The organism is Georgenia satyanarayanai, assembly GCF_023715365.1.
Lineage (GTDB): Bacteria > Actinomycetota > Actinomycetes > Actinomycetales > Actinomycetaceae > Oceanitalea > Oceanitalea satyanarayanai_B.
The window spans coordinates 55,691-111,079 of record NZ_JAMBNZ010000005.1; the positions used below are offsets into that span (position 1 = coordinate 55,691).

A 55,389-nucleotide genomic window follows, 5' to 3' on the forward strand; every position below is an offset into this window, starting at 1 on the left:
GGCCGTGACTCGCGTCCACGACGTGCACAGGTGCAGGAGTCGGGTCCCCGTGGTAGGCGCTCAGCTGTTACCGCCCAGCATGCGACGGAGCTCCACCTCCCCGGCCGCGGTCAGCCCCGAGCGTCGTCCTCGACCCGGCCCGCCCGCCGACTCGCCCTGAGTGCCCGGCGTGGTCGTCGGGCAGCCGGGGCGGCAGCGAGCGCGGGCCGGCCCAGTACCGCACGTCGTGGCAGAGCACGAGGACGCGACCACCCCACAGGAGGCGGGCCGGCCAGTACCCGAAGCGGTCGCTCGGGTCACCGGCCCTGGCCACCTCGCGGCCCGAGCCAAGCCGTGCCGCCGAGGACAAGGACGCGCCCGCCGCCGCTCGCCGACCTCCCCGCTTGTCCTCCCACCTCCCACCTCCGCCCGGCCCTCGATGAGGAGAACGGGGGAGCTCAGCAACGGAGCACCGGCGGGGCGTGACGACACGTCAGCCGTGGACAGGCAGTCGGGAGGGGTGGGGCTACAGGGTCCAGACCGCGCCGGGGGCAGCGAGCTCGATGGGGCCGCCGTAGGTCTCGGCGGCCTCGGCGCGGACGACCTCGGCGTCGGTCCACGGCGGCAGGTGGGTGAGGACGAGCTGCCGGGCGTCGGCCAGCGTCGCCGCCTCACCGGCCCGCCGGCCGGTGAGGTGGATGCCACGCACGGAGTCCCGGCCCTCCTGGAAGGCCGCCTCGCAGAGGAAGAGGTCGACGTCCCGGGCGACCTCGACGAGCCCGTCGCAGGTGTCGGTGTCCCCTGAGTAGGCGAGCGCGACCTCCCTGCTCCCGTCTTCGGACGGGCCGGTCACCCGCACGCCGAACGCCGGCACGGGGTGGTCGACGGGGACGGACTCGATCCGCAGCGGCCCCACGCTCACCGCCTGGCCGGGGGTGTGCGCGCCGAAGGTGAAGGAGGCGTCCAGGGCGCTGAGGTCGTCCTCCATCGTCAGCGCGCCGATCCGCTGAGGCGTGTCGGCCGGGCCGAGCACCCGCACCGGCCCGAGGGCGCCTGCCGGGTGGTAGCGGCGGTAGACCTCCAGGCCGGTCATGTCGACGACGTGGTCCGCGTGGAGGTGGCTGAGGACGACGGCGTCCAGCCGGGCCGGGTCCAGGTGACGCAGCAGTGCCCCGAAGGCGCCGGAGCCGAGGTCGAGCAGGATGCTCCACGTGCGGGTCGTGCCGCCCTCGTCCGGCCCGTCGGCCTGGACGAGGTAGCAGGAGGAGGCGGAGTCGGGGCCGGACATCGACCCGGAGCAGCCCACGACCGTCAGCCTCATGCGGTGACCTCCAGCTCGGCGTCGCTGTCGACGCGGTCGACCTCGGGCCCGAGGAACCGGCGGGCCAGTCTGGAGAAGCTCGCGCCCTCGCCCGTCGCGAGGAAGCGGTGCTCCGGCGGTGGGGCGGCAGGGTCCCGCTCGAGGTCGTGCGCGACGAGGGTCCGGTAGGTGTCCTTGGCCGTCTCCTCGGCGCTCGAGACGAGCGTGACCTCCTCGCCCATGACGTAGGAGATGACACCCGTGAGGAGCGGGTAGTGCGTGCAGCCGAGGACCAGGGTGTCCACCCCTGCCTCCCGCACCGGCTCGAGGTACTCGCGGGCCGCCTCGAGGACCTCCGGTCCGGAGGTGATGCCCCTCTCGACGAGCTCCACGAAGCGCGGGGCGGCGTTCATCGTGAGCTCCAGGTGCGGTGCGGCGGCGAAGGCGTCCCGGTAGGCCCCGGACTCGATGGTCGCGCGGGTCCCGATGACGCCGACCTTCCCGCTGCGGGTGGCGGCGACGGCGCGGCGCACGGCCGGCTGGATGACCTCGACGACGGGCACGCCACCGCCCACCGTGTAGCGCTCGCGCGCGTCACGCAGGACGGCGGAGGAGGCGGAGTTGCAGGCGATGACGAGAGCCTTGACCCCGGAGGCGACAAGCCGGTCCATGACGTCAAGGGCGAGGGCGCGGACGTCGGCGATGGGCTTGGGGCCGTAGGGCGTGTGCGCAGTGTCCCCGATGTAGAGCATCGACTCGTGGGGCAGCTGGTCGAGGATCGCACGCGCGACCGTGAGGCCTCCGACACCTGAGTCGAAGACACCGATCGGTGCGTCGTTCACGCTGCCCGAGCGTAGTGTCACGACGGCCCGCCCGACATGGCCTCCAGGAGTGACTCCTGCCACCACGTGAGCGCGGCGTAGAGGCTGGTGAGCGCGGCGTCGAGCTCGTCGGCGGGCGTCTGCGGCTCCCCGCCGCCCGCGCGCTCGTAGACCCGCTCGGCGTCCTCGTCGGTCTCGATGCCCAGCCGGGACGCGAGGACGAGACGCAGGTCGGTGAGCGCCGAGAGCCACGCCCGCTCCTGCCCCGCCCGCACGACGACCAGGCCGGTGCTCGCCACGAGGGCGTCGTGCACCACCCGCAGCTGCTCGGTCTTGGTCGCGCGCAGCGAGCCCTCGGTGAGGCGGCGCATCTCGGCGGCGAGCTCGTCGTCGTCCGTGCTCGCCGGGGGCAGCAGGCGGGCCAGGGCCGGGTCGCGCGGCGTCTGTCCCGCGGCCGGGTCCCAGTCGAGGGAGGCGAGGATCTCCTCCTCCGCCGACGGCGCGGGTGAGCCGTGGTCGTCGGGAGCGTCGTCGTCGGCATCGAGGGGCAGCCCGAGGAGCTCACAGGTGTCGGCGGTGACGCGCGCGATGATCCGCAGCTCGGCGTGCTCGAGCTCGCAGGCGTAGCCGCCGGGGACGGCGGTGAAGGCGCGCACCTCAGCCCTCTCCCTCGGGGGCGAGGGTGGCCCACAGGCCGTAGGAGTGCATCGCCGTCACGTGGACCTCCATCGTCTCGCGGGCGCCCTCGGCTACGACGGCGTGGCCGTCGTGGTGGACCTGGAGCATGAGCTCGTGGGCACGCTCCTGGGAGTAGCCGAAGTACGTGCGGAACACGTAGGTCACGTAGCTCATGAGGTTGACCGGGTCGTTCCACACGATGGTGCGCCAGGGGCGCGCGGGGCGGCGCTCCTCCTGCTGCGTCTCCACCGGCACGGTGGCCGGGTGTGGTGTCGTGACCGTCATGCACCCAGCCTAGGCACGAGCGGGGACTGTCGCGGCCATGACCTCGGACACGGCAAGGCCCGGCAGGAACGTGCCTGCCGGGCCTCGGTACACGTGTGACGAGCGGTTGGAGGACCGCTGGCCGGGCGCTACACCCTGTTCTTGCCGCGTCCCACCAGCGAGAGGATCAGCGAGATCACGAGGATGGCGACACCGATCCAGATGAGGATCTGTGCAGCCTCGACGGCCACGCCGATGATGAGCATGATCACGCCCACAATGATGAGGATCAGCCACAAGGACATACGAGCTCCCTTCGTTCCGGTACCTGTCCGGCACCGCAGTGGCCATAATCGTTGCGGACATTGTTCAGGTCGGCATCTTGAACGAGAAAGTCACCCTCAGCCGAGGACGTGGCGGGTGGGGATCGCCGGCTCCCCCTCGCTCAGCCGCCAGCCCTCGTAGGGCAGCGCGGCACGCGAGGCGACGTGGCGCTCCGCCGCTGCGCGCACGGCGTCGGGGCCGCGGTGCTCGTCGGCGACGACGCCCCGGGTGACGAGGGGCAGCTGAAGGGGCCGGGCGCCGTGCTCGGCCAGCACGCGCGCGCCGGAGGCCTCGTCGTCGCAGCCCACGACGAGCTCCTCCTGGGCCACCCCGTTCTCGAAGACGCGCCCGGCGACCTTGAAGCCGCCGACGGTCACCTTGGCCGCGGAGGCCTTGGCGACGTCGACCATCTGCCCGTCCGCGCCCTCCCGCTCGACAAGCTTGTAGACGAGCTCCGCCGTCGGGAGCCCGGAGCCGGTGACGAGCCTCGTGCCCACGCCGTAGGAGTCGACGGGGGCGGCACCGAGGGCCGCGATGGCGTACTCGTCGAGGTCGGAGGTGACGGTGATCCTCGTCGTCGTCGCGCCGAGCGCGTCGAGCTGGCGGCGCACCGTGAAGGCCTGGGCCACGAGGTCGCCGGAGTCCAGACGCACCGCGCCGAGCTCCCCGCCGTGACGGCGGGCGGCCGCGACGGCGAGCTCGACCCCGCGCTCGACGTCGTAGGTGTCGACGAGGAGCGTGGTGCCCGGCCCCATCGCCCGCACCTGGGCGTCGAAGGCCGCCTCCTCGTCGTCGTGCACGAGGGTGAAGGAGTGGGCGGCGGTCCCCATCGTCGGGATCCCGTAGGAGCGTCCGGCCTCGAGGACGCTCGTCGCGACGAAACCGCCGACGACGGCGGCTCGTGCGGCGGCGACGGCGGCCTCCTCGTGGGTGCGCCGCGCCCCCATCTCCAGGCACGGGCGCCCGTGGGCGGCGGTCGTCATGCGGGAGGCGGCCGCGGCGACGGCGGAGTCGTGGTTGAGGACGGAGAGCACCACCGTCTCGAGGAGGAGGGCCTCGGCGAAGGTGCCGCGGATGGTGAGGATCGGTGAGCCGGGGAAGAAGCACTCCCCCTCGCCGTAGCCGAGGACGTCCCCGCCGAAGCGGTAGCCGGCGAGGTAGTCGAGGGTCTGCCCGCTCACCACACCGTGCTCGCGCAGCCAGTCGATCTCGGCGCCGGAGAAGGTGAAGTCGGCGATGGCGTCCAGCACCCGGCCGGTGCCGGCGACGACGCCGTAGCGCCGCCCGCCGGACAGCCGCCGCGAGAAGACCTCGAAGACGCTGCGCCGGTGCGCGGCACCGGACTGGAGGGAGGCCTCGAGCATCGTCAGCTCGTAGCGGTCGGTGAGGAAGGCGGTCGTCGCACGGGGCATGGCGTCCAACCTAGCGACGACGCCGGCCCCGTGCAGGGACGCCCGCGCCGCGCGGGCGACGCGGGGCTACGTGCGGCCGACGAACCAGTTGCGCAGCAGGGCGATCCTCGCCTCGAGCTCCTCGGTGCTCGCGAGGGGCACCTCGGGGCCGCCGCAGGCCTTGCGCAGCTCGCTGTGGACGATGGCATGGGCCATGGTGCTGCGCCGCGACCACGCGGCCACGAGGCTGGAGAGCTCCTTGCGCAGCGCGGCCCGCCGCTTGTGGTCCGAGACCCCGGCGTTCTCCTCCCGCTGGGCGCGGGCCGCGGTCTGCCGCTTCTGGGACTTGACCTGGTCGGCCTGGCGCGCCTTGAGGAGGGAGCGGACCTGGTCCGGCTCGAGGAGCCCGGGCAGCCCGAGGTACTCCTCCTCCTCGATGGAGCCGACCTCCGCCCCCGTACCGAACTCACCGCCGTCGAAGAGCACCCGGTCGAAGGAGGCCTGGGCGTCCAGCGCCTCGAAGCCGGGCAGCATGAGGTCGTCGCTGGCCTTCTCCTCGCGGTTGGCGGCCGCGACGAGGGCGTCCTCCGGGGTGAAGAAGTCGCCCTTCTCCTCGGAGGTGAGGACCCGGTCCAGGGCGTGGTCCCGCTCGACCTCCAGCTGGGCGGCGAGCTCGAGCAGCACCGGCACGCTGGGGAGGAACACCGAGGCGGTCTCCCCGCGTCGGCGGGCACGTACGAAGCGGCCGATCGCCTGGGCGAAGAAGAGCGGGGTGGCCGCGGACGTCGCGTAGACGCCGACGGCGAGGCGGGGCACGTCCACCCCCTCGGACACCATCCGCACGGCGATCATCCACCGCTGCTCACCGGCCGCGAACTCGTCGATGCGGGCGGAGGCGCCGTCGTCGTCGGACAGGACGACCGTCGGCTTCTCACCGGTGATCTCGGTGAGGACGCGCGCGTAGGCGCGGGCCTTGGTCTGGTCGGTGGCGATGACGAGGCCGCCGGCGTCGGGGACGCCGCGGCGCACCTCGGTGAGGCGGCGGTCGGCAGCCGCGAGGACGGCGGGGACCCAGTCACCCTTGGGGTCCAGCGCGGTGCGCCAGGCCTGGGCGACGAGGTCCTTGGTCAGCGGCTCGCCGAGGGCGGCGCTGACCTCGTCACCGGCGCGGGTGCGCCAGCGCATCTGCCCGGAGTAGGACAGGAAGATGACCGGCCGCACGACGCCGTCGCGCAGCGCGTCGGCGTAGCCGTAGGAGTAGTCCGCCCGGGAGCGGCGCACGCCGTCGGCGTCCCGCTCGTAGGTGACGAAGGGGATCGCCGCGGTGTCGGAGCGGAACGGGGTCCCGGTGAGGGCCAGGCGCCGGCGGGCGGGCTCGAAGGCGAGCCGGATGCCGTCGCCCCAGCTCAGCGCGTCCCCGCCGTGGTGCACCTCGTCCAGGATGACGAGGGTGCGCTCGTTCGTCGTGCGCCGGCGGTGCAGGTCGGGGTTCGCCGCGACCTGCGCGTAGGTGAGCGCGACGCCGTCGAAGCTCGCGCCGTGACGCTCCTGGGCGTTGCGGAAGGCCGGGTCGATCTGGATGCCCACGCGCGCGGCTGCTTCGGCCCACTGGCCCTTGAGGTGCTCGGTGGGGGCGACGACCGTGATCGCTGTGACCTCCCCGCGCGAGAGCAGCTCGGTGGCCACCCGGAGGGCGAAGGTCGTCTTGCCGGCGCCGGGGGTGGCGACGGCGAGGAAGTCACGCGGGTCGTCGGCGAGGTACCGCTCCAGCGCCTCGGCCTGCCACGCGCGCAGACGCGACGCCGTCCCCCAGGCCGCCCGCGCCGGGTAGGCGGGGGGCAGGTGCTCGGCGGCAGCGGTCGAGACGGCCGCAGGGGTGCCCTGCGTCGTCGTGACCGGCCTGCGCGAGGGTGCGGCGCTCACTCTCCGCTTCCGCCGCGGCCGCCACGGCCGAAGCCGCTGAAGCGTCCGCCACCGGAGCCGGACCCGCCACCCTGGATGCCCTCGTAGATCTCCTTGCACGTGGGGCACACCGGGTACTTCTTGGGGTCGCGCCCCGGGGTCCACACCTTGCCGCACAACGCCACGACCGGCTGGCCCGACAGCGCGGAGGACATGATCTTGTCCTTCTTCACGTAGTGGGCGTAGCGGTCGTTGTCACCGGCCTCGTGCTCGCGGAGCTCCTCGCGCTCGAGGACGCTCGTTCCCGACGACGTCGACGGCTCGCTCGGGCTGCTGGGGGGCTCGGTGGAACTCATGCCGACCAGTCTAGGTCGTCCTCCGGCCGGGGTCCCGGTGGCCGGCTGTGCCGTGGCGGTCACACCTGGGTCGCTCAGATCCCCTGCCACTGCCGCTTGGCGGCGTAGGCCTCGCGGTAGTCGTCCGCGCGCTCGAGCAGGCCGGCGGCGGGCTCGTCGAGCAGGACGGTGGCGTGGGGGTGGTGCTGCATGATCGTCGCCGGCCACGACGCGCTGACGGCACCCTCGACGAGCTGCTGGACGGCCGGAGCCTTGCCCTCCCCCGTGGCGATGAGCACGAGGTGGCGGGCCCCCATGATCGTGCCCAGGCCCTGGGTGAAGCACAGGCGGGGCACGGCCTCGACGTCGCCGTCGAAGAAGCGCGCGTTGTCGCTGCGGGTCTGCCGGGCGAGCGGCTGCACCCGGGTGCGGGAGGCCAGCGAGGAGCCGGGCTCGTTGAAGGCGATGTGCCCGTTGGTGCCGATCCCGAGGATCTGCAGGTCCACGCCGCCGGCCTCGGCGATCGTCCGCTCGTAGGCCTCGGCCGCCGCCTGGAGGTCCTCGGCCAGGCCGTCGGGGCCCGTGACGGCGTCGGGGGCGAAGTCGACCCGGCCGACGAGCTCGCGCTCGATGACGTTGCGGTAGCGCTGCGGGTGGTCGGCGGGCAGGCCGATGTACTCGTCGAGGGTGAAGCCGCGGGCCCGGGCGAAGCTGATCTGCCCGGCCTCCTGCCGGCGGACGAGCTCGTCGTACGTGGGCAGCGGGGTGGAACCCGTGGCCAGGCCGAGGACGGCGTCGGGCTTGCGGCTGAGCAGCTGCTCGATGGCGTCCGCGGCGAGCCGAGCGCTCTCCTCCGCACCGGACGTGATGACGACCTCCACCGGACACCTCTTCCTCTGCGAGCGACGTGGTGCGGGCGCACCGCGTTCCACCCTATGTGACCCCACTGCTCACGGCAGGAACTCCCGGCCCGTGGACGGGAGCGCAGGTGCTCGCTCGCGGGGCGGGCTCCCCGGTTCTCCTCGTCGAGGGCGGCGCGGAGGTGGGAGGTCGAAGGACAAGCGGGGAGGTCGGCGCGCCTGGGCCGTCCGGACACAGCAAGGCGGGCAGGACGATGACTCGTCCTGCCCGCCTTGCGGTGATGCCGCTAGGACGTCACTTGTTGGAGACGGCCTTCTTGAGGGCGCTCCCGGCGGAGATCTTGACGCCGTAGCCGGCGGGGATCTGGATCTCGGCGCCGGTCTGGGGGTTGCGGCCGGTGCGCGCGGCGCGCTCGACACGCTCGACGGCGAGGAGGCCGGTGATCTTGACGGCCTCGCCCTTGCTGACGGACTCGACGAGCACGTCCTGCAGCGCCGACAGAGCGGCGTCGGCCTGGGACTTGGTGAGCGAGGAGCGCTCGGCCACGGCGGCGACGAGCTCGGTGCGGTTGACGGACATGAAATCCCTCTCTCAGTCGGCGTGCACACCCTGATGGGTGCGACGGGGCAGACATTACGGCGTCAGAGCGCCCGTTGTCGCCCTCACGCGCCGAGATTTCGGCGTGTCTCTGCGGATCTGTCCGCTTCGTGGGGCGCGTGGGGAGGATGTGACCCGCGCGCGGGTCCCTCAGACGAAGCCCGGGGGACGCTCCAGCGCGCTCGTCGCGCTCCACCCGGCGTCCGTCCCGGAATCTCGCGGCTGCCAGCGCGTCTGGCCGCCGTCGCGGTCCGTCTGCTCACCCTGCTGGTCCCCGAGCTCCTCGTCGGGCGCCCGGAGCAGGTGCATCGCGGCGTCCATCCGCACGAGGGCGTCCATCATGAGCTCCATCCCCTCGACCATCCCGGCGGAGGCCTCCAGCGTGCCCTCGCGGACGGCGGCCTCGGTGACGAAGGGCACGACGACCATCTCGCGCACCGGGTACATCTGCAGGGCGCCGAGCACCGTGCGCAGCGCCTCCGCCCCGCGCAGCCCGCCGGACATCCCCGAGCCGTAGCTGACGATCCCGACCGGCTTGAAGGCCCACTCCTGGACGAGGTAGTCCAGGGCGTTCTTGAGCAGCGCGGAGTAGCCGCGGTTGTACTCGGGGCTGACGACGACGAAGGCGTCGGCGGCGTCGATGCGCCGGGCCCACTGCCGCGTGTGCTCGTGGCGGTGGCAGCCGTAGCGGGGCAGGTCCGGCTCGTCGAAGAGCGGCAGGCCGACGTCGCGCAGATCGATGCGGTCGATGACGAAGGCGCGGTTGGTACCGAGCCGGTCGAGGACCCAGTCGGTGATGTGGTTGCCGAGCCGGTTCGGGCTCGTCGCGGCGTTGAGGACAGCGAGGCGGATCATCGGTGCTCCTGGTCCGGGGACAGCGGCCACGGTATCCGCTCCGCGGGGCGGGTGGCCGGGACCTCCGGCACTGGACCAGTGTCACGCCGCCCGTCCCGCTCCTGCAGGGTGAGGGCCATGAACACCGTGCGCGGCACCGCGGCAGAGCTCGACGACCACCCCGTGCACACCACCGGGGCCCGGCTCGGCGACGCGGCCTGCACTCCTTCGGTCGCGCGAGGTACGCGCGGGTGACCTATGCCGGCGGTGCGACGAGCGCGCTCGGTACGATGTCGACGGCGAAGGGCCTCCGGAGGTGGGCCGTGCCCGTACCGGCCACCTCGGCGGCCGTGACGTACTTGCCGTCCACGAGGTCGAGCGCGAGGACGGCCGGCTCCCGCGGGTCGACGAGCCAGTACGACTCGACGCCGGCCTCCTCGTACTTCGAGCGCTTGAGGATGTGGTCCTTGCGTCGGGTGGACGGCGAGAGCACCTCGACGGCGAGCGCGAGCGGCTTCGTGACGTTCTTCGTACCGGGATCGTCGCGGACGACGAGCAGGTCGGGCTGCAGGGAGGTGCGGCGGTCCGGGCGCCAGTCGAAGGGCGCGAGCAGCACCTCGAAGACGGGCCGGCAGGCGGCCCGCAGCAGGAGGTGCAGGTTGCCGACGGCGCGCTGGTGCGCCCGCACCGGGGCCGGGGTCACGAGGAGGAGCCCGTCGAGCAGCTCGTACTGCAGGCCGTCCTCGGGGATCCGGTCGAGGTCATCGACCGTCCACTCCTCGCCCGTGCGCGGCATGACCGTCATGGCGCCCATGGTCCTCCCTCACCGCCGCACTGTCAGCACCTGCCATCACCCGATCGTGGCAGGAGTGGCCGCGGCGCGAGCGGGCGATCCACAGGGGGCAGCGCTAGCCGCCCGTCACAGCCTCGTGGAACCAGCTGGTGATGGTCGTCGGGTGGGTGATCGCCGTGCCGACCACGACGGCGAAGGCCCCCCGGTCGATGGCGTCCCTCGCCTGGGCCGGGGTGTGGACGCGCCCCTCGACGACGACCGGTCGCCGGCAGCGGGAGACCATCTGGTCGATGAGCTCGACGTCGGGCCCAGGGGTCTTCTCCCGCTCGCCCGAGTAGCCGGCCAGCGTGGTCCCGACGACGTCGGCGCCGGCGTCCTCCGCGGCGAGGGCGTCGTCGAGGCTGCCGCAGTCGGCCATGACGAGGACGCCGGGGTGCTGCTCGCGCAGACCGGCGATCGTCTCGGCGAGGCTGCGCCCGTCCGGGCGCGGGCGGCGGGTGCCGTCGAGCGCGACGATGTCCGCCCCGGCCTCGGCCACCGCGAGCGCGTGCTCGAGGGTGGGGGTGATGAAGACGTCGTCCTCCCCGTCCTTCCACAGGCCGGTGAGGGGGACGTCGGTGGACCCGGCGATGAGCCGGATGTCCTCCAGCCCCTGGGCCCGCAGCCCGGCCGCTCCCCCGGCCACGACGGCCTGGGCCATGCGCTGCATGATCTGCGGCTCGCGCAGCGGCTCGCCGGGGTAGGCCTGGCAGGAGACGATGAGGCGCCCGCGCAGGCGCTCGAGGACCGGTGACATACGGGTTCCTTCGGGGTTCAGTCGCGCGCGTCGAGGGCGGTGCGGGCAGCACCGAGGACGGCGGCCACCGGGCCGAGCGCGGAGGGACGGACGGGGATGTCGGCGAGCGGCTCGATGAGCTCCGCGCGCAGGGCGGCGTCCATGGGCCCCCACCACAGCGGCCCGGCCTGGCTCATGCCGCCACCGACGACGACGACGGCCGGATCGAGCACGGTGACGGCGCCGGCCACGGAGCGGCCCACGGCGACGGCGGACTCCCGCACGGCGCGCTCGGCGACCTCGTCCCCGGCGGCGGCGCGGGCGCACACCTCACGGGTGTCGGCGACGGCCGCGTCACCGCCCAGGCGCAGGTAGTGGCGGTGGAGGGCCGGGCCGGAGCCGAGGGCCTCGAGGTGGCCGGGGCGTCCGCACCCGCAGCGCAGCCCAGTGGCGTCGGGGCTGGGCTGGTGGCCCAGCTCACCCGCCACGTGGTGCGCACCGCGCAGCGGACGGCCACCGAGGACGACGCTCGCGCCCACCCCGGTGCCGACGGCGACCATGAGGACGCTGTCCGCGCCGGCCGCGGCGCCGAGCCAGACCTCGCCGCCGGCGTGCGCGTCGACGTCGTTCTCGACCGTGACGGTGCCCTCGCCGACGACGTCACCCAGGCGGGCACGCAGCCCGCCACGCACGTCGGTCCCGGTCCACCCGCGGATGGCGTCGGTGGCCGAGAGGATCGTGCCGGTCGTCGTGTCGACGACGCCGGCGGTGCCGACCCCGAGCCCGCTCACGGCGACGGGCCCGGAGAGCTCCGTCGTCGTGCCGTCGGGCGCGGTGAGGGTGCCGCCGTGGGCGACGACGTCACGCACGAGGCCGGCAACGGCGTCGAGCACCGCCTCCGGCCCGGCGGTGGCGGGGGTCGGGACGGAGCGGACCGGGCCGACTGCCCCGTCCGCGCGCACCAGGGCGGCCGCGGTCTTCGTTCCTCCGAGGTCGACCCCGACGACGACGTCGCTCACGTGTGGTCCTCTCTGGATGGCGCCGAGGAGTCCGGCTGTCGGCGCCACGGGTGGTGCTGGCGCGGAGCTGCCCTGCCGACGGCCGGGTCTCTCCGGCCGTCGGCAGGAAGGGTAGACGTCAGACGCGGGCCGCCATGGTCGCGTCCACGATCGCCGCGATTCGGGCAACCGTCGCCTCGTCGAGCGGCTCGACCGGGAAGGCCATCGTCGCGCTGGGGATGAGGCCCAGGTGGTGCATGGCCGTCTTGAAGGCGCCGACGCCGGACGCGTCGCCCGAGCGGCCCTGCGCCTGGAACACGATCTCGAAGAGGGCGGCGAGGCGGTCCTGCTCCTCGCGGGCACGGGTCCAGTCGCCGGCCTGCGCGGCCTGCCACAGGCGGGCGTATCCGCCCGGGTCGACGTTGCCGAGGCCGGGGACCACGCCGTCGGCGCCGAGCAGGAGCATCCCGTCGACGACGACCTCGTGGCCGGTGAGCACCGCGAGCGGGCTGCCCGCGGCGGCGTTGGCGGCCACGAGACGGCGGAAGCCGACGTCGTCGCCCGAGGAGTCCTTGACGCCGGCGAGGACGCCGTCGCTGCCGAGGCGCATGAGGAGATCCGTGGGCAGCTTGGTGCGCACGCGCACCGGGATGTCGTAGGCGAACAGCGGCAGCCCGGTGGCCGCGGCGACGGCCCGGAAGTGGCGCTCGATCTCCGCCACGTCGTTCATCGCGTAGAGCGGGGCGGTGGCGACGACCGCGTCGGCGCCGGCCTCGGCGGCCCGGCGGGCGGCCTGGGCGACGCGCCCGCTCGTCGTGTCGATGGCGCCGACGAGCACGGGCACCCGGCCGGCGACGGCGGCGACGACCGTGCGGACGACGACGTCGCGCTGCGTGTCGTCGAGGTAGGCGACCTCACCGGTCGAGCCGAGGGCGAAGACACCGTGGACGCCCCCGGTGACGAGGTGCTCGACGACCGCGGTGAGCGTCGTCGTGTCCACCTCGCCCTCGGTGGTGAAGGGCGTGATGACGGGCGGGATGATGCCGTGGAAGGGGGTGGTGGTCACGAAGAAGCTCCATTCGGGGGCGGCACGGGCCGCGGGTGGTTCGGTGCTGAGGTCGGGCGGGGCAGAGAGGCGCTGCTCACCCCGCTAGGAGGGACGGCGCGGCGCCGAGCAGCGTCCGCGTGTACGCGTCCTGCGGGCTGGCGAAGACCTCCTCGGCGGGGCCGAGCTCGACGAGCCGGCCGCGGTTCATCACGGCGATCTCGTCCGAGACGTAGCGCACCGTCTGGATGTCGTGGGAGATGAAGACCATCGCCAGCCCGAGCTCGGACTTGATGTCGGCGAGCAGGTTGAGGATCTGGGCGCGCACGGAGACGTCGAGGGCCGAGGTCGGCTCGTCGGCGACGATGACGTCGGGGTCCAGGACGAGGGCGCGGGCGATCGCCACGCGCTGGCGCTGCCCGCCGGACAGCTGGGTGGGCAGCATGCCCAGGGCGGAGGTCGGCAGGCCGACGAGCTGGATGAGCTCGCGGACCTTCGCCGCGCGCTCCTTGCCGCTGCCGATGCCGTGGACGTCGAGCGGGTCGCGCAGCGCGTCGCGGATGACCATGCGCGGGTTGAGCGCCGTCGCGGGGTCCTGGAACACCGCCGACACGACCCGGCCGATCTCCTTGCGCTGGCGGGCGTTGCGCTTGCCCGTCAGCCGGCCCTTGAACCACACCTCACCGGAGGTGGGCTGCTCGAGACCGAGGAGGATGCGCGCCGTCGTCGTCTTGCCGCTGCCCGACTCCCCCACGATGCCGAGGGTGCGGCCGGGCATGACGCTCAGGCTCACGCCGTCGACGGCGTTGACCTTGACCGGCGTGAACAGCGTGCCGCTCCGGGAGGCGTACACGACGCGGACGTCGCGCAGCTCGATGACCGGCGTCGTGGTCTGGCTCATCGCAGGGCTCCCGTCGCGAGGACCGGCGCGTCGTCGACGTGCGCGGCGTAGTAGTGCTCGGTGCCCTCGATTTTGCGGAGCACGGGCCTGGTGTCCAGGCCGACGTCGGGCCGTGAGGAGCGCGGGGCGAACCGGTCGCCGGCGGGGAAGTCCCGCGGGGAGGGCACTGTTCCGGGCACCTGGTGGAGTCGGTCGGCACCGGACTCGATGGACAGCACCGCGCCGAGGAGACCGCGGGTGTACTCGTGGACGGGCTGGGTGAGGAGGTCCCGGGTGGGGGCCTGCTCGACGACCTGGCCGGCGTACATGACGGTGATGCGGTGGGCGAGCTCGGCGACGAGCGCGAGGTCGTGGCTGATGAAGACCATCGCGAAGCCGAGCTTCTCGCGCAGCTCGTTGAGCAGGTCGATGACCTGCGCCTGCACCGTGACGTCCAGGGCCGTCGTGGGCTCGTCCGCGATGATGAGGCTGGGGTCGCGGGTGAGCGCCATGGCGATGAGCACTCGCTGGCGCTGGCCGCCGGAGAGCTCGTGCGGGTAGCTGCCCAGGGTGCGCTCGGGCTCCAGGCCGACGAGCTCGAGGAGCTCCTCCGCCGTGCGGGTGCCGCCGCGCTTGGTCAGCTGCCGCATCTGGGTGCGGATGAGCATCGAGGGGTTGAGCGAGCTCAGCGCGTCCTGGTAGACCATCGCGATGTGGTGGCCGCGCAGCGCGCCCCGCTCCTTGGCCGGCATCGTGAGCAGGTCCTTGCCCTTGTAGAGGATCTCGCCGCTCACCTCGGCGCCGCGGTCGATGAGGCCCATGATCGTCAGGCCGGTGATCGACTTGCCGCAGCCGGACTCACCGACCAGGGCCATCGTCTCCCCGGGGCGGACCATAAAGGAGACGTTGTCGACGATGTTGACCTCGCCGTGGCGCTCCGGGAAGCGGATGCACAGGTTGCGGACCTCGAGGAGCGGCGGCTCGTCGCGGTCGTAGACGAGGCGGTCGTCGCGGGTGAGCTCGACCTCGCGGAGCTGGGCGAGCTGCTCCTCCAGGGAGGTGCCGGGCGCCGGGGCGTGGATCGCGGCGGCGGCGCGGGCCGGGGCGGCGACCTCGTCCCGCGTGGTGAGGCCCTTGCCGGTGGGCTTGGGTGCGACCATCGCGTCGGTGAGGCCCTCGGAGAAGATGTTGAGGCACAGGACGGTGAGCATGATCGCCAGGCCCGGGAAGAAGGTCGCCCACCAGTAGCCGCTCATGACGAGGTCACGGCCGGCGGCGATGATGTTGCCCCACGAGGGGTCGGGGTCGGGCACGCCGGCCTGGATGAAGGACAGCGAGGCCTCGAAGATGATCGCGTCGGCGACGAGGACGGTGGCGAAGACCATGACCGGCGCGATGGTGTTCCGGGCGACGTGCTTGGCGACGATCCACGGCGTCGAGGCGCCCATGACCTTCGTCGCGGCGACGTAGTCCTCCCCGTAGGCGGCCAGCACGTTGGCGCGGACCACGCGGGTGAGCTGGGGGGTGTAGAGAAAGGCGATCGTCAGGACGAGCACCGGCAGCGAGCGGCCGAGGACGCTGACGAAGACGGCGGCGAGGGCGATGCCGGGGAAGGACATGATGATGTCCATGACCCGCATGACGATCTCGGAGACCTTCCTGCCCGCCGTCGCCGCGACGGAGCCGAGGATCGCCGCGGCCGTGAGGGCCACGAGGGTGGCGCCGAGGCCGATGACGAGGGAGTAGCGGGCGCCGTAGACGACGCGGGAGAAGATGTCGCGGCCCTGGCGGTCGGTGCCGAACCAGTTCTCACCGCTGGGCGGCTGCACCGGCGAGCCGCTGGCGAGCGGGCCGTGGGTGGTCACGAGCGGTGCGAACACTGCCATGAGCGCGACGAGCAGGACGACGCCGAGGGAGATCTTGGCGCCCAGGGGCAGGGAGCCGAGCCGCAGGCCGGGCGTGGAGAGGCGTTCGGTGAGCTTGCGTCGCACGGTCACACCGTCCTGATCCGCGGGTTGACGAGCACGTAGAGCATGTCGACCACGATGTTGATGATGACGAAGGCGAGGGCCACGGTGAGGGTCACGCCCTGGACGAGGTTGGGCTCGTTGTTCGTGACGCCGTTGAGGATGAGCGTGCCCATGCCGGGCAGCGCGAAGATCACCTCGATGACGACGGCGCCTCCGATGAGGTAGCCGATGCGCAGACCGAGCACGGTGATCGGCGTGATGAGCGCGTTGCGCAGGACGTTGCGTCCGACGACCTCGTAGCGCGGGACCCCGCCGCCGATGGCGGTACGCACGTAGTCCCGGTCGAGCTCCTCGACGACGGCGGTCCGCACGACGCGGATGAGCGAGCCGGCCACGGGCACACCGAGCGCAAAGGCCGGCAGCGCCATCCGCGCGAAGAAGCCACCGGGGTCCTCACTGAGGGCGGGCATGGGCCCGGAGGCTGGCAACCACCCCAGACCGAGCGTGACTCCCTGGATGAGGAGGACCGCGAGCCAGAAGGAGGGGGTCGCCAGGCAGGCGACGGAGAGCAGCCGGATGGCCTGGTCGGGCCAGCGGTCGCGGTACAGCGCTGCGACGACCCCGAAGACGAAGGCCGCGACGACGGCGATGACGAGTCCGAGGAAGGTGAGCTGGAGGGTCAGCGGGAAGGCGCGGGTCACCTCGTCGACGACCGGTATCTGTCGGGCGCTGTACGTGCCGAGGTCCCCCTGGAAGAGGCCGAGAAGAAAGGCCCAGTACCGCACGAGCAGGGGGTCGTTGAGCCCGTGGGACTCGCGGTAGGCGGCACGTGCCTCCAGCGAGGCGCCCTCGCCCAGCGCGTTGATCGCAGGATCGACCGGTGAGAAGGACATCACCAGGAAGACGAGGAGGGTGATGCCCAGAATCATCACAGGCAGCTGGAGAAGACGCCGCCCCGTCAGACGCAGCAGTGCGGTCACACTCGGGACTCCTTACCGGGAGTGGGTGGTGGGGGTGTGGCGGCCCGGTGGGTGCCGGGCCGCCACACCCGGGATGTCACTGTGCAGCGACGCCGACGTCGAGGAACGACAGTCCGGTGAGGGGCACCGGGGCGAAGCCGACGAGCTCGTCGCTGGACCACGCGGTGGGCAGCTGACGGTGGAACAGCGGGTACAGCGGGACCTGCTCCGACATGAGGTCGATGGCCTGGTTCCACAGCTCCTGCTGCTCCTCGCCGCCCGTCCGGACGGCAGCGTCCATCAGCTCGGTGAGCTGGGCGTACTCCTCGGTGTCGGCCCACGCGGTGCGCGTCTGGGTCCACACGTTGTCCCCGTACCACCAGCGCATGAGGATGTCGGGGTCGTTGCCGAAGACGGAGGGGTCACCGGGGGCGACCATGACCTCGTAGTCGCCGCTGTCGACCTTCGTGTACTGGCCACCGGACTGACCGATGTCGAGCGTGGTGCTGATCCCGACGGCGTCGAGGTCCTCCTTGATGAGCGGCGCGACGTCGGCGACCCAACCCGTGTCGGTGGTGAGGAGGGTGATGTCGAGGGAGTCCACGCCGGCCTCGGCGAGCAGCTCCTTGGCGAGGTCCGGGTCGTAGTCGTAGACGGACGCGGCCTCGTTGTAGTTCGGGTGGGTCTCCGGCAGGAAGCTCGTGGCCGCTGAGGCGTTGCCGAGCAGGCCCGTCTCGATGATCGACTCCGTGTCGATGGCGTAGTGGAACGCCTGACGTACGCGCGGGTCGTCGAAGGGCTCCGCGTCGGTGTTGAACATGAGGAAGAGCAGACCGAAGGACTGCACCGACTCGAGCTCGACACCGGGCGTGTTCTGCAGTGTGGGGACGTCGATGTAGGGCACGTCCTCGATGGCGTGGACGGTCCCCGAGCTCATCGCGGTGACGCGCGCGGCAGAGTCGGACAGCAGCTGCCAGTTCATGCCCGCGGCCTGCGCGGGCCGCGGCCCGGTGTAGTCGTCGAAGCGCTCGAACACGATCGCGTCGTCAGGGGTCGCCGAGACGAGGCGGTAGGGGCCGGTGCCGACGGGCAGGGAGTTGAAGGACTCGTAGTCGGACTCGACCAGCGCCTCGGGCACGACCTTGACGACCGAGAGCCGCTCCGGGACGAGGGAGAACTCATAGCCCAGGTTGAACTGGACGGTGGTCTCGTCGACGGCCTCGACGGACTCGATGAAGTCGATGAAGTCGCGGTAGAAGGAGTTGTTCTCCGGGTCCATCACGCGCTCGAAGCTGTAGACGACGTCGTCTGCCGTCACGGGGGTGCCGTCGTGGAAGACGGCACCGTCACGGAGCGTCACCTGCCACGTCGTCGCGTCCACCTGCGTGGGAAGGTCTGCGCCGAGGGCGGCATAGACCTCGCGGGTGGCGGGGTCGAGCTCGGTGACCCCCTCGAGGGTGTGCCAGTTGGCCGCGACGGTGACGGCTCCAGACGTCGTCATCGGGTCGAACCCCCCGCTGAGGGAGTAGGAGATCCCGGCCTCGATGATCGCGTCGGGGTCGACCTCGCCGGACGCGGCGGGCGTACCGTCCGCATCGGCCGAGGGGTCCTCGCCCTCCGCGTCCCCACCACCGCACGCGGTGAGGGCGAGCGCGCCGGCGAGGACGGCAGCGGCAACGCCGGTGGTCCTGCGCTGCGGGCGGGTGAAGGATGATGTCCGCATGTGTGCTCTCTCCTATGAGACAGATGACGTCTGATGTCCGACGTAGTACCGTGACCCTAGACGGACTCCTGGCGAAAGGTCAACCAATGGCGATCCCCTCCCGGGCACAGGCGGCCGGGACCGGCCGACGACGGCCGTCCACGGCCGACAAGATCAAGGACTACATCCTCATGAACGGGCTTCAGCCCGGCGACAGCCTTCCCACGGAGGCCGAGCTGTGCGAGCTGCTCGAGGTGTCCCGGTCCAACCTCCGGGAGGCGGTCCGCACCCTGACGACGCTCAACATCGTCTCCGTGCGCCACGGCCACGGGACCTTCGTGGGCGACATGAGCCTTGACGCCCTCGTCGAGTCGCTCGTCTTTCGCGGTGTCCTCATCCCCGGCGACGACCTCCAGGCCCTGCGGGACATCGTCGAGGTGCGCCAGGCGCTGGACACCGCGATGGCGCACAAGGTCGCCGCCACGCTCCGGGGCACGCACAACCCCGATCTCCACGACCTCGTCGAGCAGATGGTCGAGATCGCCTCCCGCGGCGAGGTCTTCCCCGCGCAGGACCGCGCCTTCCACACCTCGCTGCTCGCACGCATCGACAACACCCTCGTCGGCCAGCTCGTCGGGGCCTTCTGGGACGTCCACACCGCGGTCATGCCACGCCTGGGCATCAGCCTGCCTGCGGACCTCGTCCAGACGGCCAGAGCCCACGGCGAGATGCTCGAGGCCGCGGAGGACGGGGACGCCGACGCCCTCATCGCCTCGGTCGGCAGTCACTACGAGCCGATCATGCGCGCCCTCGACGGCGCCCGGCGCGATCCCGACGTGGAATCCGTCGCCCCCGCAGCGGGGATGCGCCGGTGACGCCGCTCGGGGTCACCGTCGTCGGGACGGGGGCCTTCGCCCGCGAGCACCTCCTCGCGCTGCAGCGGGTGCCGCGGCTGCGTGTCGCGTGGGTCGCCGGTACGGACCTCGACCGCGCCGAGGAGCTCGCCCGCATCGTCGGAGCACGAGCCACGACCGACATCCACGCCGCTGTCACGGATGCCGCCGTCCACGCCGTCGACGTCGTCAACGCGACGCCCGGTCACGCCGCGTGGACGATCGCCGCCGGCCACGCGGGCAAGCACGTGCACGTCGACAAGCCGGCGGCGCTGTCCCTCGGCCAGCTCGACGCGATGGTCGCTGCAACCGCCGGGACGAGCCTCATGGTCGGGCAGACGGTGCGCTTCCAACCAGCAGTGCGGCGCCTCGCCCAGGCCGTCCAGGAGGGACGCGTCGGGGACCCTCGACTGCTCCACATCACCTGGTACACGGGCCACGCATGGCCCGGCGGCTGGCGCAGCTGGCAGCTGGACCCGGCCCTGTCCGGCGGCCACCCGGTGCACAACGGCACGCACATCCTCGACGCCGCCACCTGGCTCCTGGGCTCCGCCCCCACGGAGGTCTTCGCCCGCGGGATGCGGACCTTCTCCCCCGACATGGAGTCCCCCGACTCCTTCCAGGTGCAGCTCCGCACGGCCGACGGCGGGCTCGCGACCCTCGAGCTCTGCTACGCCCTGCGCCAGCGCGGTGACATGCTGCGCCGCGTCGTCCTCGTCGGCACCGGCGGCACCCTGAGCCACACGACGGAGAACGAGCCCGGCCTCACGTCCGACGCCGCCCGCCCGGCCCCCCTCTCGCTCGACGGCGCCCTGCGCGACCAGCTCGAGCACTGGGCCGACGTCGTCACCGGAGCGGCCGAGCCCCTCGTGCGCACTGAGGAGGTGCGGGCCGCGCTGGCCGCTGCGCTCGCCGCCCAGCGCTCGCTCGTCACCGGCCGGCGGGTCCACGTCACCGAGATCGAGGGCGACCCGGACGTCGGGGCCCACGCCAGTGTCGAGGAGGTCCTGTGATGGTGCTGCGGATCGGTGTCCTCTCCGCGGTGCGGCACGCCGCGGACTACTTGCGCATCCTCGGCCAGGACGAGCGGGTCGAGCTCGTCGCCGTGGCCGAGGAGCCCTCGGCGCCCGACTGGGTGCGCGGCGACTCCCGCGCCGCGGCCGAGCGCGCCGGCGTCCGATACACCGAGGACGTCGAGGAGGTCCTCGACCCCGAGCGGGTCGACCTCGTCCTCGTGTGCGGCGCGCCCACCCGCCACGCCCGCCTCGCGCTCGCGGCGCTGCTCGCCGGCGTCGACGTCCTCGTCGACAAGCCCGTGGCCACCACCCTCGACGACGCGGACGCCCTCGTCGCCGCGGCCGAGCGCACCGGACGCGTGTGCGCCGTCGTCAACCGGACCCACGCCCCCGCCCTGCGCCGCACGCGTGCCTGGGTGGACGCCGGGCACATCGGCCTGCCGCGGCACGTCGACATGGAGTTCTTCGCCTCGGGCGACCACTTCGCCACCTCGGTGGAGCGTCCCGAGCTCGTCGTGGACCCTGCCCTGTCCGGCGGCGGGGAGGTGCTCAACTTCCTCGGCTACTGCGTCGATGCCATCGGGTACCTCACGGGCCTGCCGGTCCTGGAGGTGCATGCCTTCACCGGCACCCTGTTCTCCGAGCTCCACGCCGCCCACGACGTCGAGGACAGTGCCGTCGTGAGCCTGCTGCTCGAGCGCGGGGTCACCGCCACGGTGACGCTCGGGCGCGTCCCCTTCGCCCCCGGAACCACCCCGACGACGAGCTCGCTACGACTGCTCGGCTCCCACGGCCACGCGGTCGCCGACGACGACAAGCCCGCCATCGGCGTGTTCGGGCCCGACGGCGCGGACGCGCTCGTCGCCGACGCCGGGCAGGTGGCCCTCGAGCGCTACCTGCGCCACGTCGTCGACTCGTTGCTGGCCGGCACGGCGCCGGACTACACCGTGCTCGAGGCCCGTGACGCCGTCGCCATCATCGACGCCGCCTACCGCTCGGCCCGGACCGGGGACGTCGTCGCCCTCACGCGGACCCCGCTGCCGGCGCCCTCAGGCCTGGCGTGACTCCCGCCGGGAGCCGCCGTACCGCTTGTGGACGGCCTGCTTGGAGACCCCGAGCAGGACGGCGATCTCGGCCCAGGTCAGTCCTCGGGCACGGGCGCGCCTGACGAGCAGGGCCTCTCGGCGGTCGGTCTGCCTGCGTAACTCGCAGAGCGCGTGAAGGGCGGCGACGACGTCACCGTCGTCGTCGACGGACTGGGCGAGCGCACTCATCGGGACCTCCTCGGTGCCGGCCATGGCGTCAACCTACGTTGACGTCTGCGGCTCTGTCAACCGTAGTTGACGGAGCGTCGGCCGCTTGACAGCGGATATCAGTCGTATAACGTCTGACGTCTGGTGTCTACCCGCACCTTGGTACTGGTCATGGCGCCCCGGTGAGTCCAACCCGCACGACCCACCGGGCGCCCTCTCGGGCGAAGTCGCCCGGAAAGGTTCACATGTCACTGATGACGAGACGACGCGTGGCGGCCGGCCTGGCCGCCGTGCTCACGACCGGCCTGCTGGGCGTGACTCCGGTCCACGCCGCCGAGAACGCCCGCGACTACGACGCCGCCTGGGGAGGGGAGCCCTTCTACGAGGAGCAGCAGCTGGCGACAAACGGCGAGGGCTTCGCCAACTACCGCATCGCCGCGCTCGCCGTGGCGAACAACGGGGACGTCCTCGCGTCCTACGACGGGCGACCGACGGCCGCGGACTCCCCCGGCCCCAACTCCATCCTCCAGCGGCGCAGCACCGACGACGGCGAGACCTGGGGGGAGCAGACCGTCATCGCCCAGGGCAAGGAGGAGGCACCGATCCACGGCTACTCCGACCCCAGCTACGTCGTGGACCGGGAGACCGGCTCGATCTTCAACTTCCACGTGTACTCGCTGGACCGCGGCTTCGGCAACAGCCAGCCCGGGACGGACCCGGAGGACCGCAACGTCATCCACGCCAACGTCGCCCGCTCCGACGACAACGGCGAGACGTGGACGCACCGGACGATCACCGCTGACATCACCACGGACGTGGAGACCTGGCGCAGCCGCTTCGCGGCGTCCGGTCAGGGCATCCAGCTGAAGTACGGTCCCCACGCGGGCCGCCTCATCCAGCAGTACACGATCGTCAACACCGCGCTGAACACCTACCAGGCGGTGAGCGTGTACTCCGACGACCACGGCGAGACCTGGCAGGCGGGTGAGCCGGTCGGCACCGGGATGGACGAGAACAAGACCGTCGAGCTGTCCGACGGCCGGGTCATGCTCAACTCCCGTGACTCCCAGCGCTCCGGGTTCCGCAAGGTCGCGATCTCCGAGGACGGCGGACACTCCTACGGCGAGGTCACCCTCGACCGGGAGCTTCCCGACCCGGCCAACAACGCCTCGATCGTCCGGGCCTTCCCGAACGCCGAGCAGGGCTCGGCCGAGGCCAAGGTTCTCCTCTTCTCCAACGCCGCCAGCTCCAGCACGCGGAGCAACGGCACCATCCGGATGTCGTGCGACGACGGCCGCACCTGGCCCGTCGCGCGCACCTTCCAGCCCGGCGGCATGGCGTACTCGACGCTCGTCACCCAGCCGGACGGCAGCATCGGCCTCCTCTACGAGCCCGACGCCGGCTACGGCGGCATCCGCTACGCGAAGCTCAACCTCGCCTGGCTCGGCGGAGTCTGCGCCGCCGTCGCGGCCGACGACGTCGCGACCGGCCCCGGCACGACGGCGGACGTTCCCGTGACGGTGACCAACCAGACGTCCGAGGACCTCACCGGTGCGGCGCTGTCCCTCGACCTGCCCGAGGGCTGGGACGAGGCCGGTGCCGAGGTGCCGACCGTGGCCGCCGGCGCCTCCGCCACGGTGACCGTCCGGGTCACGGTGCCCGACGACGCCTTCGCGGGCCAGTACCCCGTCGACATCACGCTGACGACGGACCAGGGCACGTCCTCCGGGTCCCTCACCGTCACGGTCGACGCCGCTGAGGGCGAGGTCCTCACCGTCGTGCCGAGCGTGACCGACGCGAGCGCGAGCGGGGAGTACCTGCCCGGGGAGCGGCTGTCCTTCGCCTACCGGGTCACCAACATCTCCGACGAGATCGTGTCGGTCGTCCCGCAGTCGGCGAACCTGGAGGGCTTCAACCCTCCCGGGGCGCCGAACTGCCGCTTCCAGAACCTCGCGCCGGGCACGAGCTACACCTGCACCACCGGGTACCGCACCCTGACCCAGGACGACCTCGACGCCGGCTCCTTCACGCCGCAGACCTCGTGGACCGCCCTGCGGGGCAGCTACTCCGGCCCGGAGATCGCCACGCTCGAGCGCAACGCCCCCACCGTCCCGGTGAGCGCGCCGGAGAACCTCCTCCCGCAGGACCAGCTGACGGTCGCCGACGTCTCCAGCGAGGAGACGACGCAGGCACAGACCCCGGCGACGAACGCGATCGACGGTGACCCGGGGACGATCTGGCACACCGAGTGGGACGACGCCATGGGTCCCCACCACATCACCCTCGACCTCGGCGGTGACTACACGGTCCAGACCCTGCGCTACCTCGCCCGACAGACCGGCGGCACCAACGGGATGCTGCGGGACTACGCCGTGCGCGTCTCCGCCGATGGGCAGAGTTGGGGCGAGCCGGTTGCCGAGGGCATGCTCGCGCAGTCCACCGCGCCGCAGACCATCGAGCTCGAGCCGGCCGAGGGCCGCTACGTGCGCCTGGACTTCCTCACGTCCTACAGCGACTGGAGCAACCACTTCGCCTCGGCGGCCGAGCTCAACGTCCAGGCAGCGCCCGTGGAGGAGCCGGAGGAGCCGGTCGTAACGCAGCGGTACGGGTTCTTCCTCAACGACGGCTGGGACGGTAAGCCCGAGCACGTGTTCCAGTACGGCCGGTACACCGATGAGGTGCTCATCGGTGACTGGGACGGTGATGGCCGGGACACGATCACCGTGCGCCGGGGGAACCGCTTCTTCGTCAGCAACGCCCCGCGGGGCGGGGTGGCGGACAGCGTGTTCAGCTACGGGCGTGCGGGTGACGTCGTCCTGGTCGGTGACTGGAACGGGGACGGCACCGACACCCTGGCGGTGCGTCGCGGGGCCCAGTACCACGTGAAGAACTCCCTGGCGGGTGGGAAGGCGGACCACGTCATCACCTACGGCCGCGCCGGTGACGTGGTCATGGTCGGTGACTGGGACGGCAACGGGAGCGACACCTTCGCGGTGCGGCGCGGGGCGACCTACTACGTGAAGAACTCCATGCGTGGTGGGCCCGCGGACCGGACGTTCACCTACGGCCGGGCGACGGACGTGACGCTGGCCGGTGACTGGGACGGCAACGGCACCGACACCTTCGCGGTCCGGCGTGGGAATGAGTACTTCGTGAAGAACTCCCTCGCCGGTGGTCCCGCGGACTTCTCCGTGGCGTTCGGCCGCGCCGGTGACGAGGTGCTCGTGGGTGACTGGAACGGCGACGGCCGCGACACCCTCGGCGTGCGCCGCACCCCGTAGGCGACGCAGCCCTCGCAGACGCGCAGGACCCCGGCGACCGCCGGGGTCCTGCGTGCGTCTCAGACGGTCGCCAGGGCCGCCGGGATCCAGCCGAGCGCCGGCGCCACCTCCCGCGCGAGGAGCTCCACCGAGCGGAGCACCTCCCGGTGGGGCGGGTCGACGGAGTGGACCTGGAAGGACAGGTGGGTCGCCCGCGCGACGGCTGGGTCGGCGAGCAGCCCCGCCGTGACGGTGGCGGGCGTCCCGACGTGCGAGTCGGTCGCCGCGACGAGCTCGGCGGTGGACAGGCCCACGGCCGGCCGGCCCGTCATCCGCTCGACGAGGGGCGCGACCCTCCGCAGGCCGGTCTCGGCGAGCTCGGCGGCCCGCCGCTCGTCATTGGTGACGACGACGGTGCGGGCCACGCTGATGCGGGGCTCGACCCCGGCCGGGAGGTGCTCGAGGTAGGCGTCGACGAGCCGGTCCTGGAGGGAGCCCAGCGCCAGGCCTGGCTCCTCCGCCGGACGCGGCTGGGTGCGCGAGAGCATGAGCCCGTGGCCGCGCCGCCCCGCCTCCACCGCCCACGGCTCGGAGAAGGTCCCGATCCACACGCGCTCGGCGAGCGTTCCCGCCGGCGGGTACAGCGCCCGCCCCTCCGCGACCGGCTCCCCTCGCAGGGCGGCCTCGAGCCGGTCGAGCTTGGCCGCGAACACCGCGTGCCGGTCGGCGACGTCCAGGCCGAGAGCCGCGAAGGCGCCCGGTGAGCCGCCGGAGGCGAGGCCCAGCTCCACCCGTCCCCTGCTCAGGTGGTCGAGGACGGCGGCGTCCTCCGCCACGCGCACCGGGTCCTCGAGGGCGAGGGTGACGACACCGGTGGTGAGCCGCACCCGGGAGGTGAGCGCGGCCGCGTGGGCGAGGAGGACGAGGGGCGAGGGCAGCCCGCCCTCGCGGCCGTCCAGGTGGTGCTGCGCGACGGCGACGGCGTCGAAGCCGGCGGCCTCGGCCGCGCGGACCTGCTCCAGCGCCAGCCGGTAGCGCTCGGCCGGCGGGGCGTCGTCGAGCACCCGGGTGAAGAAGCCGAGCTGCGGGCGGCTCATGACCGGCTCCGGGTGGGGACCTCAGGCTCCCCGAGGGAGAGCATGAGCCGGTTCGCCCAGCCGAAGAAGGCGGCGCCGCCGATGACGTCGAGGATCTCGTCGTCGCCCAGACCCGCGGCGCGCAGCCGCTCGACGTGCGCGGGGCCGAAGCGGACCGGCGTCGCCGTCAGTGCCTCGGCGGCGGCGACGATCGCCTCCCACCGCTCCCCGAGCTCGGCGCTCGTCCCCTCGTCGAGCAGCCGGTCGACGTCCTCGGGCCGTCCGGAGAGCCGAGCCGCGGCGCGGGCGTGGACGGAGGCGCAGAACACGCAACCGTTGACGCGGGACGCCGCCGCCGCCGCGAGCTCACGCTCGGCCCGCGGCAGGCCGCCGTCCTCGGTGTAGAAGATGTCGTTGTCCAGCCGCGTGCGTGCGCCCAGGAGCTCGGGGTCCCGGGCGAGGAGCCGGAAGTAGGCGAAGTCCGCCCGCGCCGGCTCGATGAGCCCCGCGTAGTGACGCTCGGCGAGCTCCTCCTTGGCGAGCGGCTCGAGCCACGGCACCCAGCCCAGGGGCTCGCGCGTAAAGGCCTCAGGACGGTGGAGCTCGGGGTGGTCGTGGATCATCGCGAGGCTCCCGGGGTGGCGTGGAGGACGGACAGGCCGGCGGTTGCGCGCAGCTGGTAGGTGAGGAACGCGACGAGCTGGGACAGGGTGACGGTCCCGCTCGCGGTCCAGCCGGCGGCGGCGAGGCGCTCGAGCGCGGCCGGGCGGGCGTCACGCGGGTGCAGGACGAGCAGCCGGGCGTGCTCGACGGCGGCCGACAACGGCTCGCCCAGCACCTCGCGCGCGACAACGCGGTAGCCGGGCACGGGGACGGACTCCACGGCCAGCCCGGGCTCCCGGTACGTCCCGGCCGGGCCGGTGACGGCGGCCGTCCCGGCCTCGGCCACGAGCGTGGCCGCGAGCGCGTCCGACCCTCCGGCGCCCAGCAGCGCCCGGCGGTAGTGGGACACCGCCCGCTCGTCGCGGTGCAGGCCCGCCACGAAGAGGGCGACGGCGAGCCGGTCGAGGACGGACACCCCGCCGTCGTCGTCGGGCGCGAAGAGCAGCCGGTAGGCGAGCTGGGCGTTCTCCCGCGCGGCGGGCCGCAGGTCGCGCAGCGCGTCCACGGCGCCGCCGGCGGGGATCGCGGCGAGCTCGCGCAGGACGTCGGCGCTCACCTCCGGGGCGCGGGTGTGGTCGAGGACGTGGGTCATGACTCTCTCCTGGTGGCGTGGGCCGCGGGGACGGCGTCGAGCAGCTCGCGGGTGTACTCGCTGCGCGGGGCGTGGAAGATCTCGGCGGTCGTGCCGCTCTCGACCACACGGCCGCGCTGCATGACGGTGACGGTGTCGGAGACCTGGCGGACGACGCCGAGGTCGTGGGAGATGAACAGGTAGGTGAGGCCGCGCTCGCGCTGCAGCTCGGAGAGCAGGTCGAGGATCTGCGCCTGCACGCTGACGTCGAGGGCGGAGACGGGCTCGTCGAGGACGACGACGCCCGGGTCCAGCACGAGCGCCCGGGCGATCGCCACGCGCTGGCACTGCCCGCCGCTGAGCTCGCGTGGCCGCCGCCCGTGCAGCTCCGGCCCCAGGGCGACCCGCTCGAGGAGCGCCGCGGCCGTTGCCGCCCGCTCACGCCGGTTGCCGAGCCGGAAGTTGCGCAGCGGCTCGGCCACGATGTCGAGGACGGTCATCCGGGGGTCGAGGGAGCCGAAGGGGCTCTGGTAGACGAGCTGGACCTGGCGGCGCCACTGGCGGCGCGCCTCCCCGCGCAGCGAGGCGACGTCCGTGCCGTGGACGAGCGCCGTGCCCGCCGACGCCGTCTCCAGGCCGAGCAGGATGCGCGCCGTCGTCGACTTGCCCGAGCCGGACTCCCCGACGACGGCGTGCGTCGTCCCGGCCGGCACGGTGAGGCTGAGGTCGTCCACGGCCCGCACGTGCTGCCCGCCGCGGCCGGTGAAGTCCTTGCGGACGGAGCGCAGCTCGACCGCGGGGACGGCACCGGGCGGCGGCACCGGCGGGGCGGGCCGCAGCGGCGCCGGGTTGAGCGCCGGGGCGTCACGCACGAGGCGCCGGGTGTAGTCGCTGCGGGGAGCGCCCACCACCTCGCTCGCCGTCCCGGAGTCGACGACCCGCCCGCCCTGCATGACGACGATCCGGTCGGCGCGCTCGGCGGCCGCGGCGAGGTCGTGGGTGACGAGGAGGACGCCGGTCCCGTCCTGCGCGCGCAGCTCGTCGAGCAGGTCGAGGATGCGCCGCTGGACGGTGACGTCCAGGGCGCTGGTCGGCTCGTCCGCGATGAGGAGCTGGGGCCGGAGCGCGAGGGCCGCCGCGATGAGCACCCGCTGGCGCATGCCCCCGGAGAGCTCGTGCGGGTAGGCGGCGGCCACGCGCGGCCCGGGCAGGCCCACGCGCTCGAGCAGCTCGGCCACCCGGGCCCGCACCGCGGCCTCGTCCCGCTCCCCGTGCACCCGCAGGGTCTCGGCGACCTGCCAGCCCACGGTCCGCAGCGGGTCGAGGGAGCTGCCCGGGTCCTGCGGCACGAGCCCGATGCGCCGGCCCCGCACGTCCTGCAGCCGCCGGTCCGACCAGCCGCGGATGTCGGTGCCGTGCAGGAGGATCTGTCCCGAGGTGACCGTTGCGCCCGGGGCGAGCAGCCCGAGGACGGCGTGCGCCGTCGTCGTCTTGCCCGAGCCGGTCTCCCCCACCACCGCCACGACCTCCCCCGGCGCGACGGTGAGGCTCACGCCGTCGACGGCGGTGTGCTGCCCGCCCCGGCGGGTGCGGTAGGTGACCGACAGGTCGCGGACGTCGAGGAGGCTCATCGCTCGCTCCCCAGGGAGCGGCTGACCCGGTTCGCCGAGAGGACGACGGCGACGATGACGAGCCCGGGCAGGGTGGTGACCCACCAGGCCGCGGCGAGGAGGTCGCGGCCCTGGGCGATGATCATGCCCCACTCCGGGTCCGGCGGGGTGACGCCGTAGCCGAGGAAGCCGAGGGTGGACAGCGCGAGGATCGCGGTGCCCAGCTGCATCGCCGCGAGCGCGACGACGGGTCGCAGGGAGTTGCGCAGCACGTGGCGCCACAGCACCGACAGGATGCGCCCGCCGCTGCCGTAGGCCGCCTCGACGTACTCGGTGGCACGCACCTGGACGACCTCGGCCCGCACGAGCCGGGCGAAGCCGGCCACCGCGCCGACACCGACGGCGAGCGCCGCGTTGACGGTGCCCGGGCCGAGGAGGACGACGACGGTGAGCGCGAGCAGCAGGCCGGGGATCGCGAGGAGGACGTCGACGACCCGCATGAGGACCTCCTCGACGATCCCGCCGACGGTGCCGGCGACGACCCCGAGCACGGTGCCGGCGGTCAGCCCGACGGCCACGGCGACGAGGGCGCCGGAGAGCGACTCCGACGCGCCGTGGACGACGCGGGAGAACAGGTCGCGCCCGTTGGCGTCCGTGCCGAAGAGGTGCTCCCCGCCGGGGGCCTGGAGTCCCGCGCCGACGCTCGTGTACGCGTCGAAGGGGGCCAGGATCCCGGGCAGCACGGCCCACAGGAGAACGGTGGCGATGACGGCCCAGGCGAGCACGAGGCCGACCGGGACCGCGCGGCGCCTGTGGCGCGCGACGGTTTCGGACTGCGGGGCGAGCGTGACGGGGACCGTGGGCGCCGCGGGGCTCCGGGTGGTCGTCGCGGTCATGTCCGGGCTCCTTCCAGCAGGTTGACGACGGCGGGCGCGGCGACGACGGCGGACGGGGGCGCCGTCGTCGTCCTCGCCCTCCGCAGGCGCGGGTCGAGGACCGGGTAGAGGAGGTCGACGGCGAGGTTGACGGTGACGAAGGCGAGCGCCGCGACAAGGACGATCGCCTGGATCACCGGCAGGTCCTGCGCGGCGACCGCGAGGTTGGTGAGGCGGCCCAGCCCGTCGCGGCCGAAGACGGACTCGGTGACGACCGAGCCGGCGATGAGCTCGGCGACGAGGAGCCCGCTGATCGTCAGCACCGGCAGCAGGGAGTTGCGGGCGGTGTGCCGGCTCAGCGTCCACCAGCGCGAGGCGCCCTTCGCCTCGACGACGTGGACGAAGGGCCGGGTGGCGACGTCGTCGAGGGTGCGCAGGACGATCTGGGCGAGCGGTGCGCTCACCGGGACGGCGAGGGTGAGGACGGGCAGCACGAGCTCCTGCCAGCCCTCGGCCCCGATGACCGGCACCCAGCCGAGCCGGAAGGAGAAGACCTGGAGCAGGACGATGCCGAGCCAGAACGCCGGGACGGACACGAGCAGCGACGGGACCGCGGTGATCGTGTTGTGCAGCCACGGGCTGCGGGCGAAGGTCGCCGCGAGGGCGAGGGCGAGGACGACGGCGATTGCGGCCGCCACGACGAAGGCCAGGGACGCGAGCTGGAGCGTGGCCGGCACGGCGGCCGAGATGCGGTCCAGGACGGGGGTGGCCGTCTCGACGGAGTAGCCCAGGTCCCCCTGCAGCGTCCCCGCCAGGGCGTGGACGTACTGGAGGAGGAGCGGGTCGTCGACGCGGTAGTACTCGCGGATCGCCGCGACCTGGTCGGCGGACAGGCCCAGCTCAGGGTTCTCGAACTTGATGAGGATCCCGTCCCCGGGCAGCGCGCCGAGGAGGAGGAAGGACAGCGTGTAGGCGGCCCACAGGACGAGGAGGGCCTGGCCCACCCGTCCGGCGACGTAGCGGGCGGTCACTGCTCCTCCAGCCACGTGTCGTACAGGCGCAGGCGCCCGACCGGCTCCCACCCCAGGCCGTGGACGTGCGGCCCGGCGGCGTAGGTCTGCGGCATGTCGTACAGCGGGATCGTCAGGGCGTTGTCGAGAAGGTACTCCTGGACCTCGGCCGCCTTCGCGTAGCGCTCCTCCGTGCCGGGCAGCGAGGTGATCTCCTCGAGGAGGCCGTCGAGCGTCTCGTCGGTGGAGAGGAGGTAGTCGCGCTGGCTGCTGTGGAAGGCGCTGTAGAGGACGTCGGGGTCCACGCGCCCGACGTGGCTGATGAGGACGCCGACGTCGACCGGGTCCTGCTGGCGCTGGACGGCGGTGGCGGGATCGGGGAGCTCGATGTGGAGCTTGGCGCCGACCGCCTCCCACTGCTGGGCGACGAGCTCGGCCGTCTCCTGGCCGAGGGGGAAGACCGCTCCGACGATCGTCGTCAGCTCCAGGCGCTGCCCGTCCTTGACGCGGATGCCGTCGGGCCCACGCTTCCAGCCGGCCTCGTCGAGCAGGCGGTTGGCCTCGTCCGGGTCCGCCGTGAGCTTGTCGGACAGGTCGGTGTAGCCGGTGGCTCCGGAGCTGAGCGGTGAGGTGGCCACCGGGTAGTTGTCGGTGAAGAGCGTGTCGACGATCGCGCCGGTGTCCGTCGCCTTGAGCAGCGCCTGGCGGACGGGCAGCTCGGTGAGGACGGGGTTGTCGGGCCGCAGCGCGATCTGGGGGCTGACGCCGTTGGTCTGCGGGGCGTACAGCTGGTAGCCGGCTGCCTCGACCGTCGGCTCGTCGTAGGCCTGGACCGAGCGCACCGCATCCGCCTGGCCGGAGGTGAGGGCGCCGATGCGCACGGAGTCCTCGGGGGTGACGACGATGTGGATCTCGTCGAGGTACGCGCGGCCCTGGTGCTCCTGGTGCGGTGGCGCCCAGTCGTAGTCCTCCCGCGCGGTGAGCGTGTACTCCTGCTCGGGCACCACCTCGGTGACGGTGAAAGGGCCGGTCGCGACGACGTTCTCGAGCTGGCACTGCTCCTCGTAGGGCAGCTCGTAGGTGGCGGGCCCGACGATCGCGGCGCCGACGACGGAGGTCGCCTGGAGGAAGCCGGGCACGGGGGCGTCGAAGGTGAAGGCGACCGTGTGCTCGTCGCGCACCTCGGAGCCGGCGTAGTTCGAGACGAACTCCTGGCTCGCGAGCCCGAGCTCCTCGTCACCGAGCCCGAGGTGGTCGAAGTTCGCCGCGACGTGCTCGGCGGTCAGCGGGGTGCCGTCGGAGAAGGTGACGTCCTCACGCAGGTGGAAGACGTACTCGGTGGCGTCCTCCGAGACTTCCCAGGACTCGGCGAGCCACGGGTGGATCTCGCGGGTCTCGGGATCCTGGAAGGTGAGCTTGTCGGCGATCTGGTTGAGGACGGTGGCGACCGGGTAGTAGCCGGAGCCGCCCGCGTAGAAGCACGTGGGGAACTGGTACTCGAGGAAGGTGAGGGTGCCGCCCTCGCGGGGTGCGCCGTCGTCGGCGGCTGCCTCGCTCGTCGCACCGGGGCTGCCGCTACAGGCGGCGAGGACCAGGGTCGCGGCGGCAGCGGTGGCTGCGGCGAGCGTGCGTCGATGGGAGATGCTCATCGGGGCGGTCCTCTCGGGCGACGGTCGAGCGTTCGGTTGAACGCTTGACCATCAGCGTGGAGGCCGGCCGCCGCCGTGTGAGCCGGAGGTCGGGCGAAATCTCAGCGCGTGAGAAGCGCGGGGCTCATGGCCGCGCGCGATGAGACGGCGCCGGCTCAGCGACCACCGAGGAGGAGGACGGCGTAGGGGCCGCCCGCGCCCATCGCGTAGCCCACGCCCACGTGGGTGTACTTGCTGTTCAGCATGTTGGCCCGGTGGACGCTGGAGTTCTTCCACCAGTCGACCATCCAGCTGGTGATCGCGCTGGAGGACATCGAGGCGCCGCCGGTGTTCCGGACGATGTTCTCGCCGGCCGCGGACCAGCCGCCGCCGATCTGGGACCGGTAGCTCGGGTTGTGCTGGAGGGTCTGGTTGGCGGCCATCCACTCGGCCCAGCCCTGGGCGACCTGGTCGAGCGTGGCGTCGTTACCGAGCGCGTGCAGGCCCTGCTGGGCACGGAAGTCGTTGACCATGGCGCCGATCGCGCCGCGCTCACCGCCCTGGCCGACGGAGACGGCCGCCGCGGGGGCGTCGCCCTCGGCCTCCTCGCTGGTCTCCGCGGCGGGTGCCTGCGCGCGGGACGCGGACCGGCTCGCGGCGGCGGCGGCCTCCTCGCGGGCGGCGGCGGCCTGGCGCGCGGCCTCCTGCTCGGCCACCAGCGCCGCGACGGCGTCGGGGATGTCCTGGATGTCGCCCTTGCTCAGCTCGACGTCGACGTCCATCGGCTCGAGCACGAGGTCCGCGGACCCGGGGACCGTGATGCCGGGGGTGACGCCGTGTCCGGTCTCGAGCCCGAGGGCGGCGAGGTCGGCGCGGGCAGACGAGGCGCCGTCGTCGACGACGGCCGCCGCGCTGACGCCCGCGACGAGGACGACGGCGAGCGCACCGGCCAGACCCGCGCGGTAGCGGCGCTGGAGCGGCGCGGCGACCTGCTCGTACGGTTGCAGCCGCTGCGCGAGACGCTCGACTCGGGACACGGTGCGGTGGGACGACGGCTCGGCCACGACTGGCCCTTCTCACCCCCAGGCTCGTCGGCGCCCGACCGACGGCACACCCGCCACTGGGTCGTCGTCCTCGGGCGGCGGCGGGAGGGGGAGCCGGCCGAGGGCCCCGCGCGGAGGGTTCGCGGGACACGGGCGACACTAACGCGGGGCGCGGCCGAATGTCACGCTTTGGTCACGACGCCGTGGCGAACGCCTCAGTGGTCGCGGGCAGCGCGGAGAAGACCGGCGCGCTCGGCGTGGACGGCGACCTGCACACGGTTTCGCACCCCGAGCTTGGTCTGGATGGTGGCAAGGTGCGCCTTGACCGTGGCGGCAGAGACGAAGAGCTGCGCGGCGACCTCGGCGTTGCTCAGCCCGTGGCCGACAGCGACGGCGACGTCCCGCTCCCGCTCGGTGAGCGCCGCCATCACGGCCTGCGCCTCCTGGCGGGCCTGGCCGTCGCCACCGCGCGTGTAGTGGTCCAGCACCTGCCTGGTGCTGCGCGGGGAGAGCACGGCGTCACCGGCGACGACGGCCTTGACAGCCCCGATGATCTCCGAGGGCGAGGAGGACTTGAGGAGGAAGCCCTCGGCGCCCGCCTCGAGGCTGCGGAGCACGGCGTCGTCGACGTCCCAGGTGGTGAGGGAGATGACGTGGGGCGCCCGCGACAGCGCCCGCACCGCGCGTGTTGCCGCGATCCCGTCGAGGCGGGGCATGCGCAGGTCCATGAGGACGACGTCGGGCGCGTGCCGCTGGACGGCCTCGACGACCTCGTCGCCGTCACCGGCCTCGCCGACGACCTCGAGGACAGGGTCGCTGCTCAGGAGGAGCCGAAGCCCCGTGCGCACGAGCGGGTCGTCGTCGACCAGCAGGATGCGGTGGGCCTCGGGCATGCCGTCATCGTAGGCGGCGCAGGTCAGACGGCTGCCTCGCGCCACGGCAGGCGGACGGTGACGCGGAAGGTGCGGCCGTCGTCGTCCAGGCCGTAGGCGAGGTCCCCGCCGAGCAGCTCGACGCGTTCGGCGATGCCGCGCAGGCCCTGCCCGCCCCCGACGTGCCCGCTCGGCTCATAGGGGTTGCGGGCGTCGATGTGCATGCCGGCGCTCGGGCTGCCGGTGACGTCGAGGCGCACCGGCCGGCCCTCCGCGTGTCGGCGGGCGTTGGTGAGCAGCTCCTGGACGATGCGGTAGACCGCACGGGCGAGGGCGGGGTCCGCCCGCTCCGCGCCGTCGATGTACACCGAGGAGCTCACGGGGAGCCCGGCGTCGACGCTCTCGCCGATCATCGTAGGGAGGTCGACGAGCGAGAGGTCCGGCTCCGCGGGCTCGGCGCTCAGCGGCTCGTTGAGCATGGCGAGCAGGGAGCGCAGGTCCGCCATCGACTTCGCTGCACCCTCGCGGACGAGGCGGGCGCTCTCTCGGAGCTGGCCGTCGGGCGGCGCGTGGGCCTCCAGGGCACCGGCATGGAGGTTGAGCAGGGAGAGTCGGTGGCCGAGGACGTCGTGCACCTCCCGGCCGATGCGCTCGCGCTCGCGCTGACGGGCCAGCTGGTCGTCCAGGCGGTCGGTCCGCTGTTCGGCGGCGCTCACCTGGCCGGCGGACACCTCGGCCTGCCGGTTCGCGCGGACGGCGAGCCCCGCCCCCACCGCTCCGGCCATGCCGAGCGCGAGGAAGAGGGGCGCGACCCACCACCCGAGCGCGACAACGGTGCCGGGCTCGGCTCCCGCGGGCGCGAGGAGCGTCTTGATGAGGGAGGAGCCCGACGTGCGTCCGGCCGCGTCCCGGACAACGGTCACGGCCGTGGCCACCGCGACGGCCACCGTCGTCCACCACACGTCGCGCCCGCGCCGGCGGGAGATGAGCGACCCGAGGGCGACGAGCGCCGTCCAGCTCCCCACCGGCAGCACCACCGCGGTGGCGGCGGCGGTCAGTGTCACGGCGTAGGGCGCACGTCGTCGCCACAAGAGGACCAGCGGGAGACCGAGGGAGACGAAGAACCCGAGCAGCACGAGAAGGACCGCGCCGTCCTCCGCGCGCTGGCCGGTCTCGGAAAAGACGAAGCTCGTCAGCGACATGAGCGCGCACAGCGTGCCCCACAGGACGGTGCGCCACCACGGCGCAGGCCGCGCCGGGACCTGCGCTCGTCGCTCCATGGGCACACCGTATTCACCGCCGGACCGTGCCGGCACCGCCGACCGGCCAGTGTCACCCCGCGCGGGCCTGGCCGATCGGCTGGGGAACGGTAGGCAGTCGGCCGATGTGGCGACGCTGCCCGGTCGAGTTCGCTGGTGGTCACACGCCCCACCACCCAGGAGGACACGATGAACCACACCGACGGCCAGACTTTCCCGCACGGCCCCGGCGCCTACGCCACCCCCGGCACGCCACAGGTGCCCGAGCCGCCGAAGCAGAAGAGCTGGTTCGCCCGGCACAAGATCCTCACCGCGATCCTCGTGCTCGTCGTCCTCGCCGTGGCAGGGACCGCGCTCGGTGGCGGGGAGGAGGCGCCGTCGTCGGGAACCGCATCGGAGGCGCCCGCGGAGGAGGCTGCCGAGCCGACGGCCGACAACGCCGCACCCGCCGAGGACGCCGCGGGCGTCGGTGACGCCGTGCGTGACGGAAAGTTCGAGTTCACCGTCACCGAGGTCGAGACGGGCGTCAGCGAGGTGGGCGACGAGTTCCTCAGCGAGCAGGCGCAGGGCCAGTTCGTGCTCGTCCACATGACGGTGAGCAACATCGGCGACGAGGCGCAGATGCTCGACGGCAGCAACCAGACGCTCGTCGACGACCAGGGCCGCGAGCACTCGGCCAACGGGTCGGCGGCCATCTACCTCGACGGCTCCCAGACGTTCCTCAACGACATCAACCCCGGCAACTCGGTCGAGGGCATCGTCGTCTTCGACATCCCTGCCGACGCCCAGCCCGCCGCCATCGAGCTGCACGACTCGATGTTCTCCGGCGGCGTCACGGTCAGGCTCACGGACTGACCCCAAGATCCACGGTCCGGAGCCTCCTGCCAGGGCTCCGGGCCGTGCACTACGCCGAGACCGCGCGCTCCACGAGCTCGAGGAGCGCGGCGGCGTAGGCATCCTCGACGTCGGCGGCGCGGTGGGTGGCGGCTGCGCCGTCCGTGCCGGCGGTCGTCACGACGTACTCGCCGTCCACCCGCTCGAGCCCGCGGAACGTACCACCGAGGTACTCGCGCAGCTGGTCCTCCCGGGGCAGCCACAGGGCGTCGTCCTGGTCGACGTTGTCCAGCGCCCACTCGGTGGTCCCGTTGAAGTTGAGCACGGTGCCGGTGTCGTAGGTCCGGGCCTCGATGACCATGTGGGAGAGGATGAAGACGTCCTCGGAAAGCTCCTCCGCCTTGATGCGGAACCGGTCGCCAGGTGCGGGGTCCCAGCGCAGTCCGGCGGCTTCGAGCTCACGGGCGAGACGGTCGCTGATCATCCACCCAGTGTGCCGACCGTGGCGGCGGGGCGCTCAGCGATGTCCGCGAGCATGTCGGTGAGCGCGAGCGCGTCGAAGGGCGCCCGCACCTTCGCGTCGTTGTCGAAGTAGACGACGACGTCGTGCCCCACCTCGTACCAGGCCCTCACCTTCGCGGCCCACGACCGGAGCGCCGGCTCGTCGTAGCCGCTCACGTACAGCTCGGTCGCGCCGTGGAGGCGCACATAGACGAGGCTCGCCGTGACGTCCTCGAACACGGGCCAGGTCTCTCCACCGTCGGAGACGACGAGGCCGACGTCGTGCTCCGCGAGCAGCCGCAGGAAGGCCGGGTCCACGAAGCTCGCGTGCCGCACCTCCAGGGCGTGTCGCAGGGGCCGGTCCGTGTCCGTCGTCGTCCAGGCGCGGCCGTCCAGGCGCTCGTCGTGCCGCTCGCCGAGCAGAGCGGCCTGGGTGGTGCTCCTCGGGAGCGCCTCGAGGAATCCCGCGACCCTGTCGACGTCGAGCTGCTGACGTGCCGGCAGCTGCCAGAGGAACGGGCCGAGCCGGTCCTCGAGCGCGAGCACGCCCGAGGCGAAGAAGTTGGCCAGCGGCACCTCGACGTCACGCAGCGCCTTGAAGTGCGTGATGAACCGGCCGCCCTTGACCGCGAAGCTGAAGCCGGGCGGCGTGCTCTCGCGCCAGCGCGCGTAGGACTCCGGCCGCTGGAGGGAGTAGAAGGAGCCGTTGAGCTCGACCGTGGGGAAGGTCTGGCCGATGTACTCGAGCTCCCGGCGCTGAGCGAGCCCGGGAGGGTAGAAGTCTCCGCGCCAGGGGGCGTACCTCCACCCGGACACGCCGATCCGCACCTCGGCCATGGGAGCGAGTGTAGGAATGTGCCCGCCGGCCCGCCTGTCGGTGGCGCGGAGACCGCGGTCCACACCCCTTGTCGCCCGAACGTATGTTCGATACCATAGTGGCAGAAGGGGGTGACGGCGATGGCCAGTCGGACGTCCGGGATATCCGCCGCTGACGATGGCAACCGCGCGCTCCTCGTCGCGAGGACCACCTTCGCGGAGGTCCTCTCCCCTGACTTTGCCGGTCTGGCGTTCCGGCCCGTCAGCCGGCCGGAGCAGACCGCCGCCCCCACACCCTCCGGCCCGACGCCCGGTCCCGGTGAGGCGCCGTCCCTGCCGCCGGCAGCGGCGGACGAGGAGCCACCGGGGTGGCCCGGCAGCCTTCTCGCGGAGCTCCTCCCTCAACCCGGTGCCCTCGGGGACTATCTCGAGCCGCTGGCCCCGAGCGAGCGGCTGGCCACGCTGCTCGCGGCGATCGATCCCGAGGACGTGGACGACTTCTCCCTCGTCGAGGTCGTCGCCGCCCACAAGCGCATGGAAGCGTGGTCCGCGGCCCAGGCCGCCCGCGCCGCCGCCGTGCTCGCCGAGCGCGACTCGGTCAACCCCACCTGGCCCGGTGACATCCCCGGCCGCACCCGCGGAGAGTGCCTCGTGGGCCAGGAGCTATCCATGCGGCTACGGATCACCAAGCAGGCCGCCGTCAAGATGGCCACCTGCGGCCGCGCCTTCGGTGGCATGTTCGAACCCACCGGCGAGCTCCTCGACCAAGGCCTCATCGACTGGCCCCGCGCCCAAGCCATCGTCACCAGGCTGATCGACCTGCCCGCCGAGGTCGCCCTCGCCGCCCAGTGGGAAGTCCTGCCCAAAGCACCCGGCCGCACCCTTCGCCAGCTCAACGACGACCTCGACAAAGCCGTCATCGCCGTCGACCCCGACTCCGCCGACGACCGCCACAAGACTGCCCGCCAAAAGCGCTGCGTCTACCACCCCCGCCCCCTGCCCGACGGCATGGCCATGCTCTCCGCCCGCCTCCCCGCCGCCGACGCCATCGCCATGGACCTGGCCCTGGACGCCTCCGCCCGCGCCGCCAAGAACACCGGCGACACCCGCACCCTGGACCAGCTCAGAGCCGACAGCCTCGCCCTCATGGCCCACACCGCCCTGGCCCTGGGCTTCATCGGACCCGGCGCCCACCTCCACTGCCCCTGCGGCTGCCAAGACACCGCCGCAGACGGCAGCACCCCTGCAACACCGGCCGCAAAGTCTCAGCCGGACATTGCGCCACCACCGGACCCTGCCGGCCCGCCGGATACCGCCGACACTCTGCCGCCGAGTACCGAACCGCCAGACGCCACCGACGACTCTCCACCGGTCCAGTCCCCGCCCGAAGCGGCGCCGCCGCTCGCCGATGAGCCCACCGCACCATCTCCGACCTCACCACCACCCCATATCGCGGACGGGCCACCCCTGCCCGGTCACCGGCTGCCCGGGTGCGCCCTGCCCACCATCCGCGTCGGGATGATCGGCGGCGGACGAGCCGACATCAACGTCCTCGTCCCCATCACCGTCCTGCAGCCCGAACCGCGCGACCCGGGCACCACCGCCCTGGACCGCGAGCCCGAGCCCGTCGCCGAGCTCGACGGCTACGGACCCATCCCACCCGTCATCGCCCGCGCCCTGGCCGCCGGTGGCACCTGGCGCCGCCTGCTCACCGACCCCGTCACCGGGCAGGTCCTCGATGTCGGACGCACCCGCTACCAGCCCCCCGCCGCGATCGCCGACCACGTCCGCTACCGCGACCGCACCTGCATCCGCCCCGGCTGCACCCACCCCGCCCGCACCGCCGACCTCGACCACATCCACGAATGGAAAGACGGCGGCGCCACCTCCGCCGACAACCTCGGACCCCAGTGCACCAGCGACCACCGCGCCAAGACCATCGGCGCCTACACCGTCGCCCACGCCACCGACCGCACCTACGCCTGGACCACCCCCACCGGCCACGGCTACCTCCGCCGCCCCGACGGCACCACCATCACCCTCCCCCGCCACACCGCCCACACCCTGCGCGAGCTCGTCAAGGACTCCGAACGCCACCACCGCCCCGTCGCCCCCCAGCTCGTCGACGCGATGCTCGCCGCCATCTCCCTCGGGGAGGACCCTCTCAGCCACTGGGTGGCACCCCACGCGGACCCTTCGTCGGGACAGGATCGGGAGGGCCGGGAGCGGACGTGGGCCCTGGAGGATGGCCCGGAGCAGGCGTGGGCCCCGGAGGAGCCGCCGTTCTAGGAGCGGCCACCGCCGGCGATGAGTTCCGTGGCGATGACTGGTCGGTAGGAGGCAGTGGGCCGCTCTGGCCACCACCACCGACCCGAGGAGCACACGAGATGACCACGACGACCGCCGAGACCCGCACGTTGGACGTGCCCGGCGCGACCCTCACCTACGACGTCCGCGGTCCCCTTCCGACCGCCGACGGCGCTCCCCCGCTCGTGCTCATCGGTCAGCCCATGGACGCTGTCGGCTTCACCACGCTCGCCTCGTTCTTCACCGACCGGACCGTCATCACGTACGACCCCCGCGGCCTGGGGCGCAGCACCCGCAGCGACGGCAGCCTGGTGCAGACTCCCGAGCAGCAGGCCGACGACGTCCACCGGCTCATCACCGAGCTGGGCGCCGGGCCGGTCGAGCTCCTCGGCAGCAGCGGCGGTGCCGTGACCGCGCTGTGCCTTGCGGCGACCCACCCCGGCGACGTGCGCACCGTCGTCGCGCACGAGCCGCCGGCCCTGCCCCTCCTCCCGGACGCCGACCGCGCCTTCGGGGCCTGGGGACGCGTGCAGTCCACGTACAACGCGCGCGGCTGGGGCTGGGGCATGGCCGCCTTCATCGCCATGACCTCCTGGCAGGGCGAGTTCCCGGAGGGCTTCGGCACCGAGACCCCCGACCCCGCGATGTTCGGCATGCCGACAGAGGACGACGGCTCGCGGGACGACCCGCTGCTGTCCGACGTCGCGTCGGCGATCGTCCGCTACCAGCCCGACATCGCCGCGCTCAAGGCCTCCTCGGCACGGGTCGTGCCGGCGGCCGGGATCGAGAGCAAGGGGGCGATGACGTGGCGCACGAGCGAGTCGTTGGCCGCGCAGCTCGGCGTCGAGCTCGCTGTCTTCCCCAGCGGGCACAGCGGCTTCATGGGCGGGGAGTACGGCCAGACCGGCGAGCCGGAGGCCTTTGCCGCCACGCTGCGCGAGGTGCTCGCTGGTTGAGCAGCTCGATCCGGCACCAGAAAAACACGAGGACCGGGCGCACGGACGGTGGGATGCTTCGGGGATGCTGACCGCTGTCGCACAGCGCCTCGCATCGGCCGGATGTGTCAGGCCGATGGCTGAGGCCGTGGTCCTCGTCGACAGCGCCACGACGGAGGGCGAGCTCGACACCATGGTCACGCGCCGCGAGCGCGGCGAGCCTCTCGAGCACATCGTCGGCTGGGCGGAGTTCCGCGGACGTCGCTACGTCGTCGGACCGGCCGTCTTCGTGCCGCGGGCGCGGAGCGAGCTCCTCGTGGAGGAGGCAGCGTCCCTGGTCCGGTGCACGGCGGGAGAGGGACGGGACGTCGTCGTCGTCGACCTCTGCTGCGGAGTCGGTGCCGTCGGTGGGAGCCTCGCGGCCGAGCTGCCGCAGGTGCGCCTGTACGCCACCGACATCGATCCGCGGGCAGTCGAATACGCCGCCCGCAACCTCGGTCCCCTGGGCGGCACCGTCTACCAGGGGGACCTGTTCGCTCCACTCCCGCGCCGGCTGCGGCGCCGGGTCGACGTGCTCGCCGCCAGCCCTCCGTACGTCCCGACCGGGCAGTTCGCACTGCTGGCGGCGCAGGCGCGTGACTTCGAGCCGTCACAGGCGCTCGACGGCGGAATCGACGGTCTCGACCTGGTCGACCGGATCGGGCGAGGAGCGGAACAGTGGCTGGCGCGGAGCGGGTGCCTCGCCCTCGAGGTGGCGGCGAGCCAGCTCGACCGGGTGGAGCGGATCCTCTCCGACCTCGGGTACGCGGTGCGCACGGTGGTCTCCGAGCAGGACGGCTCAGCCGTCGCTCTCGCACGACGCGTGGTGTGACGGCGACGGCGGCCCGTCAGCCCGCGAACCGCCCGGGTCCGGACATGCCGAAGGCCGCCTCCGTGGGAGGCGGCCCTCGGGCACAGGGATGGTGGAGATGGCGGGAATCGAACCCGCGTCCGACGGCGCAGAACCAGAGCTTCTCCGGGTGCAGTCTGCTGCGATTTTCTCGGCCCCAGCTGTCACGCAGACAAGCAGCTGACAGGCCCAGTCACCTGGAAGTCCCCGTAGCCCCGGTGACGAGGGCTACGAGCAGTGGCTCTCTAGCTGACGCCAGGAACCGGGTCGAGAGCTAACCCGGGCTGACGGACTTACGCGGCTCGCTCAGGCGGCGAGGGCGAAGTCGGTGCGCTTGGAATCGGCACCTATTGGTTTGCAGAGGGCGTTATCGAGATAACTCTGCATCCTCGACCCGCTTCCTCTGGCACGACGTCCGTCGTCGAAACCGATCATCCCCTGTGGAGTTGTCAATCACCGGCCGGAGCCGGCTGACCCATCATACGTCCCAACCGGACCCGAGTCAGATCTATTCCGGCCGGGCGACATCGGGCGGCGGCTACTTCTTGCGCGAGGTGAGCGCGTCGATGACGAGCCCGAGCCCGATACCGAGCAGCCATACGTCCTTGGCGATCCCCGTGCCGTCGCCCGTGGGACGGATGCCGTCCTCCTGCGTCATGCCCGGGGTCTTGAGGTACATGCGGACCAGGCCCGCGGAGAACGCCGTGAGGCCCAGCCCGGCCAGGCCGCTGGGGACGATGGGCAGCAGCAGCGCCGCGCCGAGTGCGGTCTCCGCGGTGCTGATGAGCTTGCCGAAGTCCTGCGGGGACATGTCCTTGAGCTGGGGCACCGCGTTCGCGCCCATCGCCTGCAGCCCGGCAGCCGACTCCTCGTCAAGGCCGCGCTTGCTCAGGCCGGAGTTGAGGATGAAGGCCCCCGCGGCCAAGCGCGGCGGGACGTGGCGGAGCTTGATCGACATGGCAGTTCCCTTGCTCGGCAGCGGTGCGTGTCAGGCCTCGAGTATCCGCCACCGGCCTGCGAACCGCCCTACCAGCTGCCGCCGCCCATCCCTCCGGCTCCGCCGCCCACCGAGCCGGAGAATCCGGAGCTGCCGCTCGACCCGGCCGAGGTCACCGCGGAGGCCGCCGCCTCGGCGAAGGCTCCGACGGAACCGGCGAACATCGCCGGCTGGGTCCACCAGCCGATGCCCGGCGTCACCGGCACGTACCAGTCCGGGCTCCCGACCTGCCGCCCCTGGGCCGCGACGTCCGCGAGAATCTGCGCCCACCGCTCGGTGAGCCCGAAGACGATCGCGTACGGCAGGTACCGCGAGAAGAGGTCCTGCCCCTCCTCGAAGCGGATCTGCTCGGCCTCGGCGGTCGCGAGGTACTCCCGGAACCCGAGCGTCTGCGCGAGCACCGCGGTCCCGGCAGCCGTCCGTGCCGGCACCGCGGAGGATGCGACGGCGACGACGATGCCGACGAGCAGCAGCGGGATCCCGAGCACCGCGGGCCATCGCAGCAGGACGAGCACCACGGTCACGAGGATCCCCAGCCCCACGAGCCCCACACCGCCCAGCAGCCAGTGGTTGCGCACCGCGAGCGGCGAGCCACGGAACCAGCCGTGCTCGGTCACGGTGCGGTACAGCGCCTCCTGCGTCTTCGCGACTGCGGTGGCGTACGTCGCGCCCACCTCCGAGAGCGCCACCGGCTCACCGTCCGGCATGAGCGCGTCGAGGAGCTCGCGCTCGTAGCGCTCCAGCCCGTCGGACCAGCTGCGCAGCGGGACGAGCCGCCAGTCGCTCACGTCGTCGCCGACCTTTTCCGGAGCGACCTCCTCGATGCGGAGGTAGCCGCGCACGGCGAGGTCGACGAGCGTGGCGGACACGTCGCGGGAGTCGGCCACCTCGTCGTGGAGGGTGCCGACCTCACCGGGCCGGACGTCGTCGGGCGGGGTGAAGCGCACGGCGACGGCCTGACGACGGCGCGCCGGCCCCACCGTGCCGGCCTGCCCGTCCGCCGGGGCGAGCCCGGGGGTGAGGTCGAGGTAGGCCTCGTCGCGTCCACGCCGCGAGGCGACGACGACGGCGGCACCCGCTCCGAGCACCGTGGCCAGTCCCGCCGCGCCACCGGTGAGCGGACCCAGCTGAAAGGTGTTGGACCAGGTCCGGCGCGGCTCGTGGACGGGCTCGGCGCCGACGAGCGTGCCGGCGGGCCAGCCGACCGCCACGCTCAGCCCCTCGCCCTCGTCCAGGCGCTCGTGGAAGAAGTCGACGCGCTCCCCGCGGCTCTCACCCGCGCCGTCGCAGGCGTCGTCGGACCCCGTGCGGCCGACGTAGCAGGCACTGGCCTCCGGCGGCACCGGGCCGGTGACGGCGACGGTGACGTCCTCGATCGGGACGTCGAAGCCGCCCGGCGCCACGACGTTCCAGTACAGCTCGTCCCGCACGGTCGCGTCCGGGCCGGTGGCCTCCGGCGTGGACAGGCCGTCGACCGTGTACGTCACGCGGTAGTCGTGGGCGCCGGTGACCTCGACGTCCTCGTCGCCGATGAAGAGCTGGATCGCGCCGCCGTCGTGCTCGACGCGCAGGTCCGCCGGGGCGCCGGTGGCCGACTCCGCGGTGACGTCGCTGACCGTGAGCCGGCGGTAGTGGTCCGGGTCGCCCTCGATCTCCTGCAGCTCGGCGAGGACGAGGAAGGGGCCGTGCGCCTCCTCGTCGCCGAAGTCGTAGGTGAGGTCGACCTCGACGCGCACCGTGCCGCCGTCGGCCTCGACGACGGCCCCGACGTCGAGGCGGGAGATGTGGCCCACGGAGTCGTCCGCGCGGGCGGGCGACGCGACGAGCAGCGTGAGCGCGGCGACGCAGAGCAGCGCGAGGACGAGCAGGGACGCCGCGCGCCGCACCACGCTCATCGGTTGGCGCGCAGGCTCATCGCCCGCTGGGCCTCGCGGTTGTCCTGCTGCTCGCGCAGCGCGTGGCGCTTGTCGTACTCCTTCTTGCCTCGGGCGAGGGCGACGAGCACCTTCGCGCGGCCACGGATGAAGTAGAGCTCCAGCGGGACGACGGTGTGGCCCTTGTCCTTGCTCTTGCCGACGAGCCGGTCGAGCTCGGCGCGGTGGAGGAGGAGCTTGCGCTTGCGCCGCACGGTGTGGTTCGTCCACGTGCCCTGGCTGTACTCGGGGATGTGTACGCCCTGCAGCCAGGCCTCGCCGCGGTCGAACTCCACCCAGCCGTCCACGAGCGAGGCGCGACCCATGCGCAGCGACTTCACCTCCGTGCCGGTGAGCACGAGGCCCGCCTCGAAGGTCTCGTCGATGTGGTAGTCGTGGCGGGCCTTCTTGTTCCGGGCCACCACGGTGCGCTTGTCCGCCTCGGCCTTGGCCTTCTCAGCCGCGGTGGGCTTGCGTGGCTTGGTCGGGGTCGGGGACACCGGCGGACTCCTTCTTCTTCAGTGGACGCACGCGGCCGAGCCGCGGCGTTCCAGCGTAGTGCAGCATCCCCGCGCCGTCGTCGTCCTATCGCGAGGTTCCGCACGTGGAGAACGCTCGAGCGGCCACCGGTGGGCTGACGTCGGCCAGGGCCGTTCGACCCACCCCGGCTCGGAGCGGGCACGGGAGGATTGTCGCCGGAGGGGAGATCGGTGATGAGTCAGCAGGTGCTCGGCAGTCCCCGCGCGGTCGAGACGGCCGTGTCGGCCGTCGCCCGCGCCCTCGGTTCCCCGCCGTCCCTCGGCGCGCTGCACGTCGTCTCCTGGCCGGTGCACGACGCGGAGTCCCTACGCGGCGCCGCCCTCCTCGCGGAGTCACGGCTGTCCGCCGAGTCCCCCGAGCGAGTGCGTGCCGACCACCGCCGTCTCTTCGTCGGGGACGCGCACCGCCCGGCGGTCGCGCCGACGGCCCCGCCCCCCGCCGTCGCGCCGTCGCTGGCCGCGCTCCTGGCCCACGTACCCGGCGCCGCACAGCCCGGGACCGGTGGCCTCGTCGCCGCCCTCGACGCCTACGCCGCGCTGCTCGCCGACCCGCGCGCGGACACCGCCACCCGCCGCGCGCTCGTCCACGAGCACCTGCTCACCTGGGGCACCCGCTGCCTGAGCCGGGTCCAGCTCGGTGCCCAGACCTTCTGCTACCAGGGGGTCGCGACGGTTGGCCTGGGCCTGCTGAGGCACGCCGCGGACAGTCGGGAGCTCTAGAGGCGGACTCTGCGGTCTGTGGCCGCAGACTCGTAGGCGGCATAGATCGCTTGCATCGACGTGTAGGCCAGCTCGAAGTCCGATTGCGGTGTGCCTCCGTGGACGACGCAGTCGATGAAGTCCTGCATCTCCCCGATGTAGCCGCGTGCCATCAGCTCATCCAGGAGCACGTACTGCCAGCCACCCTTGTTGTCGATCTTCTCCGTCACGTACACGTCGTCGAGGGAAGCTGCGTCGGCGTGGTAGAGCCGCAGGGAGTCGCTCTGACTGATCTGGCACAGGTGGACGCTGTCGGTGGTGAACACCTGAAGCGAGTTCCGCACCCCGCCCACAATCGTGTCGGTGGCGGTCACCACGCCTCGGGTGCCGTCGTCGAACGTGAGGATCACGTTGGCCATGTCCTCGACGTCGACGGGACGGGCGTGCAGGAAGCGACGTTGTTCGTCGGAGAGCGTGGGGGTGATCGCAGTGGTGTCTGCGAGCACCGAGTCCACGGCGACGGTTCGTCCAGCCACCCTGGCCTCGACCTGCTTCAGGTACAGCATGGCCGACAGCGGGTGGCAACCCTGGCGGATGAGTGCGCCGCCGCCGGAGTCCTTCCAGTGTCGCGAGTACTCAGCGTGCGAGCCGTTGTGCGACTCTTCACCGATCATCATGGTGATTCGCGAACCCGACTTCTCCAGAACCTCGCGGCTCTTCTGCACCGACGGCGCGTAGACGTAGTTCTCGGCGTACCCGAAGACGAGACTGGTGCCCGCCAGGACCTCACGCAGCCTGTCCATCTCTGCCATGACCGCTTCGTACATCTGCCGACGGTCCACCGACTCGGCCCCGTCGTCGGGCACGTCGAAGAAGCCGGTCAGGGGCTTCTCGCAGATGACGTGCTTGCCGGCCTCGATGACCTTCGTGACCATCTCGACGTGCAGCGACGGCGGCGTGCAGATGTCGATGACGTGCACGTCGTCGTCCGTGAGCAACTGCTCGAGGTCGTCGTAGACCTTCGTGATCCCGTGCCGTTGCGCAAACGCGTCGCGCCGAGTCGGGGGCGCGGCGACGGCAACGATCTGCGCGTCGTGGCCGGCTACCCGCTTGAACGACTCGGCGTGCAGATCCGCGACGAATCCCGCGCCGACCACACCAATTCCGACCTTCTGCATGACTACTTTCCCTTTCCAGAGGACACGAGCTTCTTGATCTTTCCGAACGCGCCCAGCTGGGCCACGAAGATGATGACGATCAGGCCGAGGAACATCAGGCTGATGGGCCGCTGGAACATGGGTAGCCAGCTGCCCTCGCTGAGGATCAGGGCGCGCCGGAGGTTGGAGTCGGCCATAGGCCCAAGGATGACGCCAAGGAGGAAGGGCGCGGCCGGGAACCCGAACTCGTACAGGAACAGTCCGACGAGGCCGAAGACCAGCATCATCCGGACATCGAACAGCGAGTAGTTGATGAGGTAGGAGCCGACGACCGCCAGCACGTAGATGACCGGCATGAGGATCTCCTTGCGCAGACCGAGGACGCGCACCGACAGCTTCATCACGAGCAGCGCCAAAAACCACATCGCGACCGCGGAAACGGCCAGGTAGACGGCAACTTCGAAGACGAACTCCGGGGACTCACGGGTCAGCAGCGGGCCGGGACGGTAGCCGTGCATGAGGAAGGCTGCGAGCAGGACCGCGGCCGGGGCTGAGCCGGGGACCGCGAGCGACAGGATCGGGATGAGCGCGCCGCCAATTGCCGCGTTGTTGCCGGACTCCGCCGAGATGACCCCCAGCTTGTTGCCCTTGCCGAAGGACTCGGAGTCCTTGCTCAGGCCCTTGGTGGCCGCGTAGGACAGCCAGCCGCCGACGTCTTCGCCGACTCCCGGGATGATCCCGACGCCGGTTCCGATTGCGGAGGAGCGCAGCACCGTCGACGAGCTGCGGAACACCGCACCGACCGCGTCACCGACCTTCACCTTCACCACCTTGAGCGGGACATGATCCGACTTACGGAACGCCTTGACGATCTCCGGGAAGCCGAACAGGCCGATCATGATGGGAATCAGCTGGATACCGCCCATGAGGTTGACGTTGCCGAAGACGAACCGCGGCTCCGCACCAATGGGGTCGAGGCCGATCTGAGCGACGAAAAGCCCCAGGAAGCCGGCGATCCAGCCCTTCAACGCATGGTCCCGCGCGGTGAGCGTGCCACAGATGGCGATACCGAAGGCCGCGAGCAGGAAGAACTCCCAGGCACCGAAGTTCAGTGCCGCGCGGGTCAGTAGGGGGGTCAGCGTCAGCAGGAAGATGACGCTGATGACCGTGCCCAGCGCGGACGCGGTGATCGCCATCAGGATCGCGCTCCCGGCCTTGCCTTGACGGGCCATGGGGAAGCCGTCGACTGCCGTTGCAGCTGAGGCTGGAGTCCCCGGGATGTTGAGCAGGATCGCGGTCTGGGCGCCCCCGGAGATGGAGCCGACGTAGATCGCCAGCAGCGAGATCAGAGCGGTATCGGTGGGCAGGCCGAAGGTGAGACCGGCGAGCAGGGCGATCGCCATCGTCGCGGACAGACCCGGCAGGATGCCCATCACGAGGCCGACGAACGTCGCCAGGATCAGCACCGCAAAGTTCAGCGGCTCGGTGACAGTGGCGAGAGCGTCGAGGAGGTAGTCAGACATGGCTCGACCTCACGGGAGGGGAATGTTGAAGATGACGGAGAACAGGACGACGATCCCGCCGACGGTCGCGCCGGCGATGACGAGCACCGAGTACCAGCGCGCTGCCCTGAGGAACGCGAGCACGGCGACCGTGAAGATCAGCGACGCGACCCAGAACTGGAGCAGCTGGATGAGCACAAAGGTGTAGATGGCCATCAGCAGCAGGCCGATCACCATGGTGCGCGTGTCGGGGTGCCTGGCCACGCCGACGAGCCAGGCCTGCGCCTCGGACACGCGGGCCCGCAGGCCGTCACGGCCCACTGACTGGCGGAGCAGCAGGAGGCTGGAGGCGAGCAGGACGCCGCCGAGCATTCCCGGGACGAGCGCCGGTGAGGCATGGAGCGGCTCGCCCGATGCCACGTAGATACTCACGCTGCCCGCGAGAATCGCGATCGACAGGATGCTGAGCACTGTTGAGCTGATGAAGTTCAGCTTGGGTTCGTTGCCCATGATTGGTGACTCCCGTTCAGGCGGGGCCGGCAGCGGGGTGGTGGGCGACGATGCTCACCACCCTCGCTGGTCACGGCCGGGGGATGTCGAAGTCCTCGGGGTCGTTCTCCGCGACGCCGGCGTCGAAGAGGGTCCAGGCGACGATCGACTGCAGCTCGGCGACGCGGTCACCGGCATCGGCGCGGCCGATCGCCACTGCTTGCATGCCGTTCTCTGCCGAGAAGTCGAGGAAGGCCTGGTTCTGCATCGCGGCCTCGAAGCCCTCGTCGATCGCGGCGAGAATGCCCTCGTCGAGGCCCTTCGGCACTGCCAGGCCGGTGGTCTGACCCATCGGCAGTATGTCGGCGATCTCCGGGAGCGCGTCGGCAAGCGTCGGGATCGTGATGCCGCCGTCGAGGGTGACTGCCTCGTCCGAGAGCGCCGCGAGCCCACGCAGGTCACCGGAGATCAGCATGTCGTGCATCTCCACGAGCAGCTGGGGCGCGAAGTCCACCTCTCCCCCGAGGGTGGCGAGGATGGCGGGGTTTCCGCCCTCGTAGGGCACATGGCGGTACTCGACGTCGGCCGCGGTGGCGATCAGCTCGGCCGCGATGTGGCCCGCACTACCGGGTCCCGCGGTGCCGACCGAGACCTGCCCGGGGTTCTCCTCCATCGCCTGCAGGAGATCGTCGATGGTCTCGTACGGCGACTCTGCCGGCACCGCGATGATGTTCGGGGTGAACGTCGCGAGCCAGAAGTCCCAGTCAGCCGGCATGGTCTCGAGCGTGCCCATGACCGGCATGGAGGTGAAGCTCAGCATGCCGTCGGCGAGGACCGTGTATCCGTCGGCCTTGGCGTTCAGCACCGACTGCGTGCCGACGGAACCACCGGCGCCAGGGGTGTTCGTCACGACGATCTCCTTGCCCCAGTGGTTGCCCATGGCCTCGCCCACGGTGCGGGCCGTCAGGTCCGTGGAGCCACCGGCGTTGAACGGGACGGTGACGTTGACATCCCGCTCGGGGTACGTGTCCGCGTCTCCGCCGTCATCGGCACAGGCGGAAAGCAGCAGCGTGACAGCGGCGACAGTAGCGATCGCCGTCCTCTTCGTGTTCTTCATAGCGGTTCTCCTAGTGGGAGTTGCGGATGTCCATGACGGAGCTGCCGGCGTGGAGCAGGCAGTCGACTGTTGTTCGGGCAGGTGCGGCCTGCGGACCGGACAGTTCCTGCAGGAGGCGTTCAGCGGCCGTACGGCCCATCTCCTCCGGGCGCAGGTCGACGAGCGTGAAGTCGTTGGCACCGACAAGCGCCCAGTCGGGGGCGCCGATCATGACGACCGAGAGGTCCTCGCCGACCTTGATCCGCTGGTCGCGGAGGTAGTCGACGCTGCCGCGTGCCGGCACGTTGAAGCCGAGGCACCAGGCGGTGACGTCGGGGTGCTCACGATGCACGCGCTCGGCGAGGCGGTACCCACCGTCCGCGGGGAAGTCCCCGTTGACGGACACCTCTCGCTGCCGCTTTCCCGTCGCGGCGGCAAGACCGTCCCAGAACCCCTCGCGCCGGCGGTCCAAAATCTCGAATCCTGAGTCCCACCCGAGGTAGGCCACCCGGGTGTGGCCCGCCTGGCCGAGGTGCTCGCCCAGCACGTAGCCGGCGCGATAGTTGTCGGGGAACACCTCGGTGAAACTCCCGCTGGCGCCCTGCAGCGGGCGGTCGACAAGAACCATCGGGACCCTGAGCTTGCGGATGGGGTCCGTGCTGCGTGCCCCGGCCGTCGTCGGGATCAGGATGTAGCCGTCGACGCGCTGCTGGACCATCTTGACGACAAGGTCCCGCTCACGATCGGGATCGTCGAAGGTGTTGCTGATCGACAGCGACAGTCCCTGCTTCTCGACGACCGACTCGATGGCCACCATGAGGTTGGTGAAGTACTGGTTGCTGAACTGCGGAACCAGCACCGCGATGATGCCCTGGCGCTTGCCGTGCAGACTGCTCGCCGGGCTGCTCTTGATGTAGCCCGTGGTGGCAACGGCAGCCATCACCCGGTTGCGCATGTCCGTGCTGATGTATCGCCCCTCCTTCCCGCTGAGCACGTAGGAGGCGGTGGCCGCCGTGGTGCCCGCCTCCCGGGCCACGTCCTTCAGCGTCGGGTAACGCCCTGTCACCCCACGCGCGGGTGGCGTGACAGCCGCGCCCGCACGGCCGTCACCGGCTCGATCTACCTGGTCCACACTGACCCTCCGATTCGATAGGCAAAGGATTGCCTATCGGGTACAGCGATTATTCCCACCCTTGCGGCGCGGTGTCAACGGCCGACGCACCCGCCATGCAGCAGCAGATGACCTGCGACGGTCGACGAGGCTCAGCGGTACGCTGGAAGCGCCGCGGTCGGGCGAGTTGCTCGCTCGTCAGGTGCGCCGCGTCGGACGGGCCGTCACACCGAACCGGGCCCACGCTCCTCGGGCAGCTCGAGGACGAGCTTGCCGAAGACCTCACCCGCGGCGAGCCGGGCGAAGGCGTCGGCCGCCTCCGTGAGGGGCACGACGGCGTCGACGTGTGGGCGCGCGCCGCTCGCGACGAGCAGCCCGACGAGCCGGCGCAGCTCCTCGATCGTGCCCATCGTCGAGCCGACGACGCGCAGGCTGCGGAAGAAGACCCGGTTGAGGTCGGCGGGCGGCGCCGCGCCCGTCGTCGCACCGGCGACGGCGATCGTCCCGCCGGGGCGCAGCGCGCGCAGCGAGTGCGCCCACGTCGCCTCGCCCACCGTCTCGACGACGGCGTCCACCTGGGCGGGCAGGCGCTCCCCGGCGGGGAAGACGGCGTGCGCACCCAGGCCGCGGGCCCGCTCGTTGCGCTCCTCGTCGCGGCCGCACACCCACACCTCCAGGCCCGCGGCGCGGCCAAGGACGACGGCGGCGGTCGACACCCCACCGCCGGCTCCCTGGACGAGCACCCGCTGCCCGGGGCGCAGGTCTGCGGCGGTGAACAGCAGGCGATAGGCGGTGAGGTAGGCCGTCGGCAGGCTCGCGGCCTCGGCCCAGCCGAGCTCCGGCGGCTTGGGCACGAGGTTGCCCGGCGGCACCCACACCGTCTCGGCGAGCGTGCCGGGGTACTTCTCCGACAGGAGCGTGCGCGCGGGGTCCAGGGTCTCGTCACCGCGCCACAGCGGGTCGCCGACGACGGCGTGGACGATCACCTCGCGGCCGTCGGCGTCGGTGCCGGCGGCGTCGCAGCCCAGCACCATCGGCAGCCGGTCGGCCGGCAGCCCGACCCCGCGCAGGGACCACAGGTCGTGGTGGTTGAGGGCCGCGGCGCGCACCCGGACGGGCACCCAGTCGGGGTGCGGGGCTCCGGGGTCGGCGATCTCCCCGACGGCGAGCCCGCTCAGCGGGTCATCGGCGTCCTGGCCGGCGGCGTAGGCGGCGAGCATGGCCCTACCCTGCCACGCCGTCGTCGTCCACCGCGTCGCACGCGGGGCCCGCGGATGTGGGACGATGGACCGCTGTCCCCACCCGGAACGGGTGGCCGATCGTCAGGGAGTCAACATGAGCAAGCGCGGACGCAAGCGCAAGGCACGCGCCAAGAGCGGTGCGAACCACGGCAAGCGCCCCAACAGCTGACACTGCCACGGGAAAGGGTCGGCCCCGGTGGCCGGCCCTTTCGCATGCCCGGGTGCCGGTGAGGCCCCTCAAGCGGTGGAGCCACCCGAGCGGAGCACGCTGATCTGCGTGATGACGCGCAGCCGCAGGGTCGACGGCGCGACCTCCTGGCACGAGCGGCGCAGCAGCAGCCGCACGCGGGTCTCGGCGTCGGTGGCCTCGCGGCACGTGGGGCACTCGTCGAGGTGGCGACGCAGCCGCTCGCGGTCGTGGTCGTCCATCTCGGAGTCGACGAACTCGAAGAGGTGCTCGAGGAGCTCCTCGCAGCGGCAGGCGGAGATGTCCTGGAGCGGGTCGGTGTGCTCGCTCATGATGTCGCCTCGGTCTTCATGCCCAGCTCCCGAGCGTGGTCGGCGAGCCGTTCGCGCAGCTGGCGACGCCCGCGGTGCAGCCGCGACATGACGGTCCCGATGGGGGTCGACATGATCTCGGCGATCTCCTTGTAGGCGAAGCCCTCGACGTCGGCGAGGTAGACGGCGATGCGGAAGTCCTCCGGCAGCTCCATGAGGGCGTCCCTGATCTCGGAGTCCGGGAGCCGGTCCATCGCCTCCATCTCCGCCGAGCGCAGGCCCTGGGAGGTGTGCGACGCAGCGCGGGCGATCTGCCAGTCCTCGACGCTGTCCGCGTCCGACTGCAGGGGCTGGCGCTGCTTCTTCCGGTAGGTGTTGATGAAGGTGTTCGTGAGGATCCGGTACAGCCAGGCCTTGAGGTTCGTGCCCGGCCGGTACTGGTGGAAGGCGGCAAAGGCCTTGGTGAAGGCCTCCTGGACGAGGTCCTCCGCGTCCGCCGGGTTGCGCGTCATCCGCATCGCCGCGCCGTAGAGCTGGTCGAGGTAGGGCAGCGCCTCCGCCTCGAAGCGCGCCGCACGTTCCGCGTCACTCTCGGTGTCGGGTGCGCGGTCCAGGTCTCGGTCCTCGGTCATCACCCACGAGCCTAGTCCGCCGGGCCCGGAGGCGCGGTCCAGGAGAGGGTCCTGTGGCCGGTCGAGGGTGCTCGGTGGGCAGGTCATGCCGGTGCAACCGGGGAGAGCGGCCACGCATTCCACGGACGGCGACGACGGTGAGCCGCACCACTCGCCGCGGCGCGCGGATTGCGGTAGCAATGGTCCATGAGCATCTCCCGCCGCCTCGCCCGCCCGCTGCTCGCGTCGTCCTTCGTCGCCACCGGTGTCGACGCGCTGATGCACCCCGACTCCCACGTCGAGCGCTTCCGCAAGGTCGAACCCGCGCTGGAGAGGGTCGGCATCCCGCCCTCCATCGCCTCCGACACCCGCCTGCTCGTGCGGGTGACCGGTGGCGTCTCGGCGCTCGCCGGCCTCATGCTGGCCACCAACCGCCGGCCCCGCACCGCCGCGCTCACCCTCGCCGCAGTCACCGTGCCCGTCACCCTCGTCAACAACCCGGTGTGGACGGCCAGCAACCGCGAGCGCCGCAAGGACATGCGCCGCGGCCTGCTCACCGGCGCCAGCCTCGTGGGGGGTCTTCTCATCGCCGGCCTCGACCGTGACGGCAAGCCCTCCCTCGCCTGGCGCGCCACGAACACCCGCGGCCACAAGGTCAAGATGCGGGAGGTCCGCGCCGCGGCCAAGGAGACGAAGGCCGACCTCAAGGCCAAGCTGAGCTGACGCCGCGCCAGGCCCCGGTCCAGGCGCGATTCCCGGGCCGCCGGACGTGCCCGCTACCCTCGAAGGCATGTCAACCCAGACCACGTCCGAGCTCGCCTGGCCGGCCCCGGTGGCCGCCGGCCCGCTCGACGCCGTCGTCCCGGTCCCCGGCTCGAAGTCGCTGACCAACCGCTACCTCCTCCTCGCGGCGCTCGCCGCGGAGCCCACCCAGCTGCGCCGCCCGCTGCACTCGCGCGACTCCGCGCTCATGGTGGACGCGCTGCGCGCGCTGGGGGTGCGGGTGGAGCACGTCGACACCGACGGGCGTCCCGACGCCGACGGCACCGACCTCCTCATCGACCCGGGGCCGCTGCGCGGCCCGGCGGAGGTGGACTGCGGGCTCGCGGGCACCGTCATGCGCTTCGTGCCGCCCCTCGCCGCCCTCGCCGACGGCACCGTGACCTTCGACGGCGACCCGCGCGCCCGCCAGCGCCCGATGGGCTCGCTCATCGAGGCGCTGCGCGACCTCGGTGCGCAGGTGGACGACGACGGCCGCGGCGCCCTGCCCTTCACCGTGCACGGCACCGGCGGCCTGCCGGGCGGTGTCGTCAAGGTCGACGCGAGTGCCTCCAGCCAGTTCGTCTCCGGGCTCCTCCTCATCGCCCCCCACCTCGAGCAGGGCCTGGACCTGCGCCGGAGCGGGCCGATGCCGAGCCAGCCGCACGCGGCGATGACCGTCGAGGTGCTGCGCGAGCGCGGCGTCGTCGTCGACGTCTCGCTCGGTGACGACGGCGAGCCGGCCCGCTGGCTCGTCCACCCCGGTCCCGTGGCCGGGGGCCTGGTCCCGGTGGAGCCGGACCTCTCCAACGCCGGGCCCTTCCTCGCCGCCGCGCTCGTCGCGGGCGGCCGGGTGCGCGTGCCGGGCTGGCCCACCCACACCTCCCAGGCCGGTGACCGGCTGCGCGAGCTGCTCGTGCGGATGGGCGCGTCGGTCGAGCTCGGCCCCGGCGGCCTCACCGTGGCCGGCACCGGTGCCATCGACCCGCTCGACGTCGACCTGCACGACGCCGGTGAGCTCACCCCGACCATCGCCGCGCTGTGCACGCTCGCCGACG

The 55,389-nt window shown here is 72.4% G+C and carries 55 protein-coding genes and 1 other RNA gene (1 of these 56 running past the window's edge); 12 read left to right on the forward strand and 44 right to left on the reverse strand.

The window, feature by feature from the left end; translation table 11 throughout:
* Positions 1 to 505: 505 nt before the first annotated feature.
* The 19 genes from M3148_RS08025 to M3148_RS08115 form a co-directional block, all read right to left on the reverse strand.
* Positions 506 to 1,300, reverse strand: a complete 795-nt coding sequence (locus tag M3148_RS08025; protein ID WP_251304156.1) for an MBL fold metallo-hydrolase — start codon at positions 1,298 to 1,300, stop codon at positions 506 to 508.
* On the reverse strand, positions 1,297 to 2,121 hold the full coding sequence (murI, locus tag M3148_RS08030) for a glutamate racemase (RefSeq protein ID WP_251304157.1): 825 nt from the start codon (positions 2,119 to 2,121) through the stop codon (positions 1,297 to 1,299). The genes M3148_RS08025 and murI overlap by 4 nt, the downstream gene beginning before the upstream one ends.
* Positions 2,122 to 2,138: 17 nt before the next feature.
* The gene (locus M3148_RS08035; RefSeq protein ID WP_251304158.1) at positions 2,139 to 2,756 is read right to left on the reverse strand and encodes a DUF2017 domain-containing protein; all 618 of its coding nucleotides are present in this window, start codon (positions 2,754 to 2,756) and stop codon (positions 2,139 to 2,141) included.
* Between the two features lies 1 nt (position 2,757).
* On the reverse strand, positions 2,758 to 3,063 hold the full coding sequence (gene clpS / locus M3148_RS08040) for an ATP-dependent Clp protease adapter ClpS (RefSeq protein WP_251304159.1): 306 nt from the start codon (positions 3,061 to 3,063) through the stop codon (positions 2,758 to 2,760).
* A 128-nt stretch (positions 3,064 to 3,191) separates the two neighbouring features.
* Positions 3,192 to 3,347 (reverse strand): hypothetical protein, encoded by a 156-nt coding sequence (locus M3148_RS08045; RefSeq protein WP_181424561.1) that lies wholly within the window; start codon positions 3,345 to 3,347, stop codon positions 3,192 to 3,194.
* Positions 3,348 to 3,443: 96 nt separating this feature from the next.
* Positions 3,444 to 4,778, reverse strand: a complete 1,335-nt coding sequence (locus tag M3148_RS08050) for a nicotinate phosphoribosyltransferase (protein ID WP_251304160.1) — start codon at positions 4,776 to 4,778, stop codon at positions 3,444 to 3,446.
* Positions 4,779 to 4,844: 66 nt separating this feature from the next.
* On the reverse strand, positions 4,845 to 6,680 hold the full coding sequence (locus M3148_RS08055) for a DEAD/DEAH box helicase (protein ID WP_251304161.1): 1,836 nt from the start codon (positions 6,678 to 6,680) through the stop codon (positions 4,845 to 4,847).
* Positions 6,677 to 7,015 (reverse strand): DUF3039 domain-containing protein, encoded by a 339-nt coding sequence (locus tag M3148_RS08060; protein ID WP_251304162.1) that lies wholly within the window; start codon positions 7,013 to 7,015, stop codon positions 6,677 to 6,679. Before M3148_RS08060 ends, M3148_RS08055 begins: the two co-directional genes overlap by 4 nt.
* A gap of 74 nt (positions 7,016 to 7,089) precedes the next feature.
* The gene (gene nagB, locus M3148_RS08065; RefSeq protein WP_251304163.1) at positions 7,090 to 7,875 is read right to left on the reverse strand and encodes a glucosamine-6-phosphate deaminase; all 786 of its coding nucleotides are present in this window, start codon (positions 7,873 to 7,875) and stop codon (positions 7,090 to 7,092) included.
* 274 nt (positions 7,876 to 8,149) lie between these two features.
* Positions 8,150 to 8,434, reverse strand: coding sequence for an HU family DNA-binding protein (locus M3148_RS08070; protein WP_110851969.1), 285 nt, complete (start codon positions 8,432 to 8,434; stop codon positions 8,150 to 8,152).
* A 168-nt stretch (positions 8,435 to 8,602) separates the two neighbouring features.
* Positions 8,603 to 9,307: an NADPH-dependent FMN reductase gene (locus M3148_RS08075; RefSeq protein ID WP_251304164.1), complete on the reverse strand. Its 705-nt coding sequence runs from the start codon at positions 9,305 to 9,307 to the stop codon at positions 8,603 to 8,605.
* Between the two features lie 235 nt (positions 9,308 to 9,542).
* Positions 9,543 to 10,091, reverse strand: a complete 549-nt coding sequence (locus tag M3148_RS08080; protein ID WP_251304165.1) for a Uma2 family endonuclease — start codon at positions 10,089 to 10,091, stop codon at positions 9,543 to 9,545.
* A 103-nt stretch (positions 10,092 to 10,194) separates the two neighbouring features.
* Positions 10,195 to 10,875: an N-acetylmannosamine-6-phosphate 2-epimerase gene (locus tag M3148_RS08085; protein ID WP_251304166.1), complete on the reverse strand. Its 681-nt coding sequence runs from the start codon at positions 10,873 to 10,875 to the stop codon at positions 10,195 to 10,197.
* 17 nt (positions 10,876 to 10,892) lie between these two features.
* Entirely contained in the window at positions 10,893 to 11,873 is a 981-nt protein-coding gene (locus M3148_RS08090; protein WP_251304167.1) for an ROK family protein, read from the reverse strand.
* 118 nt (positions 11,874 to 11,991) lie between these two features.
* The gene (locus M3148_RS08095; protein WP_251304168.1) at positions 11,992 to 12,918 is read right to left on the reverse strand and encodes a dihydrodipicolinate synthase family protein; all 927 of its coding nucleotides are present in this window, start codon (positions 12,916 to 12,918) and stop codon (positions 11,992 to 11,994) included.
* A 76-nt stretch (positions 12,919 to 12,994) separates the two neighbouring features.
* Positions 12,995 to 13,798, reverse strand: coding sequence for an ATP-binding cassette domain-containing protein (locus tag M3148_RS08100; RefSeq protein ID WP_251304169.1), 804 nt, complete (start codon positions 13,796 to 13,798; stop codon positions 12,995 to 12,997).
* The gene (locus M3148_RS08105) at positions 13,795 to 15,768 is read right to left on the reverse strand and encodes a dipeptide/oligopeptide/nickel ABC transporter permease/ATP-binding protein (RefSeq protein WP_251304170.1); all 1,974 of its coding nucleotides are present in this window, start codon (positions 15,766 to 15,768) and stop codon (positions 13,795 to 13,797) included. The genes M3148_RS08100 and M3148_RS08105 overlap by 4 nt, the downstream gene beginning before the upstream one ends.
* A gap of 2 nt (positions 15,769 to 15,770) precedes the next feature.
* Positions 15,771 to 16,727, reverse strand: coding sequence for an ABC transporter permease (locus M3148_RS08110; protein ID WP_251304171.1), 957 nt, complete (start codon positions 16,725 to 16,727; stop codon positions 15,771 to 15,773).
* A 76-nt stretch (positions 16,728 to 16,803) separates the two neighbouring features.
* Positions 16,804 to 18,429 carry an ABC transporter substrate-binding protein gene (locus M3148_RS08115; RefSeq protein ID WP_251304172.1) on the reverse strand — a complete coding sequence of 542 codons (1,626 nt, stop codon included), beginning with the start codon at positions 18,427 to 18,429 and terminating at the stop codon, positions 16,804 to 16,806.
* Positions 18,430 to 18,515: 86 nt separating this feature from the next.
* Between M3148_RS08115 and M3148_RS08120 the strand changes: the two genes are divergently transcribed.
* The 3 genes from M3148_RS08120 to M3148_RS08130 are packed head-to-tail and all read left to right on the forward strand — an operon-like array spanning position 18,516 to position 21,381.
* On the forward strand, positions 18,516 to 19,283 hold the full coding sequence (locus M3148_RS08120; RefSeq protein ID WP_251304173.1) for a FadR/GntR family transcriptional regulator: 768 nt from the start codon (positions 18,516 to 18,518) through the stop codon (positions 19,281 to 19,283).
* A complete protein-coding gene (locus M3148_RS08125) occupies positions 19,280 to 20,314 on the forward strand; it encodes a Gfo/Idh/MocA family protein (protein ID WP_251304174.1) in 1,035 nt (344 codons plus the stop codon). Before M3148_RS08120 ends, M3148_RS08125 begins: the two co-directional genes overlap by 4 nt.
* Positions 20,314 to 21,381, forward strand: coding sequence for a Gfo/Idh/MocA family protein (locus tag M3148_RS08130; protein ID WP_251304175.1), 1,068 nt, complete (start codon positions 20,314 to 20,316; stop codon positions 21,379 to 21,381). Before M3148_RS08125 ends, M3148_RS08130 begins: the two co-directional genes overlap by 1 nt.
* Here the strand turns inward: M3148_RS08130 and M3148_RS08135 are convergent.
* Entirely contained in the window at positions 21,367 to 21,615 is a 249-nt protein-coding gene (locus M3148_RS08135; protein ID WP_251304176.1) for an ECF-type sigma factor, read from the reverse strand. The genes M3148_RS08130 and M3148_RS08135 overlap by 15 nt on opposite strands.
* A 209-nt stretch (positions 21,616 to 21,824) precedes the next feature.
* Between M3148_RS08135 and M3148_RS08140 the strand changes: the two genes are divergently transcribed.
* Entirely contained in the window at positions 21,825 to 24,851 is a 3,027-nt protein-coding gene (locus M3148_RS08140; protein WP_251304177.1) for a discoidin domain-containing protein, read from the forward strand.
* A gap of 59 nt (positions 24,852 to 24,910) precedes the next feature.
* Here M3148_RS08140 and M3148_RS08145 read toward each other — a convergent pair whose 3' ends face one another.
* From M3148_RS08145 to M3148_RS08190, 10 genes are all read right to left on the reverse strand, one after another.
* Positions 24,911 to 25,927, reverse strand: a complete 1,017-nt coding sequence (locus M3148_RS08145; RefSeq protein WP_251304178.1) for a putative FMN-dependent luciferase-like monooxygenase — start codon at positions 25,925 to 25,927, stop codon at positions 24,911 to 24,913.
* Positions 25,924 to 26,529 (reverse strand): alkylhydroperoxidase domain protein, encoded by a 606-nt coding sequence (locus M3148_RS08150; protein WP_251304179.1) that lies wholly within the window; start codon positions 26,527 to 26,529, stop codon positions 25,924 to 25,926. The genes M3148_RS08145 and M3148_RS08150 overlap by 4 nt, the downstream gene beginning before the upstream one ends.
* Positions 26,526 to 27,161 carry a CMD domain protein gene (locus M3148_RS08155; protein ID WP_251304180.1) on the reverse strand — a complete coding sequence of 212 codons (636 nt, stop codon included), beginning with the start codon at positions 27,159 to 27,161 and terminating at the stop codon, positions 26,526 to 26,528. Before M3148_RS08155 ends, M3148_RS08150 begins: the two co-directional genes overlap by 4 nt.
* On the reverse strand, positions 27,158 to 28,771 hold the full coding sequence (locus tag M3148_RS08160) for a dipeptide ABC transporter ATP-binding protein (protein WP_251304181.1): 1,614 nt from the start codon (positions 28,769 to 28,771) through the stop codon (positions 27,158 to 27,160). Before M3148_RS08160 ends, M3148_RS08155 begins: the two co-directional genes overlap by 4 nt.
* Positions 28,768 to 29,646, reverse strand: coding sequence for an ABC transporter permease (locus M3148_RS08165; protein WP_251304182.1), 879 nt, complete (start codon positions 29,644 to 29,646; stop codon positions 28,768 to 28,770). Before M3148_RS08165 ends, M3148_RS08160 begins: the two co-directional genes overlap by 4 nt.
* The gene (locus tag M3148_RS08170; RefSeq protein ID WP_251304183.1) at positions 29,643 to 30,656 is read right to left on the reverse strand and encodes an ABC transporter permease; all 1,014 of its coding nucleotides are present in this window, start codon (positions 30,654 to 30,656) and stop codon (positions 29,643 to 29,645) included. The genes M3148_RS08165 and M3148_RS08170 overlap by 4 nt, the downstream gene beginning before the upstream one ends.
* A complete protein-coding gene (locus M3148_RS08175; protein WP_251304184.1) occupies positions 30,653 to 32,284 on the reverse strand; it encodes a TIGR04028 family ABC transporter substrate-binding protein in 1,632 nt (543 codons plus the stop codon). Before M3148_RS08175 ends, M3148_RS08170 begins: the two co-directional genes overlap by 4 nt.
* Positions 32,285 to 32,439: 155 nt before the next feature.
* Positions 32,440 to 33,327: a CAP domain-containing protein gene (locus tag M3148_RS18135; protein WP_251304185.1), complete on the reverse strand. Its 888-nt coding sequence runs from the start codon at positions 33,325 to 33,327 to the stop codon at positions 32,440 to 32,442.
* A 194-nt stretch (positions 33,328 to 33,521) separates the two neighbouring features.
* The gene (locus M3148_RS08185; protein ID WP_251304186.1) at positions 33,522 to 34,199 is read right to left on the reverse strand and encodes a response regulator; all 678 of its coding nucleotides are present in this window, start codon (positions 34,197 to 34,199) and stop codon (positions 33,522 to 33,524) included.
* Between the two features lie 23 nt (positions 34,200 to 34,222).
* Positions 34,223 to 35,458 (reverse strand): sensor histidine kinase, encoded by a 1,236-nt coding sequence (locus tag M3148_RS08190; protein WP_251304187.1) that lies wholly within the window; start codon positions 35,456 to 35,458, stop codon positions 34,223 to 34,225.
* A 135-nt stretch (positions 35,459 to 35,593) separates the two neighbouring features.
* On the opposite strand from M3148_RS08190, the gene M3148_RS08195 reads away from it, so the two are divergent.
* Entirely contained in the window at positions 35,594 to 36,292 is a 699-nt protein-coding gene (locus M3148_RS08195; RefSeq protein ID WP_251304188.1) for a DUF4352 domain-containing protein, read from the forward strand.
* A 49-nt stretch (positions 36,293 to 36,341) separates the two neighbouring features.
* Here the strand turns inward: M3148_RS08195 and M3148_RS08200 are convergent, their stop codons facing one another.
* Both M3148_RS08200 and M3148_RS08205 read right to left on the reverse strand, forming a co-directional pair.
* Positions 36,342 to 36,755 carry a pilus assembly protein CpaE gene (locus M3148_RS08200; protein ID WP_251304189.1) on the reverse strand — a complete coding sequence of 138 codons (414 nt, stop codon included), beginning with the start codon at positions 36,753 to 36,755 and terminating at the stop codon, positions 36,342 to 36,344.
* On the reverse strand, positions 36,752 to 37,609 hold the full coding sequence (locus tag M3148_RS08205; protein WP_251304190.1) for a DUF72 domain-containing protein: 858 nt from the start codon (positions 37,607 to 37,609) through the stop codon (positions 36,752 to 36,754). Before M3148_RS08205 ends, M3148_RS08200 begins: the two co-directional genes overlap by 4 nt.
* Before the next feature lie 120 nt (positions 37,610 to 37,729).
* On the opposite strand from M3148_RS08205, the gene M3148_RS08210 reads away from it, so the two are divergent.
* The 3 genes from M3148_RS08210 to M3148_RS08220 all read left to right on the forward strand — a co-directional run bounded on the left by M3148_RS08210 (position 37,730) and on the right by M3148_RS08220 (position 41,701).
* Positions 37,730 to 39,877, forward strand: a complete 2,148-nt coding sequence (locus tag M3148_RS08210) for an HNH endonuclease signature motif containing protein (protein ID WP_251304191.1) — start codon at positions 37,730 to 37,732, stop codon at positions 39,875 to 39,877.
* A 98-nt stretch (positions 39,878 to 39,975) separates the two neighbouring features.
* A complete protein-coding gene (locus M3148_RS08215) occupies positions 39,976 to 40,851 on the forward strand; it encodes an alpha/beta hydrolase (RefSeq protein ID WP_251304192.1) in 876 nt (291 codons plus the stop codon).
* A 64-nt stretch (positions 40,852 to 40,915) separates the two neighbouring features.
* Positions 40,916 to 41,701: a putative protein N(5)-glutamine methyltransferase gene (locus M3148_RS08220; RefSeq protein WP_285883822.1), complete on the forward strand. Its 786-nt coding sequence runs from the start codon at positions 40,916 to 40,918 to the stop codon at positions 41,699 to 41,701.
* Positions 41,702 to 41,790: 89 nt separating this feature from the next.
* Here M3148_RS08220 and ssrA read toward each other — a convergent pair.
* From ssrA to smpB, 4 genes are all read right to left on the reverse strand, one after another.
* Positions 41,791 to 42,158: a transfer-messenger RNA gene (ssrA, locus tag M3148_RS08225) on the reverse strand.
* Positions 42,159 to 42,257: 99 nt separating this feature from the next.
* Positions 42,258 to 42,677: a hypothetical protein gene (locus M3148_RS08230; protein ID WP_251304194.1), complete on the reverse strand. Its 420-nt coding sequence runs from the start codon at positions 42,675 to 42,677 to the stop codon at positions 42,258 to 42,260.
* A gap of 68 nt (positions 42,678 to 42,745) precedes the next feature.
* Complete coding sequence (locus tag M3148_RS08235) at positions 42,746 to 44,611, reverse strand: DUF2207 domain-containing protein (RefSeq protein WP_251304195.1); 1,866 nt, start codon at positions 44,609 to 44,611, stop codon at positions 42,746 to 42,748.
* Complete coding sequence (gene smpB / locus M3148_RS08240) at positions 44,608 to 45,129, reverse strand: SsrA-binding protein SmpB (protein WP_308203228.1); 522 nt, start codon at positions 45,127 to 45,129, stop codon at positions 44,608 to 44,610. The genes M3148_RS08235 and smpB overlap by 4 nt, the downstream gene beginning before the upstream one ends.
* Before the next feature lie 213 nt (positions 45,130 to 45,342).
* Here smpB and M3148_RS08245 point away from each other — a divergent pair, with 213 nt between their 5' ends.
* Positions 45,343 to 45,888 carry a hypothetical protein gene (locus M3148_RS08245; RefSeq protein WP_251304196.1) on the forward strand — a complete coding sequence of 182 codons (546 nt, stop codon included), beginning with the start codon at positions 45,343 to 45,345 and terminating at the stop codon, positions 45,886 to 45,888.
* Here M3148_RS08245 and M3148_RS08250 read toward each other — a convergent pair.
* The 6 genes from M3148_RS08250 to M3148_RS08275 all read right to left on the reverse strand — a co-directional run bounded on the left by M3148_RS08250 (position 45,885) and on the right by M3148_RS08275 (position 52,442).
* Positions 45,885 to 47,045 (reverse strand): Gfo/Idh/MocA family protein, encoded by a 1,161-nt coding sequence (locus M3148_RS08250; RefSeq protein ID WP_251304197.1) that lies wholly within the window; start codon positions 47,043 to 47,045, stop codon positions 45,885 to 45,887. The two genes, M3148_RS08245 and M3148_RS08250, sit on opposite strands and share 4 nt — an antisense overlap.
* Before the next feature lie 2 nt (positions 47,046 to 47,047).
* On the reverse strand, positions 47,048 to 48,547 hold the full coding sequence (locus M3148_RS08255; RefSeq protein ID WP_251304198.1) for a tripartite tricarboxylate transporter permease: 1,500 nt from the start codon (positions 48,545 to 48,547) through the stop codon (positions 47,048 to 47,050).
* Positions 48,548 to 48,556: 9 nt separating this feature from the next.
* The gene (locus M3148_RS08260; protein ID WP_251304199.1) at positions 48,557 to 49,036 is read right to left on the reverse strand and encodes a tripartite tricarboxylate transporter TctB family protein; all 480 of its coding nucleotides are present in this window, start codon (positions 49,034 to 49,036) and stop codon (positions 48,557 to 48,559) included.
* Between the two features lie 70 nt (positions 49,037 to 49,106).
* Complete coding sequence (locus M3148_RS08265) at positions 49,107 to 50,132, reverse strand: Bug family tripartite tricarboxylate transporter substrate binding protein (RefSeq protein ID WP_251304200.1); 1,026 nt, start codon at positions 50,130 to 50,132, stop codon at positions 49,107 to 49,109.
* 10 nt (positions 50,133 to 50,142) lie between these two features.
* The gene (locus M3148_RS08270; protein ID WP_251304201.1) at positions 50,143 to 51,147 is read right to left on the reverse strand and encodes a LacI family DNA-binding transcriptional regulator; all 1,005 of its coding nucleotides are present in this window, start codon (positions 51,145 to 51,147) and stop codon (positions 50,143 to 50,145) included.
* A gap of 299 nt (positions 51,148 to 51,446) precedes the next feature.
* A complete protein-coding gene (locus M3148_RS08275; protein ID WP_251304202.1) occupies positions 51,447 to 52,442 on the reverse strand; it encodes a zinc-binding dehydrogenase in 996 nt (331 codons plus the stop codon).
* A 115-nt stretch (positions 52,443 to 52,557) separates the two neighbouring features.
* On the opposite strand from M3148_RS08275, the gene M3148_RS18895 reads away from it, so the two are divergent.
* Positions 52,558 to 52,632, forward strand: a complete 75-nt coding sequence (locus M3148_RS18895; RefSeq protein ID WP_372435141.1) for a 50S ribosomal protein bL37 — start codon at positions 52,558 to 52,560, stop codon at positions 52,630 to 52,632.
* 68 nt (positions 52,633 to 52,700) lie between these two features.
* On the opposite strand, the gene rsrA is transcribed toward M3148_RS18895, so the two are convergent.
* Both rsrA and M3148_RS08285 read right to left on the reverse strand, forming a co-directional pair.
* Positions 52,701 to 52,982, reverse strand: a complete 282-nt coding sequence (gene rsrA / locus M3148_RS08280) for a mycothiol system anti-sigma-R factor (RefSeq protein WP_251304203.1) — start codon at positions 52,980 to 52,982, stop codon at positions 52,701 to 52,703.
* Positions 52,979 to 53,680, reverse strand: a complete 702-nt coding sequence (locus M3148_RS08285; RefSeq protein WP_285883828.1) for a sigma-70 family RNA polymerase sigma factor — start codon at positions 53,678 to 53,680, stop codon at positions 52,979 to 52,981. The genes rsrA and M3148_RS08285 overlap by 4 nt, the downstream gene beginning before the upstream one ends.
* Positions 53,681 to 53,779: 99 nt before the next feature.
* On the opposite strand from M3148_RS08285, the gene M3148_RS08290 reads away from it, so the two are divergent.
* Entirely contained in the window at positions 53,780 to 54,295 is a 516-nt protein-coding gene (locus tag M3148_RS08290; RefSeq protein WP_251304205.1) for a DoxX family protein, read from the forward strand.
* A gap of 67 nt (positions 54,296 to 54,362) precedes the next feature.
* Positions 54,363 to 55,389, forward strand: partial view of a 3-phosphoshikimate 1-carboxyvinyltransferase gene (gene aroA / locus M3148_RS08295; RefSeq protein ID WP_251304206.1) — the 5' portion only. Its footprint extends 311 nt past the window's final position; 1,027 of the gene's 1,338 nt are visible here — the first part of the coding sequence; the start codon lies at positions 54,363 to 54,365; the stop codon falls past the right edge of the window.

Excerpts from the sequence above, each read along its gene's own strand:
- M3148_RS08025 (WP_251304156.1), bottom strand. The coding sequence starts at position 1,300 with ATGAGGCTGACGGTCGTGGGCTGCTCCGGGTCGATGTCCGGCCCCGAC.
- clpS (WP_251304159.1), bottom strand. The coding sequence starts at position 3,063 with ATGACGGTCACGACACCACACCCGGCCACCGTGCCGGTGGAGACGCAG.
- M3148_RS08045 (WP_181424561.1), bottom strand. The coding sequence starts at position 3,347 with ATGTCCTTGTGGCTGATCCTCATCATTGTGGGCGTGATCATGCTCATC.
- M3148_RS08050 (WP_251304160.1), bottom strand. The coding sequence starts at position 4,778 with ATGCCCCGTGCGACGACCGCCTTCCTCACCGACCGCTACGAGCTGACG.
- M3148_RS08060 (WP_251304162.1), bottom strand. The coding sequence starts at position 7,015 with ATGAGTTCCACCGAGCCCCCCAGCAGCCCGAGCGAGCCGTCGACGTCG.
- M3148_RS08070 (WP_110851969.1), bottom strand. The coding sequence starts at position 8,434 with ATGTCCGTCAACCGCACCGAGCTCGTCGCCGCCGTGGCCGAGCGCTCC.
- M3148_RS08075 (WP_251304164.1), bottom strand. The coding sequence starts at position 9,307 with ATGATCCGCCTCGCTGTCCTCAACGCCGCGACGAGCCCGAACCGGCTC.
- M3148_RS08080 (WP_251304165.1), bottom strand. The coding sequence starts at position 10,091 with ATGACGGTCATGCCGCGCACGGGCGAGGAGTGGACGGTCGATGACCTC.
- M3148_RS08085 (WP_251304166.1), bottom strand. The coding sequence starts at position 10,875 with ATGTCACCGGTCCTCGAGCGCCTGCGCGGGCGCCTCATCGTCTCCTGC.
- M3148_RS08100 (WP_251304169.1), bottom strand. The coding sequence starts at position 13,798 with ATGAGCCAGACCACGACGCCGGTCATCGAGCTGCGCGACGTCCGCGTC.
- M3148_RS08115 (WP_251304172.1), bottom strand. The coding sequence starts at position 18,429 with ATGCGGACATCATCCTTCACCCGCCCGCAGCGCAGGACCACCGGCGTT.
- M3148_RS08120 (WP_251304173.1), top strand. The coding sequence starts at position 18,516 with ATGGCGATCCCCTCCCGGGCACAGGCGGCCGGGACCGGCCGACGACGG.
- M3148_RS08130 (WP_251304175.1), top strand. The coding sequence starts at position 20,314 with ATGGTGCTGCGGATCGGTGTCCTCTCCGCGGTGCGGCACGCCGCGGAC.
- M3148_RS08135 (WP_251304176.1), bottom strand. The coding sequence starts at position 21,615 with ATGGCCGGCACCGAGGAGGTCCCGATGAGTGCGCTCGCCCAGTCCGTC.
- M3148_RS08140 (WP_251304177.1), top strand. The coding sequence starts at position 21,825 with ATGACGAGACGACGCGTGGCGGCCGGCCTGGCCGCCGTGCTCACGACC.
- M3148_RS08145 (WP_251304178.1), bottom strand. The coding sequence starts at position 25,927 with ATGAGCCGCCCGCAGCTCGGCTTCTTCACCCGGGTGCTCGACGACGCC.
- M3148_RS08150 (WP_251304179.1), bottom strand. The coding sequence starts at position 26,529 with ATGATCCACGACCACCCCGAGCTCCACCGTCCTGAGGCCTTTACGCGC.
- M3148_RS08155 (WP_251304180.1), bottom strand. The coding sequence starts at position 27,161 with ATGACCCACGTCCTCGACCACACCCGCGCCCCGGAGGTGAGCGCCGAC.
- M3148_RS08160 (WP_251304181.1), bottom strand. The coding sequence starts at position 28,771 with ATGAGCCTCCTCGACGTCCGCGACCTGTCGGTCACCTACCGCACCCGC.
- M3148_RS08165 (WP_251304182.1), bottom strand. The coding sequence starts at position 29,646 with ATGACCGCGACGACCACCCGGAGCCCCGCGGCGCCCACGGTCCCCGTC.
- M3148_RS08175 (WP_251304184.1), bottom strand. The coding sequence starts at position 32,284 with ATGAGCATCTCCCATCGACGCACGCTCGCCGCAGCCACCGCTGCCGCC.
- M3148_RS08185 (WP_251304186.1), bottom strand. The coding sequence starts at position 34,199 with ATGCCCGAGGCCCACCGCATCCTGCTGGTCGACGACGACCCGCTCGTG.
- M3148_RS08190 (WP_251304187.1), bottom strand. The coding sequence starts at position 35,458 with ATGGAGCGACGAGCGCAGGTCCCGGCGCGGCCTGCGCCGTGGTGGCGC.
- M3148_RS08200 (WP_251304189.1), bottom strand. The coding sequence starts at position 36,755 with ATGATCAGCGACCGTCTCGCCCGTGAGCTCGAAGCCGCCGGACTGCGC.
- M3148_RS08205 (WP_251304190.1), bottom strand. The coding sequence starts at position 37,609 with ATGGCCGAGGTGCGGATCGGCGTGTCCGGGTGGAGGTACGCCCCCTGG.
- M3148_RS08210 (WP_251304191.1), top strand. The coding sequence starts at position 37,730 with ATGGCCAGTCGGACGTCCGGGATATCCGCCGCTGACGATGGCAACCGC.
- M3148_RS08215 (WP_251304192.1), top strand. The coding sequence starts at position 39,976 with ATGACCACGACGACCGCCGAGACCCGCACGTTGGACGTGCCCGGCGCG.
- M3148_RS08220 (WP_285883822.1), top strand. The coding sequence starts at position 40,916 with ATGCTGACCGCTGTCGCACAGCGCCTCGCATCGGCCGGATGTGTCAGG.
- M3148_RS08230 (WP_251304194.1), bottom strand. The coding sequence starts at position 42,677 with ATGTCGATCAAGCTCCGCCACGTCCCGCCGCGCTTGGCCGCGGGGGCC.
- M3148_RS08235 (WP_251304195.1), bottom strand. The coding sequence starts at position 44,611 with ATGAGCGTGGTGCGGCGCGCGGCGTCCCTGCTCGTCCTCGCGCTGCTC.
- M3148_RS08245 (WP_251304196.1), top strand. The coding sequence starts at position 45,343 with ATGAGTCAGCAGGTGCTCGGCAGTCCCCGCGCGGTCGAGACGGCCGTG.
- M3148_RS08250 (WP_251304197.1), bottom strand. The coding sequence starts at position 47,045 with ATGCAGAAGGTCGGAATTGGTGTGGTCGGCGCGGGATTCGTCGCGGAT.
- M3148_RS08255 (WP_251304198.1), bottom strand. The coding sequence starts at position 48,547 with ATGTCTGACTACCTCCTCGACGCTCTCGCCACTGTCACCGAGCCGCTG.
- M3148_RS08260 (WP_251304199.1), bottom strand. The coding sequence starts at position 49,036 with ATGGGCAACGAACCCAAGCTGAACTTCATCAGCTCAACAGTGCTCAGC.
- M3148_RS08265 (WP_251304200.1), bottom strand. The coding sequence starts at position 50,132 with ATGAAGAACACGAAGAGGACGGCGATCGCTACTGTCGCCGCTGTCACG.
- M3148_RS08275 (WP_251304202.1), bottom strand. The coding sequence starts at position 52,442 with ATGCTCGCCGCCTACGCCGCCGGCCAGGACGCCGATGACCCGCTGAGC.
- rsrA (WP_251304203.1), bottom strand. The coding sequence starts at position 52,982 with ATGAGCGAGCACACCGACCCGCTCCAGGACATCTCCGCCTGCCGCTGC.
- M3148_RS08285 (WP_285883828.1), bottom strand. The coding sequence starts at position 53,680 with ATGACCTGCCCACCGAGCACCCTCGACCGGCCACAGGACCCTCTCCTG.
- M3148_RS08290 (WP_251304205.1), top strand. The coding sequence starts at position 53,780 with ATGAGCATCTCCCGCCGCCTCGCCCGCCCGCTGCTCGCGTCGTCCTTC.